Origin of the sequence: Caballeronia sordidicola, from assembly GCF_002220365.1 — a bacterium.
GTDB classification, from domain to species: domain Bacteria; phylum Pseudomonadota; class Gammaproteobacteria; order Burkholderiales; family Burkholderiaceae; genus Caballeronia; species Caballeronia sordidicola_C.
On the sequence record NZ_MTHB01000096.1, the window covers coordinates 1 to 57,671 of the forward strand.

Annotated in this window: 53 protein-coding genes and 1 pseudogene (1 of these 54 running past the window's edge); 22 read left to right on the forward strand and 32 right to left on the reverse strand. The window is 59.7% G+C overall.

Annotation, left to right across the window (positions count from 1 at the left end; genetic code table 11):
- Positions 1-1,481: recombinase family protein (locus tag BSU04_RS14630; protein WP_144021242.1), on the forward strand; the 1,481-nt coding region annotated here is incomplete at its 5' end.
- Here BSU04_RS14630 and tnpC read toward each other — a convergent pair.
- The 3 genes and pseudogenes from tnpC to tnpA all read right to left on the reverse strand — a co-directional run.
- Positions 1,482-2,813: pseudogene (tnpC, locus tag BSU04_RS14635) on the reverse strand (IS66 family transposase); the annotation flags it as partial.
- Positions 2,814-2,868: 55 nt separating this feature from the next.
- Positions 2,869-3,216, reverse strand: a complete 348-nt coding sequence (tnpB, locus tag BSU04_RS14640; protein ID WP_062093208.1) for an IS66 family insertion sequence element accessory protein TnpB — start codon at positions 3,214-3,216, stop codon at positions 2,869-2,871.
- Entirely contained in the window at positions 3,213-3,620 is a 408-nt protein-coding gene (gene tnpA / locus BSU04_RS14645; RefSeq protein WP_256982751.1) for an IS66-like element accessory protein TnpA, read from the reverse strand. Before tnpA ends, tnpB begins: the two co-directional genes overlap by 4 nt.
- A gap of 604 nt (positions 3,621-4,224) precedes the next feature.
- Between tnpA and waaC the strand changes: the two genes are divergently transcribed.
- The 3 genes from waaC (at position 4,225) to waaA (ending at position 8,012) form a co-directional block, all read left to right on the forward strand.
- Positions 4,225-5,229, forward strand: a complete 1,005-nt coding sequence (gene waaC, locus BSU04_RS14650; protein WP_373452833.1) for a lipopolysaccharide heptosyltransferase I — start codon at positions 4,225-4,227, stop codon at positions 5,227-5,229.
- 439 nt (positions 5,230-5,668) lie between these two features.
- Positions 5,669-6,553, forward strand: coding sequence for a Kdo hydroxylase family protein (locus BSU04_RS14655; RefSeq protein WP_089161277.1), 885 nt, complete (start codon positions 5,669-5,671; stop codon positions 6,551-6,553).
- A gap of 133 nt (positions 6,554-6,686) precedes the next feature.
- The gene (waaA, locus tag BSU04_RS14660) at positions 6,687-8,012 is read left to right on the forward strand and encodes a lipid IV(A) 3-deoxy-D-manno-octulosonic acid transferase (protein WP_089161278.1); all 1,326 of its coding nucleotides are present in this window, start codon (positions 6,687-6,689) and stop codon (positions 8,010-8,012) included.
- A gap of 32 nt (positions 8,013-8,044) precedes the next feature.
- Here waaA and BSU04_RS14665 read toward each other — a convergent pair whose 3' ends face one another.
- The 20 genes from BSU04_RS14665 to atzF form a co-directional block, all read right to left on the reverse strand.
- Entirely contained in the window at positions 8,045-9,256 is a 1,212-nt protein-coding gene (locus BSU04_RS14665; RefSeq protein ID WP_089161279.1) for a glycosyltransferase, read from the reverse strand.
- Positions 9,257-9,438: 182 nt separating this feature from the next.
- Entirely contained in the window at positions 9,439-10,089 is a 651-nt protein-coding gene (gene ureG / locus BSU04_RS14670; protein WP_089161280.1) for an urease accessory protein UreG, read from the reverse strand.
- A 6-nt stretch (positions 10,090-10,095) separates the two neighbouring features.
- Positions 10,096-10,776: an urease accessory protein UreF gene (locus BSU04_RS14675; RefSeq protein WP_089161357.1), complete on the reverse strand. Its 681-nt coding sequence runs from the start codon at positions 10,774-10,776 to the stop codon at positions 10,096-10,098.
- A complete protein-coding gene (gene ureE, locus BSU04_RS14680; protein ID WP_089161281.1) occupies positions 10,763-11,419 on the reverse strand; it encodes an urease accessory protein UreE in 657 nt (218 codons plus the stop codon). The genes BSU04_RS14675 and ureE overlap by 14 nt, the downstream gene beginning before the upstream one ends.
- Positions 11,420-11,426: 7 nt before the next feature.
- A complete protein-coding gene (gene ureC / locus BSU04_RS14685; protein WP_089161282.1) occupies positions 11,427-13,133 on the reverse strand; it encodes an urease subunit alpha in 1,707 nt (568 codons plus the stop codon).
- A 22-nt stretch (positions 13,134-13,155) separates the two neighbouring features.
- On the reverse strand, positions 13,156-13,461 hold the full coding sequence (locus BSU04_RS14690) for an urease subunit beta (protein WP_089161283.1): 306 nt from the start codon (positions 13,459-13,461) through the stop codon (positions 13,156-13,158).
- A 31-nt stretch (positions 13,462-13,492) separates the two neighbouring features.
- The gene (locus tag BSU04_RS14695; RefSeq protein ID WP_031362362.1) at positions 13,493-13,795 is read right to left on the reverse strand and encodes an urease subunit gamma; all 303 of its coding nucleotides are present in this window, start codon (positions 13,793-13,795) and stop codon (positions 13,493-13,495) included.
- An 80-nt stretch (positions 13,796-13,875) separates the two neighbouring features.
- Positions 13,876-14,595: an amino acid ABC transporter ATP-binding protein gene (locus tag BSU04_RS14700; protein ID WP_089161284.1), complete on the reverse strand. Its 720-nt coding sequence runs from the start codon at positions 14,593-14,595 to the stop codon at positions 13,876-13,878.
- The gene (locus BSU04_RS14705; RefSeq protein ID WP_089161285.1) at positions 14,582-15,232 is read right to left on the reverse strand and encodes an amino acid ABC transporter permease; all 651 of its coding nucleotides are present in this window, start codon (positions 15,230-15,232) and stop codon (positions 14,582-14,584) included. Before BSU04_RS14705 ends, BSU04_RS14700 begins: the two co-directional genes overlap by 14 nt.
- Positions 15,229-15,906, reverse strand: coding sequence for an amino acid ABC transporter permease (locus BSU04_RS14710; protein ID WP_089161286.1), 678 nt, complete (start codon positions 15,904-15,906; stop codon positions 15,229-15,231). The genes BSU04_RS14705 and BSU04_RS14710 overlap by 4 nt, the downstream gene beginning before the upstream one ends.
- Positions 15,907-15,954: 48 nt before the next feature.
- Complete coding sequence (locus tag BSU04_RS14715; protein ID WP_089161287.1) at positions 15,955-16,758, reverse strand: transporter substrate-binding domain-containing protein; 804 nt, start codon at positions 16,756-16,758, stop codon at positions 15,955-15,957.
- Positions 16,759-16,962: 204 nt separating this feature from the next.
- Entirely contained in the window at positions 16,963-17,862 is a 900-nt protein-coding gene (locus BSU04_RS14720) for an urease accessory protein UreD (protein WP_089161288.1), read from the reverse strand.
- 44 nt (positions 17,863-17,906) lie between these two features.
- The gene (gene urtE, locus BSU04_RS14725) at positions 17,907-18,599 is read right to left on the reverse strand and encodes an urea ABC transporter ATP-binding subunit UrtE (RefSeq protein WP_089161289.1); all 693 of its coding nucleotides are present in this window, start codon (positions 18,597-18,599) and stop codon (positions 17,907-17,909) included.
- A gap of 26 nt (positions 18,600-18,625) precedes the next feature.
- Positions 18,626-19,453 carry an urea ABC transporter ATP-binding protein UrtD gene (gene urtD, locus BSU04_RS14730; RefSeq protein WP_089161358.1) on the reverse strand — a complete coding sequence of 276 codons (828 nt, stop codon included), beginning with the start codon at positions 19,451-19,453 and terminating at the stop codon, positions 18,626-18,628.
- 56 nt (positions 19,454-19,509) lie between these two features.
- Complete coding sequence (gene urtC, locus BSU04_RS14735; protein ID WP_089161290.1) at positions 19,510-20,700, reverse strand: urea ABC transporter permease subunit UrtC; 1,191 nt, start codon at positions 20,698-20,700, stop codon at positions 19,510-19,512.
- Position 20,701: 1 nt separating this feature from the next.
- Positions 20,702-22,321, reverse strand: coding sequence for an urea ABC transporter permease subunit UrtB (gene urtB / locus BSU04_RS14740; RefSeq protein WP_089161291.1), 1,620 nt, complete (start codon positions 22,319-22,321; stop codon positions 20,702-20,704).
- A gap of 185 nt (positions 22,322-22,506) precedes the next feature.
- Positions 22,507-23,805 (reverse strand): urea ABC transporter substrate-binding protein, encoded by a 1,299-nt coding sequence (urtA, locus tag BSU04_RS14745; protein WP_089161292.1) that lies wholly within the window; start codon positions 23,803-23,805, stop codon positions 22,507-22,509.
- A 204-nt stretch (positions 23,806-24,009) separates the two neighbouring features.
- On the reverse strand, positions 24,010-24,726 hold the full coding sequence (locus tag BSU04_RS14750) for a GntR family transcriptional regulator (protein WP_089161293.1): 717 nt from the start codon (positions 24,724-24,726) through the stop codon (positions 24,010-24,012).
- A 26-nt stretch (positions 24,727-24,752) separates the two neighbouring features.
- On the reverse strand, positions 24,753-28,364 hold the full coding sequence (uca, locus tag BSU04_RS14755; protein ID WP_089161294.1) for an urea carboxylase: 3,612 nt from the start codon (positions 28,362-28,364) through the stop codon (positions 24,753-24,755).
- Between the two features lie 12 nt (positions 28,365-28,376).
- Positions 28,377-30,212, reverse strand: a complete 1,836-nt coding sequence (gene atzF, locus BSU04_RS14760) for an allophanate hydrolase (RefSeq protein WP_089161295.1) — start codon at positions 30,210-30,212, stop codon at positions 28,377-28,379.
- A gap of 453 nt (positions 30,213-30,665) precedes the next feature.
- Between atzF and BSU04_RS14765 the strand changes: the two genes are divergently transcribed.
- The 4 genes from BSU04_RS14765 to BSU04_RS14780 are packed head-to-tail and all read left to right on the forward strand — an operon-like array spanning position 30,666 to position 36,189.
- A complete protein-coding gene (locus tag BSU04_RS14765; RefSeq protein WP_179258322.1) occupies positions 30,666-32,063 on the forward strand; it encodes a glutamine synthetase family protein in 1,398 nt (465 codons plus the stop codon).
- A 21-nt stretch (positions 32,064-32,084) separates the two neighbouring features.
- Positions 32,085-33,476: an aldehyde dehydrogenase family protein gene (locus tag BSU04_RS14770; RefSeq protein WP_089161296.1), complete on the forward strand. Its 1,392-nt coding sequence runs from the start codon at positions 32,085-32,087 to the stop codon at positions 33,474-33,476.
- Between the two features lie 23 nt (positions 33,477-33,499).
- A complete protein-coding gene (locus tag BSU04_RS14775) occupies positions 33,500-34,672 on the forward strand; it encodes an iron-containing alcohol dehydrogenase (protein ID WP_089161297.1) in 1,173 nt (390 codons plus the stop codon).
- An 11-nt stretch (positions 34,673-34,683) separates the two neighbouring features.
- Complete coding sequence (locus BSU04_RS14780) at positions 34,684-36,189, forward strand: M81 family metallopeptidase (RefSeq protein WP_089161298.1); 1,506 nt, start codon at positions 34,684-34,686, stop codon at positions 36,187-36,189.
- A gap of 27 nt (positions 36,190-36,216) precedes the next feature.
- Here the strand turns inward: BSU04_RS14780 and BSU04_RS14785 are convergent, their stop codons facing one another.
- The 5 genes from BSU04_RS14785 to BSU04_RS14810 all read right to left on the reverse strand — a co-directional run bounded on the left by BSU04_RS14785 (position 36,217) and on the right by BSU04_RS14810 (position 41,047).
- Entirely contained in the window at positions 36,217-37,188 is a 972-nt protein-coding gene (locus BSU04_RS14785) for a LysR family transcriptional regulator (protein ID WP_089161299.1), read from the reverse strand.
- A gap of 344 nt (positions 37,189-37,532) precedes the next feature.
- On the reverse strand, positions 37,533-37,940 hold the full coding sequence (locus BSU04_RS14790; protein ID WP_089161300.1) for a hypothetical protein: 408 nt from the start codon (positions 37,938-37,940) through the stop codon (positions 37,533-37,535).
- A gap of 99 nt (positions 37,941-38,039) precedes the next feature.
- The gene (locus BSU04_RS14795; protein ID WP_373452834.1) at positions 38,040-38,705 is read right to left on the reverse strand and encodes an ATP-binding protein; all 666 of its coding nucleotides are present in this window, start codon (positions 38,703-38,705) and stop codon (positions 38,040-38,042) included.
- A gap of 68 nt (positions 38,706-38,773) precedes the next feature.
- On the reverse strand, positions 38,774-39,538 hold the full coding sequence (locus tag BSU04_RS14800) for an SDR family NAD(P)-dependent oxidoreductase (RefSeq protein WP_256982781.1): 765 nt from the start codon (positions 39,536-39,538) through the stop codon (positions 38,774-38,776).
- A gap of 543 nt (positions 39,539-40,081) precedes the next feature.
- Entirely contained in the window at positions 40,082-41,047 is a 966-nt protein-coding gene (locus tag BSU04_RS14810) for an alpha/beta hydrolase (RefSeq protein ID WP_089161303.1), read from the reverse strand.
- A 349-nt stretch (positions 41,048-41,396) separates the two neighbouring features.
- On the opposite strand from BSU04_RS14810, the gene BSU04_RS14815 reads away from it, so the two are divergent.
- A complete protein-coding gene (locus BSU04_RS14815; protein WP_089161304.1) occupies positions 41,397-42,818 on the forward strand; it encodes an HdeD family acid-resistance protein in 1,422 nt (473 codons plus the stop codon).
- Between the two features lie 121 nt (positions 42,819-42,939).
- Here the strand turns inward: BSU04_RS14815 and BSU04_RS14820 are convergent, their stop codons facing one another.
- A complete protein-coding gene (locus BSU04_RS14820) occupies positions 42,940-43,410 on the reverse strand; it encodes a ribonuclease (RefSeq protein WP_089161305.1) in 471 nt (156 codons plus the stop codon).
- Positions 43,411-44,264: 854 nt separating this feature from the next.
- Here BSU04_RS14820 and BSU04_RS14825 point away from each other — a divergent pair.
- Complete coding sequence (locus tag BSU04_RS14825; RefSeq protein ID WP_089161306.1) at positions 44,265-45,059, forward strand: SDR family NAD(P)-dependent oxidoreductase; 795 nt, start codon at positions 44,265-44,267, stop codon at positions 45,057-45,059.
- 235 nt (positions 45,060-45,294) lie between these two features.
- Here the strand turns inward: BSU04_RS14825 and BSU04_RS14830 are convergent, their stop codons facing one another.
- Both BSU04_RS14830 and BSU04_RS14835 read right to left on the reverse strand, forming a co-directional pair.
- Positions 45,295-45,738, reverse strand: a complete 444-nt coding sequence (locus BSU04_RS14830; protein ID WP_218827288.1) for a lysozyme inhibitor LprI family protein — start codon at positions 45,736-45,738, stop codon at positions 45,295-45,297.
- A gap of 310 nt (positions 45,739-46,048) precedes the next feature.
- Positions 46,049-46,960 (reverse strand): LysR family transcriptional regulator, encoded by a 912-nt coding sequence (locus BSU04_RS14835; RefSeq protein WP_089161308.1) that lies wholly within the window; start codon positions 46,958-46,960, stop codon positions 46,049-46,051.
- Positions 46,961-47,126: 166 nt separating this feature from the next.
- Between BSU04_RS14835 and BSU04_RS14840 the strand changes: the two genes are divergently transcribed.
- The 10 genes from BSU04_RS14840 to BSU04_RS14880 all read left to right on the forward strand — a co-directional run bounded on the left by BSU04_RS14840 (position 47,127) and on the right by BSU04_RS14880 (position 55,387).
- Entirely contained in the window at positions 47,127-47,825 is a 699-nt protein-coding gene (locus tag BSU04_RS14840) for a glutathione S-transferase family protein (protein ID WP_089161309.1), read from the forward strand.
- Between the two features lie 205 nt (positions 47,826-48,030).
- Positions 48,031-48,408: a tautomerase family protein gene (locus BSU04_RS14845; protein ID WP_089161310.1), complete on the forward strand. Its 378-nt coding sequence runs from the start codon at positions 48,031-48,033 to the stop codon at positions 48,406-48,408.
- Positions 48,409-49,116: 708 nt separating this feature from the next.
- Entirely contained in the window at positions 49,117-49,251 is a 135-nt protein-coding gene (locus tag BSU04_RS47590) for a hypothetical protein (RefSeq protein WP_256982762.1), read from the forward strand.
- Positions 49,252-49,875: 624 nt separating this feature from the next.
- On the forward strand, positions 49,876-50,844 hold the full coding sequence (locus tag BSU04_RS14850; RefSeq protein ID WP_089161311.1) for a CobW family GTP-binding protein: 969 nt from the start codon (positions 49,876-49,878) through the stop codon (positions 50,842-50,844).
- Positions 50,845-50,890: 46 nt separating this feature from the next.
- Positions 50,891-51,394: a DUF1097 domain-containing protein gene (locus tag BSU04_RS14855; RefSeq protein WP_089161312.1), complete on the forward strand. Its 504-nt coding sequence runs from the start codon at positions 50,891-50,893 to the stop codon at positions 51,392-51,394.
- Between the two features lie 49 nt (positions 51,395-51,443).
- Positions 51,444-52,187: a nitrile hydratase subunit beta gene (gene nthB, locus BSU04_RS14860; RefSeq protein WP_089161313.1), complete on the forward strand. Its 744-nt coding sequence runs from the start codon at positions 51,444-51,446 to the stop codon at positions 52,185-52,187.
- 21 nt (positions 52,188-52,208) lie between these two features.
- A complete protein-coding gene (gene nthA, locus BSU04_RS14865; protein WP_089161314.1) occupies positions 52,209-52,835 on the forward strand; it encodes a nitrile hydratase subunit alpha in 627 nt (208 codons plus the stop codon).
- A gap of 44 nt (positions 52,836-52,879) precedes the next feature.
- Positions 52,880-53,227, forward strand: coding sequence for a nitrile hydratase accessory protein (locus BSU04_RS14870; protein WP_256982763.1), 348 nt, complete (start codon positions 52,880-52,882; stop codon positions 53,225-53,227).
- Between the two features lie 31 nt (positions 53,228-53,258).
- Positions 53,259-54,308: a HoxN/HupN/NixA family nickel/cobalt transporter gene (locus tag BSU04_RS14875; protein WP_089161316.1), complete on the forward strand. Its 1,050-nt coding sequence runs from the start codon at positions 53,259-53,261 to the stop codon at positions 54,306-54,308.
- A 71-nt stretch (positions 54,309-54,379) separates the two neighbouring features.
- Positions 54,380-55,387, forward strand: a complete 1,008-nt coding sequence (locus BSU04_RS14880; RefSeq protein ID WP_089161317.1) for a GlxA family transcriptional regulator — start codon at positions 54,380-54,382, stop codon at positions 55,385-55,387.
- A 333-nt stretch (positions 55,388-55,720) separates the two neighbouring features.
- Here BSU04_RS14880 and BSU04_RS14885 read toward each other — a convergent pair whose 3' ends face one another.
- Positions 55,721-56,638 carry a DUF72 domain-containing protein gene (locus BSU04_RS14885; RefSeq protein WP_089161318.1) on the reverse strand — a complete coding sequence of 306 codons (918 nt, stop codon included), beginning with the start codon at positions 56,636-56,638 and terminating at the stop codon, positions 55,721-55,723.
- Between the two features lie 140 nt (positions 56,639-56,778).
- Between BSU04_RS14885 and imuA the strand changes: the two genes are divergently transcribed.
- Together imuA and BSU04_RS14895 are read left to right on the forward strand one after the other, a co-directional pair.
- Positions 56,779-57,486, forward strand: coding sequence for a translesion DNA synthesis-associated protein ImuA (gene imuA, locus BSU04_RS14890; protein WP_089161319.1), 708 nt, complete (start codon positions 56,779-56,781; stop codon positions 57,484-57,486).
- Positions 57,416-57,671: the 5' end (the start) of a Y-family DNA polymerase gene (locus BSU04_RS14895; protein ID WP_089161320.1), read on the forward strand. The gene runs 1,238 nt beyond the window's last position; the window shows 256 of its 1,494 coding nt (coding positions 1-256); its start codon is at positions 57,416-57,418; the stop codon falls past the right edge of the window. The genes imuA and BSU04_RS14895 overlap by 71 nt, the downstream gene beginning before the upstream one ends.

Consider the following 57,671-nt stretch of genomic DNA (forward strand, 5'->3'; position numbering starts at 1 on the left):
GTTTCCGCGAACTCGGTAGCGCAAGACAGGTTTTGTTGTCGCTACGAGCTCAACAGGTCCATTTCCCGCGTCCTTCTGACGGTAGGACGCTCACGCACTTTGACTGGCTACCCGTACGCTACCGTAACGTGATCTCGGTGCTCAAGAATCCGTTCTATGCCGGCGCATATGTGTACGGCAAGAGTGGCAAACAGATGGCGATAGTAGATGGGCGTGCGCGCAAGAGCTATAAGCATCCCAAGCCGTTTGAGGAGTGGGATGTCCTGCTCCGGGAGCATCACGAAGGCTACATCGATTGGGCGGAATTCGAACGCAACCAGAAACAGCTCTCGGCCAACGCCTACAGCAAGGCGGGCGACGTAAAATCGAGCCGTGGTGGACGGGCACTGCTCGCTGGCCTGCTTGCTTGCGCGCGCTGTGGGCGCCGCCTGTCGGTGGCCTATACTGGTCGAATCCCGCGGGCCGTCTACCGATGTGATCGCTTTGACATACCGCCGCGATGCATGAGCTTCGGCGGTTCACGCATCGACGCTGCCATCGGAAACGAACTTCTGCGTGTCGTGGAGCCCTTGGCAATCGAAGCAGCCCAGCAGGCCGAGCATATGCAAATGGATACCTTGAACGAGCAGCGGCGGATCGTGGAACTCGAACTGCAGCAAGCCCAATACGAGGCGACGCTCGCCGAGCGACGCTACGCCGCCTGCGACCCCGATAACCGTCTGATTGCCGCGCAATTGGAGAAGAACTGGGAAGCAGCATTACGTCGGGTACAGGCCTGTCAAACGCGTCTGGAGACGGCAGGGGCGCCGATGGCAGAGGCAGCGCCTCCAGACTTTGTGAAGCTCGCTGAGAATCTCCAGGCAGCCTGGAACGCTCCGGGCGTGACCATGCGCATGCGCCAGCAGCTAGTCCGCGCGCTCATCGTCGATATTGTTGCAGACGTCGACGAAGCGGCTCGCGAAGTCATACTGACGATCCACTGGCACGGCGGTCAGCACTCCCAGCTACGAATTCGCAAGCCCCGAACGGGCGAGCATGGATGCAGCACCTCTGACGAGGCGCTCGCGGTCGTTCGCAGCATGGCGAGCCGGTGGTCAGATCAGGACATCGCCGCATCGTTGAACCGGATGGGGTTACGGACAGGCCAGGGTAAGACCTGGACTGCGCACCGTGTCAGTTCCATACGGCGAGTGCGAGACATCCATGCGTACAAGTCGGCTGAGAAGGAGGGAGAATGGCTGACGATGTTCGAAGCCGCAAAACTGCTCGGCGTCACCAGTCACGCGATCCGCCGGTTGATCAACGATCGGGTTCTGCCAGCCGAGCAGGTGATGCCCGACGCCCCGTGGCAGATTCGCGCGAGTGATCTACGCAGCGAGGTTGTTACGTCGGCGCTAACACGCAAACATCGCCCGTGTCGCAACGATGTCGAAGGACAAATCCCAATGTTTATCGAGGTTTCGGAAGGAGGTGCACAATGAACGCCCCATTACTAGAGGGCGAATTGAGCGTTCTGCGGTGTTGTTGTCCACTTCGATGCGCCCATCTTCGCAGTAACGTGTCAGCGCCTGCCAATGCGTCAACGAGTACTTGATCGCCTTGGCTATGCCGGACTTCACCGATACTTGCAAGAGCGTTTGTTCTAGCCAGACCTTCAGGCTTATGAGAAGCGGCTTCGCACGCGTCAGGCGAACCGATTGACGCACGGCGGGCATTTGTCCGCGGATATCCCTCTCAATTGCGTACAGGGCTCTGATCCGGAGCAGCGCCTCCTCGGCGATCGGAGAGCGGTCTAACTCGAACAAGTCATAGTACTTACGCCGAGCGTGGGCCCAGCAAGCGGCTTCGATAATCTGGCCATCGCGATATAGCGCGGAATACCCGCTATAGGCATCCGCTTGCAGGATTCCGCAATAGCCCTCGAGATGTGCTCTGGGCCTTTCGCCTTTGCGGTCAGGCGAGTACTGGTACCAGACCGCTGGCGGCGCCTGGTTGCCTGCTGGCCTATCGTCTCTCACATACGTCCATAGTCGCGCCGTGCGTGTCTTTCCGCGACCGGGATCTAACACTGGCACCGGCGTATCGTCGGTATGGATCTTTTGCGCCTGCAGGACATACTGACCTATGGCGTCGGCCAGGGGTTCAAGGAGGCGACCTGCTTCGCGCACCCAAGAAGCCAGCGTTGCGCGATCAAGCTCGATGCCTGCACGGCGATAGATGCTTGCTTGTCGATACAGCGGGGTATGGTCAGCGTATTTGGAAACCACTACTTGAGCCAGCAGACCCGCCCCGGCCATACCCCTTGCGATTGGGCGGGAAGGAGCAGCAACCTGCACGACTTTGGAACAGCGACCACACGCTAGTTTGGGACGCACGTGCCGAGTCACCTTGAAGTAACCCGGCACATAATCGAGCATCTCGGAAACGTCTTCGCCGAGCGCACGCATATGGGTTCCGCATTCGGGACAGTCACAAGTCGCGGGCGCATGAACCAGGGTCTCACGTGGGAGGTGGTCGGGAAACGTGCGTGGTTTGCGGCGACGAGCAACGGCCTTGTCTGTTTCCTTCGAATCGACCGTTTCGCCTTCGACGGGCAAGTCTGTAGTTGGAACGCTCGGCACCTGCTGTACGGGCAAATCTCCAAGGGCCAGTTCGAGCTGATCCATCAGCTCAGTCATACGCTCCGATGAACGACCGTACTGCCAGCGTTTAAGACGTGCAATCTCAGCCACCAACTGGGCAATCGTCTCGTCGCGCGAAGCCAGCATGCGCTTGAGGGCGGCGATGTCGTCAGGAAGGGAACTAGCGGGCATGCTTGTTATTTTAAAACATGCCCGCCGCTTCTGAACGCTTGCGCAGAGGCTTTTTTTAAGCTGCTCGAGTAGGCTGCCAGGTCCGTTCAGGCCGTCGCCAGTCAATGCCCTCTAGGAGCATCGAAAGCTGGGCTGCGGAGAGATGAATGCTGCCCGATTCGGCCTGGGGCCAGATAAAACGGCCGCGCTCAAGACGCTTCGCATAAAGATTCATGCCGTCGCCGCTCCACCACAAAATCTTAATGATGTCACCACGCCGTCCACGAAAGGCGAAAACGTGACCAGAAAACGGATCAAGTTCCAGAGTGGATTGAACAAGAGTAGCGAGGCCGTCCATGCCGCGACGCATGTCCGTAATGCCAGCGGCCAGCCAAATACGGGTACCGGAAGGAGGTGCGATCATACGGGCATCAGACAACGCAGCACTAAACGTAATTGAACGGGGTCGACCCTGCCAGTGAGCCGAACGCGCGCTCCATTGAGCTCGATCTCGATGTTTGCTGCATCACGCGCAGGCCCCTCAGGATTTGCAGCTACCGCCGGGGCCGTGGATGCCTCCGCTTTTACCTCCGTTGGCAAGGTCACAGGGAGTAGCACTGTCGCTTCAGCGCCGCCGTTGCTAAGCAACCCGGCGCGGTATTCGCGGCGCCATTTGAAAACCATATTTGGATTGAGTCCATGGGCCTGAGCCAGTTTAGCCACGGAAACATTGGATTCACAGGCCGCGATCGCGACCTGTCGTTTGTAGGCCGGATCGTAGTTCGGTCGGCCCTTGCGATTTGAAATCTGCATCTCATCTTTAGACAAAGTAGTCCCCATCACTTATTTGGTGGGGACTACTTTGGACACTATCCAGCTGCCTGTACATGCGGCCTTCAGATGACGCTTACTGGACACTTAGGGTAGCGTGGTTTGAAAGCGTTTTCTTTGCTTCGTTTCTTTGTCGCTTTGGACAAAGAAATGACGTGCCGCCACGCACAGTGGCTAACAGTGCTAAAGAAATAAGCCGACTCAGGCAGACCGCTAAGGCTGAAAGCAGCACCCCGGCATTGACTCCGACCGCTAACGCAGGAACCTGGCAACCCGGCACTGACTCCGACCGCTAACGCAGGAACCCTGGCACCCCGGCACTGACTCCGACCGCTAACGCTGGAACCTGGCACCCCGGCACTGACTCCGACCGCTAACGCAGGAACCTGGCACCCCGGCACCAACCCCAACCGCTAACCCCGAAACCTGGCAACCGGACACGAACCCCGACCACCAGCCCCATAACCCCCCAAAACACCAGCGCGAGCAAGACCCGCACCCCGAGCGCGAGCGAAAAACCAACCCTAAGACCAAGCGCCAGCGGTAAACTCCGCCCCATCCCAAAATTATCCACGCGTCGTTCAATCCGACGGCGCCCACCGTGTCCAGCGTGCAAAAGATCTTGATTGTCCGGGTGTCGTCCCTAGGCGACGTCGTCCATAACATGCCGGCCATCGCCGATATCCGTCGTCTCCACCCCGATGCCCAGATCGACTGGCTAGTCGAAGAGAGCTTCACGGATCTCGTCGAACTCGTCGGTGGCGTTCGCCGCGCCATCCCGTTCTCCCTGCGGCGCTGGCGCAAACGCCTCTTCTCCTTCGATAACTGGCGCGAAATCCAACGCTTTCGCCGCACACTAGCCGCAGAAAAATACGACCTCGTCATTGACTGCCAAGGACTCATCAAAACCGCATGGGTCGCAAGCTGGGCACGCGGTAAGCTGGTCGGCCTCGGTAACCGCACCGACGGCGCCGGCTACGAATGGCCCGTTCGTTTCTTCTACGACAAACGCGTACCCATCGAACCGCGCACGCACGTGGTCGAGCGCACCCGGCAACTGGTCGCCGCCGCACTCGGCGATCCACGCCCCGAACCGACGGATGCGATCGAATTCGGCATCGATACGCGCCGCGCCGCGCTGGCGTTATCGGAGGCCGGGCTTAACCTGCCGGTGCCGTACGTGGTGTTCGTCCACGCCACGTCCCGCGCCGATAAACAATGGCCCGAAACCGCATGGATCGAACTCGGCCAGACGCTGATCCGGCGCGGGGTATCAATCGTGCTCCCATGGGGCAGCGAGACCGAACGCGAAACGAGCGACAAACTGGCGAAAGAATTCGGCGCAGCAGCGGTCGTGCCGCCGAAACTCTCTCTGCCGGCAGTAGTCGGCCTGATCGACGGCGCGGCAGCAACGGTAGGCGTGGACACGGGACTCGTGCACATCGCGGCAGCCCTGAAGCGGCCGACCGTCGAGTTGTACAATTTCTCGACCGCCTGGCGCACCGGCGGTTACTGGTCGCCGCGCGTGGTGAACCTGGGCAGCGCCAGTCAGCATCCGACGTTGCAACAAGTCAAGGCAATCCTCGCAGGCTTCGGGCTGCTTTAATGCATGAGCGGTAGCAGAGCGGTATCGGGTAGGGTAGCGAGCGGTAATGGGGCGGCGCGTAGGGTGAGGAAGCGGCTTCGGTTCGAAGGATCGGCTCAGTCGCCGAGATAAACCGGCGGCGTGTCGTTTAACGAAACCAAGCGAAACCAAGCGAAACCAAGCAAAGCCAAGCAAAGCCAAGCAAAGCCAAGCAAAGCCAAGCAAAGCCAAGCAAAGCCAAGCGAAACCCGGCGGTTTGAGGTCCATCAACTGCTGGCCTTTCACACAACGGATTTTGCAGTCGGTTTGAGCGAAAATGCACCGCGCTCGCCGGGCGCGACGTTTCCCCGATGCGTCAATCGAAGCCAATCGAGGTTAATTGAAGCCGATCGAAGCCGATTGAAGCCGATTGACGATAATCGAGTCCGCCCACTCGCTCATCCAAACAAATCGAAGGCACATGACCGAATCTCAAATTATTGAAGTTGCCTCCGCCGACTGGCAGGGCCAGCAGCTTTCCGTGCCGCGCGAGGCGTTGCTGGCCGGCGTCGAACGCGGCAAGGTCCTGTATTTCCCGCGTCTGGCGTTTGCCATAGAAGGCGGCGAACGGGCGCTCCTGGACCCGAAGGTCGCCGATCCCGAACGCAAGAACATCAGCCTCGCGCCCAATGGCGGCCCGCTGGCGGGTGTACTCGGCGACGCCGTCACGCAATCCGCCGTCCGGGCGTTGATCGCGCGCTACCAGGCGAACGCGCGCTCGCTGGTCGACGGGCTGTTCCCTGAATATCGCGACAAGTTGCGGGTAGCGCCAACCAGCTTGCGGCTGCATCGCGTGGAAACGCGCGAGACGTCGTGGCGCAAGGACGATAGCCGCCTTCACGTCGATGCGTTTCCGTCGCGGCCGAATTATGGCGAGCGCATTCTGCGCGTGTTCACCAACGTCAATCCAGATGGCGCGCCGCGTGTATGGCGCGTCGGCGAGCCGTTCGAAGACATGGCAAAACGCTTCCTGCCCGCCATCAAAGCCCCGTTTCCCGGCGCGGCGTGGCTCATGAACCTCCTGCATATCACCAAGACGCCGCGCAGCGAATACGACCACCTGATGCTCCATCTGCACGACGCAATGAAGGCCGATATCGACTATCAAGCGAAATCGCCGCAGCAAGAGATGCCGTTTCCGCCCGGTTGCGTGTGGGTGTGTTTCTCCGATCAAACCTCGCACGCCGTCATGTCCGGCCAGTACATGCTCGAGCAAACCTTCTTCCTCCCCGTCAGCGCCATGGCCCAGCCCGACTGCGCGCCGCTCGGAATCCTGCAACGCCTCAAAGGCAGGGCGCTGGTTTGAGCGCCGCAGCCTGGTGGGGATGTGTGGCGGGGCCGGGCGTCGGTTCGGGCCTCTGCCCGAGTTTTCACGTGCGTGGTGAGCAATCGTTGCCGTCGTTGCCTTTTTTGTCGAGCGTCTGCCGCGAGGGCGGCCGATGCTGAGGCTCGTGTATCGCGCGTTATGGTGGCTTGTCGCGCCGCTGGCAGTGCTGCGACTGCTGATCCGCTCGCGGCGGGAGCGTGGGTATCGCGAACATATCGGCGAACGGTTTGGCTTTGGTCCCGTCCGCCGTGCCGACGACCTCGCGCCGTTGATCTGGGTCCATGCGGTCTCGGTGGGGGAGACGCGCGCGGCGCAGCCGTTAATTGAAGCGTTGCAACAAGCCCATCCCGACGCCCGCATCCTGCTGACGCACATGACCCCGAGCGGCCGCGCGACCGGCGTCGAGCTCTACGGCGATCGTATTTCGCGCAGCTATCTTCCCTACGATTCGCCGTCCCTCGTGCGGCGGTTCCTGCGCGCGTGGCGGCCGTCGCTCGGCATCGTGATGGAAACGGAAGTGTGGCCGACACTCATCGACGAATGCAAGCGGGCCGATATCCCGCTGGTGCTGACCAACGCGCGGATGTCGGCGCGCTCGTTCAAGCGCGCGGCGAAGTTCGGCCATGCAACGCGCGAAGTGTTCGGTGGTTTTACGCGCGTGCTGGCGCAGACACAGTCCGACGCGGACCGCCTGAGCGCGCTGGGCGCGCGCAACATCGCGGTGCTTGGCAACCTGAAATTCGATATGGCCGCGCCGCCCGAACTCTATGCGCGTGGCCATGCATGGCGCGCGGCGATTGGGGAGCGCCCGGTATGGGTGGCGGCGAGCACGCGCGAGGGTGAGGAAGCGCTGGTGCTGCAGGCGTTCACGACTTTGCGAGCCCGCATACCCGATGCGTTGCTGATCCTCGTGCCGCGCCATCCGCAGCGTTTCGACGAAGTGGCCGTCTTGATCGAAGCCGCCGCGCAGTCCTATGTACGCCGTTCCGCCTGGGCGGGACGGGCGGCGGCAGCGGGATCGGGAGTCGATGCCGCACCCGCTTTGCCTCCGGACGTCAACGTGCTGCTCGGCGATTCGATGGGCGAGTTGAGCGCATATTACGCGGCGTCGGACCTGGCGTTTATCGGCGGGAGTTTGCTGCCGCTGGGCGGGCAGAACCTGATCGAGGCGTGTGCGGCGGGCGTGCCGGTGCTGATTGGCCCGCACACCTTCAATTTCACGCAAGCAACGAACGATGCCATCACGGAGGGCGCGGCGTTGCGCGTGAGTGATCCGGCGGCGCTGGCGCGCGGCCTGCGGGAGCTTTTCACCGATAAACCCCGCCGGCTCGCCATGAGCGCGGCGGCGTCGGCGTTCGCGGCGAAGCATCGTGGGGCGACGGCAAGGACGGTGGGAGTGCTGGGGGCGTTGTTGCGTACGCAGGCAGAGGAACAGTGAGCCCGGCGGGACGGCCGGACAACGCTGGTGGTTTAACCCCGTTGCGCCAAAAGCCGCGTCACGCAAGCAACGAACCTCTCATTGCTCGCCTCCACGCCATACGCCCGCGCCCGTTCCAGCGCTTCACGCGTAAAGCCATCACGCAGGGCATGGTCCGATAACAAGCGCGACAATGCCTCTGCCATGGCGCCCACGTCGCCGATAGGAACCAGCAGCCCGAACCGGCCGTCGTCCAGGATCTCGCGCGGCCCCGTCGGGCAATCGGTGGAAATAACCGGCTTGCCAAGCGCCAGCGCCTCGAGCAGGACCATTGGCATGCCTTCGTAGCGCGAGCTGAGTACCAGCGCACTCGCATGCGCCACGACGGCGTGCGGATTGTTCCGATACCCCGTGAAATGCACCCGTTCCCCGATCCCCAACTCCGCCGCCAGCGCTTCCAGCTCACCGCGAAAACCACCGTCCCCGACAATCACCAGGTCTTCCTGCAACCCATTGCCACCCTGCGTCCTGACAAGCTGTGCGTAAGCTCGCAGCAAGGTCCGGTGATCCTTCTGGATCTCGTCGAGCCGCGCCACTGAAACGATGTACGGCCCGGCGCACGGCGGCGGTTCCACATATGCGCCGTTCTCGCGAATCCGGTCGATATCGATCGCATTCGGCAGCACGAACACATTGCGCAGATGGCCATTGAACAGCTCGCTCGCTTCATCGGCCATCTGGTGGTTCAGCGCGGCGATGCCGTCGTAGCGCCCATATTGCGCGAGCAGACGTTTCATTTTCCGGCGCCGGCCGCCCAGCCGTGCATCGAAGCTGAAATGGTTCACGCCGAGCCACGCCACGCCGAAGCGGCCAGCCAGGCGGCGCAGCGACATGTCGAAGTCGATGATGATGTCGTGACGCTGCGCCAGCGCGGCTACACGGGCCTTCACGTAGGGGCGCACCGCGAGCGTGTTGAAGACGTCGCGGCCGACACGGCCGAGCTTGCTTAACCGCTGTGCGTAACGACGTGCCTGGAACAGGTTGAGCCAGGGTTTGTCGGTGAGAATCTCGACGCCGACGTCCGCGGGAACCAGCGCGCGAAAGCGCTGTTCGAACGCGGGGGAAGAAAACATGACGGACAGCGTCACCGTGAAGCGCGCGCGGTCGTAGATCCGCAGCCACTGCATCAACGACGATTCGATGCCACCGTCATTGAAATCCGCGATGTGAAACAGCACCGCGATGCGCTTCGAGGGCTGCGCCATGAGTGTCGAGGACGCTGTGGGCAACGGGTTCAGCCGTACGGCGGCGTCGCGAATGAGGAGCGTGTCAGGACTGTCGATCAGAGGTCTCCGGAAGCGGGCCTATGGCCGTAAAAAGGGCAAGGCGACATGTTAACGCACTCGATCGGGCGGGAACAGTTTCTTCCAGCGGCCGAAACCTGCGCTCAGGCCGCGAGCAGCCCCTTCTTTTCGATGAACCGAATCACGACGTCGAGCCCTTCCAGCGCCTTCAGGTTGCACATGACAAATGGCCGTTCTCCGCGCATCTTCCTGGCATCGGAGGCCATGATGTCGAGATTTGCGCCTACATAGGGCGCCAAGTCGATCTTGTTGATGACCAGCAGGTCGGATTTCGTGATACCCGGGCCGCCCTTGCGCGGAATTTTTTCGCCGCCGGCGACATCGATCACGTAGATAGTCAGGTCCGATAATTCCGGGCTGAAGGTGGCCGCGAGATTATCCCCACCCGATTCGATGAACACGATATCTGCGTCCGGGAAACGCTCGATCATCTGGTCGACCGCTTCCAGGTTGATGGATGCGTCTTCGCGGATCGCCGTGTGCGGGCAGCCGCCCGTTTCCACACCCATGATGCGTTCGGCCGGCAAAGCGCCCGCAACCGTCAGCAGGCGCTGATCCTCTTTCGTATAGATGTCGTTGGTGATCGCGACTAGGTCGTATTTGTCGCGCATCGCCTTGCAGAGCATTTCGAGCAGCGTGGTCTTGCCCGAGCCGACCGGGCCTCCCACGCCCACGCGCAAGGGCGGCAGTTTCTTGGAGCGGCGGGCAGCGGCGGAATAGACGGGTGCGTTCATGTTTTCTTAAGAGCGGAACAAGCGTGAATATTGTGATTCGTGGCGCGCCGAGAGAATGCCAAGTTGCGGCGCGAAGGTGTTGATTTCGCCGGGCGAGGTGTCGAGCGCTTTTTCTACAGCGGTATCGATAGCAACGCGCAACGCAACAATGATCCGCTGTCCCGCGATCTGGCCTAGTGGCACGGCTTTTAACGCGGCGGCGGCCTGGTTTTCGACCCACGAAAAGGCGTAGGCGGCGAGAGCGGCGCCGGTGGCGGCATCGTTGGCGTAGGCGGCGAAGGCAAACGCGGTCGGCTGCGAGACGGGTTTGATGGCGTTCAGCGTCGCGAGGCGCTCGGCGTCGCCCCATTCGAGCTGCGTGCACAACTGCGCAAGCGACCAGCCCATTTGCTGCGTCTCGCGACGCAATTCCGAGGACTCGCGGCTGGCGAGGAATTCTTCATCGGCGGCCGCAAGTCCTGCTGCATCGTGATCGCGCCAGCGGGTCATCTGATGGGCAAGGAACGGCAACTCGCCGCGTGCGAGCACATTGGTCAAGCCGCTGGCGATCCATTCGCGGGCGCTGTCGCCATCGTGGATCAAGCCATGTTCTATCGCCGACTCAAGACCCTGCGAGTAACTGAACGCGCCGATAGGCAACGCCGGCGACGCCAGATGAAGCAGGGCCGTGAGCTCAGCGATGCGCATGACCGTGGCCGTGGCCGTGAGCTGCGTGGTCGTGTGCGTGATCTTGAGCGCCATGGTCCGCGTGCCCATGCGCGCACTGCGAATGGTCGCCATGGTCGTGGCCTGCGCCGTGCGCGTGTCCATGATCGTGCCCGTGATGTTCATCGAAGACCTTTTGCGCGAGCGCGTAGTCCTCTACAAACGTCTCGTCATGGCCATGCTTGTGACCGCCGCCATACGCGCCCGTTTCCGGTTGAAACGGCGCCGTCGCGTGATCCACATGCGCGCCCAGACGCTTCAGCATGTCTTCCAGCACCGGATCAGCTTCCAGTTTCAACTGACCCGCAGTCACTTCCACCGGCGTGTGACGATTACCCAAGTGGTATGCGGCGCGCGTCAGGGTAATAGGATCGTGGGCGTGTACAACCAGCACATCCTGCGGCGCTGCGATCACGCGCACGAGGCCGCCGTCGTCTGCGACCAGCATGTCGCTGTCGCGCAGCACCGTGCCGCGCGGCAGCACCAGCGCAATTTCTTCACCGTTATCCAGCGTGGCCGCGAGGCGGCTCTTGCAGCGGTCATCGAAGGGAAGGGTCAGCGTAGGCGCGCGTTTGATCAACGGTGCGGCAAGTTTCGCTTCGATACGTTTGTCGATCGTGCGCATGAAAGTCTCAAAAAAGGAAGTAGCGCTGCGCCATCGGCAAGACGGTTGCCGGCTCGCAGGTGAGCAACTGGCCGTCGGCTACAACCTGATACGTTTCCGGATCGACAGTAATGGACGGCCTGTACGCATTGTGAACCATGTCGGCCTTCGAGATGTTCCGGCAGTTCTTCACCGCGACCACTTGCTTCTTCAACCCATACCGTTCGCCGATACCGTCGTCCAGCGCCATCTGCGAGACGAACGTCAGGGAGGTCTTGCCCAACGCACCGCCGCGAGTGGCGAACATCTCGCGATAATGCACTGGCTGCGGCGTCGGGATCGATGCGTTCGGGTCGCCCATCTGCGCGACCGCGATCATGCCGCCTTTCAGGATCATTGCAGGCTTCACGCCGAAGAACGCGGGTTCCCAGAACACCAGGTCGGCCCATTTACCGGGTTCGATGGACCCGACTTCATGCGCGATGCCATGCGTGATCGCCGGGTTGATCGTGTACTTGGCGACGTAGCGTTTTGCGCGGAAATTATCGTTGCGCGATGAGTCTTCCGGCAACGCGCCGCGCTGCGTTTTCATCTTGTGCGCGGTCTGCCAGGTGCGCATGATGACTTCGCCAACGCGTCCCATCGCTTGCGAATCGGACGACAACATGGACAACGCGCCGAGGTCATGAAGGATGTCTTCGGCGGCGATCGTCTCGCGGCGAATCCGCGACTCGGCGAACGCGATATCTTCGGCAATCGATGGATCGAGGTGATGACAGACCATCAGCATGTCGAGGTGTTCGTCGAGCGTGTTGATGGTGTAAGGACGCGTGGGATTCGTCGATGAAGGCAGCACGTTCGACTCGCCGCAGACCTTGATGATGTCGGGTGCATGGCCGCCGCCCGCGCCTTCGGTGTGATACGTGTGGATCGTGCGGCCCTTGAACGCGGCCACGGTCGTCTCCACAAAACCCGCTTCGTTCAGCGTGTCCGTGTGAATGGCGACTTGCGTGTCGGTATCGTCGGCAACGCACAGGCAGTTATCGATAGCAGCCGGTGTCGTGCCCCAGTCTTCGTGCAGCTTGAGCCCGATCGCCCCTGCCTTGATCTGTTCTATCGCCGGTGCGGGCAAGCTCACGTTGCCCTTGCCGAGAAAGCCAAGGTTCACCGGCCAGCCATCGGCCGCTTGCAGCATGCGTTCGAGATGCCATGGTCCCGGCGTGCAGGTCGTGGCGTTCGTGCCGGTCGCGGGGCCCGTGCCGCCGCCGAGCATCGTCGTGACGCCTGAGGCCAGCGCTTCATCAATCTGCTGCGGGCTGATGAAGTGAATATGCGAGTCGATACCCCCCGCCGTCACGATCATCCCTTCGCCTGCAATGACTTCGGTGGCGGCGCCGATCGCAATGGTCACGCCCGGCTGGATATCCGGATTGCCCGCCTTGCCGATCGCAAACACGCGCCCGTTCTTGATGCCGATATCCGCTTTCACGATGCCCCAGTGATCGAGGATCAGCGCGTTCGTCACGACGGTATCCACCACGTCGGCATGCACGCGTTGCGACTGGCCCATACCGTCGCGAATTACCTTGCCGCCACCGAATTTCACTTCTTCGCCGTAGGTGGTGAAGTCGCGTTCGACTTCGATCAGCAAGTCGGTATCGGCGAGGCGCACGCGGTCGCCGGTGGTCGGGCCGAACATCTCCGCGTAGGCGCGGCGTCCGATGCGTAGCGTCATGTCGAGAATCCTGAAGTTGAGATCAAAGCGGACCCATCACGAGGCCGTTAAAGCCATAGACTCGGCGATCGCCTGCCAGCGCCACGAGTTCAACCGTGCGTTCCTGGCCGGGCTCGAAGCGCACGGCCGTACCCGATGCAATGTTCAGCCGGAAGCCCCTCGCCTTGTCGCGTTCGAATGCGAGCGCCGTGTTGACTTCGAAGAAATGAAAATGCGAACCGACCTGCACCGGCCGGTCACCTGTATTCGATACCGTCACGGACACCGTCTCGCGGCCCGCGTTGAGTTCGTGCTCACCATCGTCGATGAGATATTCGCCGGGAATCATGCGCGGCTCCTTTCATAAGAGTGCTGCAAGTTCAGGGAATCGGATGATGCACGGTCACGAGCTTGGTGCCGTCGGGGAAGGTGGCTTCTATCTGGATGTCCGGGATCATTTCCGGCACGCCGTCCATCACGTCGTCGCGTGTGAGCAGCGTGGTGCCGTAGTGCATCACGTCGGCGACGGTACGACCGTCGCGTGCTGCTTCCATGAGCGCCGCCGAGATGAACGCGATGGCCTCCGGATAGTTCAGCTTCAGCCCGCGTGCGCGTCGCCGTTCGGCGAGCAGCGCAGCGGTGAAGATCAGCAGCTTGTCTTTTTCGCGGTGAGTGAGCTTCATGGGATTGGGACGTGTCTTGGATTAGGCCGATTTTGCCAACGTCATTGTTGCAAGAATCCTAGCATTGCAACCCTACGATTTCATTGGATGAATTTGCGTAGCTCGATGGTCGTCGGCCGCTCGAAGATCTCCTCCGGCGTGCCGCTTTCCCACACGCGACCCTGATGCATGAACACGACCTTGTTCGACACACGGCGCGCAAAGCGCATCTCGTGCGTGACCATGATGAGTGTCATGCCATCGGCGGCGAGGCTTTCCACGACGGCCAGCACTTCGCCCACCAGTTCAGGGTCGAGCGCGGACGTGATTTCATCGCAAAGCAGGACCGTCGGTTGCATCGCGAGCGCGCGGGCGATAGCCACGCGCTGCTGCTGTCCACCCGACAGTTGTTCGGGATAGGCGTTGAATTTATCGGCGAGGCCGACGCGTTCAAGTACCTGCTCGGCGGTCGCGCGCGCCTTTGCCTTGTGAACCTTTTTCACCACGGTCTGCGCGAGCATCACGTTCTGTCCGGCGGTGAGATGCGGGAACAGGTTGTACTGCTGGAACACCATGCCGACTTTCAGGCGCAGCGCACGCAGATCCGCATGACGAGCGTCCATGTGTTCGCCGTCGATTTCGATCGACCCTTCGTCGATACTTTCCAGTCCGTTCAAGGTCCGCAGCAAGGTGCTTTTACCCGAGCCGCTGCGTCCAATGATTGCCACCACCTGTCCCGATTCGACCGAGAAATCGATGCCTTTCAGGACCTGGTTCGCGCCGAACTGCTTCTTGAGGTTTTGCGTTTCAACGAGCGGCATTCCATTTCCTTTCGAGCGTGCGCGCGTAGCGGGTAAGCGGATAACAAATCACGAAATAGATCACGGCAACAAGACCGTAGACCACGAACGGCCTGAACGTCGCGTTCGAAATCATCGTGCCGGCTTTGGTGAGTTCGGTGAAGCCGATGATCGAGACCAGCGCCGTGTCCTTCACGGCTTGCACGCCGAAGCCGACCGTCGGCCCGATGGCGATGCGCGTGGCTTGCGGAAGGATCACGTGGCGCAGTTGCTCGAGGTAATTCATCGCGAGGCTGGACGACGCTTCCCATTGACCCTTGGGAATTGCTTCAACGCAGCCGCGCCAGATCTCGGCGAGATAGGCGCTGGTGAACAACGTGAGGCCGACCGTTGCAGCAATCCATGGCTGGACCTCGATGCCGAGCAACGGCAAGCCGAAGAACACGAGGAACAATTGCATCAGCAGCGGCGTGCCCTGGAAGATCTCGATATAGACCTTCACGATAGTGCGCAATACTCGCGAACTCGAGACCCGCATGATGAGCAGGACGAAGCCCACGATACCGCCGGCTACGAACGAAACGATCGACAGCACGATGGTCCAGCGGGCCGCAAGCAACAGGTTGGTGAGTATCTGCTCGAAGGTAAATTCGATCATCGGGCACCTCGCAGATTGCGCGCGAACAGGCGTTTGCCTGCTTCGTTGAGCGCGAAGCGCAGGAGGATCGCCATCACGAGATAAGCAGCCGTGATCAGGAAATACGTTTCGAACGCGCGGAAGTTGCGCGACTGGATGTAGCTCGCGGCGTAGGTCAGGTCGGCCACGGATATCTGCGATACAACAGCCGAACCGAGCATCGTGATCACGATCTGGCTGGTGAGGGCAGGGAACACCTTGGCGATGGCTTGCGGCAAGACCACATGCCTGAAGGTCTCGCCACGTGTCATGGCAAGCGACGCCGCTGCTTCAAGATGCCCCTTCGGCACGGCGGCGATACCCGAGCGAATGATCTCCACCGAATACGCGCCGAGGTTGAGTGTCATGGCGAGCACGGCGGCGACGTATTCATCGATACGAATACCCAGCGCCGGCAGCCCGAAGAACACGAAGAACAATTGCACGATGAACGGCGTATTGCGGATCGCTTCTACGTAGCCGCCAACGAACGAGCGCACCGCCGGGTACTTGCTGCCTTTGCCCGCAGCACCGAGTATGCCGACCGTGAGGCCGAGCACGGTCGATACGGCGGTCAGCCCGAGCGTGACCGCCGCGCCGCTCGCAAACATGCCGGCGTATTGCCCGAGATCGCCGAACTGGAGTTGATAAGCCATTAAAGCGGCGCCTTGTTATTTAAGCTTGATCTGGAGTGACGCGCGAGACTACAAACCTGCCGGCAACGGTGCCTTGAACCACTTCTGCGACATGGCTTCGAGCGAGCCGTCCTTTTTCGACTGGGCGATGGCCGCATCGACTTTAGCCAGCAGGCGCGGTTCATTCTTGTTCATGCCGACGAAACACGGCGAGTTCTTGATCACGAACTTCGGCTCCGGACGGCGCGGGGGATTCTTCGCGAGGATCGCTGCAGCCACGATGTTGCCCGCCGCGATCAGCTGAACCTGGCCGGAGAGAAATGCCTGGATGGTCGCGTTGTTGTCTTCGAAACGCTTGATGGTCGCGTTCGGCGCCATTTGCGTGAGCGCGATTTCTTCGAGCGCACCGCGCGTCGCTCCTACCGTCTTGCCGGTCAGGTCGGCGGGACCGGTGACCTTGATATCGGCGGGGCCGAACACGCCCTGGAAGTACGGGGCGTAAGCCGCGGAAAAGTCCATGACCTTCTCGCGGTCCGGCGTCTTGCCCAGCGACGAGATCACCAGGTCCACCTTGTTGGTCGTCAGATACGGCACACGATTCGCGCTGTTGACCGGCACGAGTTCGAGCTTCACGCCCAGCGATTTGGCGAGCAGCGCGGCCATGTCGATGTCATAACCCTGGGGCTGCATATCGCCGCCGACCGCGCCGAACGGCGGGTAATCCTCCGGCACGGCGACTTTCAGGACGCCGGCTTTCGTGATGTTATCGAGCGCGTCGGCGTGGGCGGTGAGCGGGACTAGAGCAAGAGTCGGGAGGGCGATGAGGGCAGCGACTGCCGTGCGAAGAGCGTTGCGGCGAAGCGTGTTGGTCATTTGATTCTCTTTCCTTGGATCGCGATGTGGCGCGGTGCGTCTCATTCATGGACGCACTCGTCGGAAAGGGAGTAAAGCGAGAGTCGTGCCATTCGCTTTGCGCCTTTCTGGATGGGCCTGAGCGAGATACCCACCTTGGCGATGCACAAAGTATGGGCGCAATTGTGCGCTTTTATGGTGCGCATTTTCTGAGGAATTACCCGGCTACGTTGTCCAAAGCCGTAATGGTCTGGCGTCAGTGCCGTGAATGAGCGGGCGCAACGTAGTCCAGCATTCGATCATTAATTGTTGGAGTGGCTCCATCGAATGGCTTGCGGCTCGGATGATCATGACACCCGGTGCGACGCATGAGGCGGCGGCGCGGAGGGTTTCATTGAACGGAAGGCGTGCTGTCAGGAACTCCGCCAGCGCGTCGTCACAGGCGGCGCCGATTGCCCAGAACGTGCCATAGGCGGGAAAGCCTGCGAGACCCTGCGGCGCGAGGCGCAAAGGATCGTCAGCGCAGAGCAGCGCGCGTTCGAACCAGCGCAGCCGGCCCTGGCTGTCTTTGATCCGCGCCGTGGAGACCAGCCGACCGTCCGACCACCGTTCGCCGGCTGCCTGACGGCCCAGTTGCATCGCGTCCCAGCCGAGAGCCGTCGCCGTCGGGTCTACCGTCAGCGTGAAATCCAGCGCCACGTTTGATGACTCGAACACGATGTTGTTCTGCGGTAACCAGTCGAGCCTGGCGTGCGCGCCGACGCGGATATCGATGCGCTGCGTCGCGAGCTTGCCGTTCGCCTTGTACCACTTGGTCGCGCCCGGCGTAGTGATGACGGCGTGCGTTTGCCCAGCTAGGTCGATGTCGATTGCAAGCCGGTCGCCGCCCGCCACGCCGCCCGGCGGATGCACGATCACCGCGTGGCAGATGCTCTCGCCTTCGGGGTACAAGGGCCGTTGCATGCGCAAAGGCCCAACATGCTTTCTGTGAGTGAGCGCTGTGCGCCCGGAAGATTGAGGCGTGAAGCCGAGTTCGAGCTTGCCATGCCACTCGCCGGTATCGGAGGCAGAGGCTGTTTCGGAGGCGGTAGCTGGCAGCAGTGCGGCTATAGGTTCGTGATGCATGAGGCTTTCTAAGTCGGAGCAAGTCGCCAATAGTACGGCGAGCGTCAGACCGCGATCAACTCCCGCACGCCTTCTGCTTCCATATCCACGCCCGCGCCACCCGCGACGATCTCGCCGCGGCTCATCACCCAGTAGCGGTCGGCCAACTCGCGGGCGAAGTCGTAGTACTGCTCCACGAGCAACACCGTCATGCCCATTTCATCGACGAGTTGACGCAACGTGCGCCCGATATCCTGGATGATGGACGGTTGGATGCCTTCGGTGGGTTCGTCGAGGATCAGCAACTGTGGTTCGCTCATCAATGCACGGCCGATCGCCAACTGCTGTTGCTGGCCGCCCGACAGATCACCGCCGCGCCGGCTTTTCATCTCCTTCAACACCGGGAACAGTTCGTAGATCCGGTCCGGCACCTTCGATGGCGATTTGCGGCTCGCCGCGCCCACCAGCAGGTTCTCTTCTACGGTCAGACGCCCGAAGATGTCGCGTCCTTGCGGCACATAAGCCAGGCCGCTCGATACGCGCTTGTAAGTGGGCATCGACGAGATCTTCGCGCCGCGCCAGGAGATCGTGCCGCTTTTGGTGGGCACCACGCCCATCAGGCAGCGCAGCAAGGTGGTCTTGCCCACGCCATTGCGACCCAGCAGCACCGTGAGCTTTCCATCGGGCACGGTCATCTTCACATCGCGCAGGATGTGACTGCCGCCGTAGAACTGGTTGAGGGAATCGACTTCGAGCATGGTGTTGAGCTTCCGTGGTGATCAAATCAGCGGCCGAGGTACGACTCGATCACTTTCTCATTGCGCTTCACTTCGTCAAGCGTGCCGTGCGCAAGCACGCTGCCTTCAGCCATCACCGTCACGCGTCCCGTGTCGCCCGAGAGCGCCGCGACGAACTCCATGTCGTGCTCGACCACCATCATCGAACACGTGCCGCGCAGTTTATTGAGCAACTCCGCGAGCTGCATGGTTTCATGGTCCGTCATGCCGGCTGCCGGTTCATCGAGTAACAGCAGCGCCGGTTGCTGCATCAGCAACATGCCAATCTCCAGCCGCTGCTTCTGACCGTGCGAGAGCTCGCCCGCATAACGCGTGGCATCGGCTTCAAGGTGAATCAGCTCCAGCGTCTCTTCGATCCTTGCTTGTGCCGCCCGATCCAGCTTCGATCTGAGCGAGGCTAACCACCCCTTGTCGGTTTTCATGGCAAGTTCGAGGTTCTCCCACACCGGGTGGTTCTCGAACACCGTCGGCTTCTGGAATTTACGTCCAATGCCCGTGCGCGCGATCACCGGCTCCGACATGCGCGTGAGGTCAAACGTCTGGCCCAGAAACACCTTGCCCGAATCGGGGCGCGTCTTGCCGGTGATCACGTCCATCATCGTGGTCTTGCCCGCGCCGTTCGGCCCGATCACGCAGCGCAGTTCGCCTACATCAATGGACAGCGTCAGCTTGTTGAGCGCGCGGAATCCATCGAAGCTCACCGTCACGTCTTCCAGATACAGGATCGTGCCGTGCGAGACATCGATCTCGCCCGGCTCCAGCACGTGGCCCAGGCCCGTGATGCCGTTCTGATTGCGCTCGCTCTTTTCATCCATTTCCGGCAGCGGCGGCAAGTCCACGATCAAGGCGTTGTACGCGTTAGCTAAAGTGTTCAATGTGAATGTCCTCCCGCTTTCTTCTTACGCAGGGCGATATCGATCAGGCCCATGATGCCGTTGGGCAGCAGCAAGGGCACGAGCGTAAAGATCAGGCCCAGGAAGAACAACCAGTATTCAGGGAAATTCGCCGTAAAAAAGCTCTTCGCACCATTCACCGCAAACGCCCCGATGATCGGCCCGATTAGCGTTCCCCGACCCCCCACGGCCACCCAGATCGCCATCTCGATGGAGTTGCCCGGCGACATCTCGTTGGGATTGATGATGCCCACCTGCGGCACGTACAACGCGCCCGCAATGCCGCACAGAATGGCCGATACCGTCCAGATAAAGAGCTTGTACGCAAGCGGGCTGTAACCCAGGAACATCAGCCGCGCTTCGCCATCGCGCACACCGGTCACCACGCGCCCAAGCTTCGATGTCACGATCGCCCGCGCCGCGATAAACGCCAGAATCAGCACACCGAGTGTCATCAGAAACAGCACCGTGCGGGTACTGGCCGACGTAATCGGAAAGCCCGCGATGCGCTTGAAATCGGTAAAACCGTTATTACCGCCGAAACCGGTTTCGTTGCGATAGAACAGCAGCATCGCAGCGAACGTCATCGCCTGCGTGATGATCGACAGGTACACGCCTTTGACACGCGAGCGGAACGTGAAGAAGCCAAACACCCAGGCGAGTATCCCCGGCACCGCGATCACCAGCAACAGCGCATACCAGAGGTGTTCAGTGCCCTGCCAGTACCACGGCAGCTTGTGCCAGTCGAGGAACACCATGAAGTCGGGCAGATCGCTCTGATAGTTGCCCTCGCGGCCAATCGAGCGCATCAGGTACATGCCCATCGCATAGCCGCCGAGCGCGAAGAACAGCGCGTGCCCGAGGCTCAGGATGCCGCAGTAACCCCACACAAGATCGAGCGCCAGCGCGCCGATCGCGTAGCACATGAGCTTGCCCACGAGCGTCATCGAATAGGCGGAGAGGTGAAACGTGCTCGACTCCGGCAGCACGAGCGCGGCGATGGGCACGCAGATGCCCATCGCGATCACGAACGCGATCAGCGCAATCCAGCCGCTGCGGGGCAAGAGCGCCGCACGCGGCGGCAGGCCGAGCGCAAAGCCTGCGCGCCTGGCTTGCTCATCGGGTTGCGGCGCAACATCGAGATTCGCGGAGACGTTGGGCGTAGTCATCTCAAACCTCGGCGCTTCGGCCCTTCAGGGCGAACATGCCCTGAGGACGCTTCTGGATGAACAACACGATCAGCACCAGCACCGCGATCTTCGCGAGCACCGCCCCCCAGAACGGCTCGATCGTCTTGCTGACAAGCCCGAGTCCAAAGCCGCCGATCACCGTTCCCGCCAGTTGGCCGACGCCACCCAGCACCACGGTCATGAATGAATCGATGATGTAGCTCTGCCCCAGATCCGGCCCGATATTGCCGATCTGCGAGAGCGCGCAACCGCCCAGTCCGGCGATGCCTGCGCCGAAGGCGAACGCATACGAATCCACGCGGGAAGTTTTTACGCCCACGCACGCGGCCATGCGGCGGTTCTGCGTCACGGCGCGCACGAACAGGCCCAGGCGCGTCTTGGTGAGCACGACCCACGCGAGCAGCACGACGACCAGCGAGAAGCCGAAGATGGTCAGGCGGTTGTAAGGCAATATGAGGTTCTGCATGATGGAGACGCCACCGCTCATCCACGAGGGGTTCGTCACTTGCACGTTCTGCGCGCCGAAGATGGTTCGCGTCGCCTGAATCAGGATCAGGCTGATGCCGAAGGTGGTCAGCAGCGTTTCGAGTGGACGGCCGTAGAGATGTTTCAGCACCAGTCGTTCGAGCACGATGCCGACTACCGCAGCCGCTGCAAACGACACTGGAACGGCGAACAGCGGATACCAGTTGAACGCACCCGGTGCGTAGTGCTGGACGAGGTTCTGGACCACATACGTGGCATAGGCGCCAATCATGAGGAACTCGCCGTGGGCCATGTTGATCACGCCAATGAGACCGTACGTGATCGCCAGACCCAGCGCTGCGAGCAACAGCACGCTGCCCAGCGACAGACCCGCGAAGATCGTGCCGACAATCTCGCCGCGCCGCTGAATCGAATTCAGCTCTTCAATCCCCGCTTGAGCCGCTGCACGTACGCGTTCATCGGGTTCGTTAAACGTGCCGTCCGCGTTCTTCGCGACGATCGGGCGCAAGAGTTCGTTCATATCGAGGTCGTGGCGCGCGGCGACCAGTTGCACGGCTTCGAGGCGTTTGTTGGCGTCGGTATCGTGTAACGCGGTGGTGGCCCAGAGCGTATCGAGGCGTTTTTTAAGCGTCGGATCGGTTTCCTTGGCGCGGGCTTTATCGACCAGTGGCTTGATCGACGGATCGGCGTTCTTGAGCAATTCGTCAATGGCGGCGCGCCGTGTAGCGATATCGGGCGACGCCAGTTGCAAGCCCGACACCGCACCCGACACCTTCGAGCGCAGCAGATTGTTCAAGGTGACCGGTTGCGCATCGGGCGCCTCAACGATCTTGTTGGTGAGCGGGTCCTTGTTGCCGTCATCGGTCTGGATCAGCACGCGGCCGGCGTCGGTGGCGACCAACGAGCCATCGGAGAGCGCGTTCAATACGGCAATTGAGGGCGCATCGGCGTTGGCGATCAGCTTGTCGACGGCGGCGGATTTGGCATCGAAGTCGTCGGCCGCGAGTGGCGCGAGATCGTCGGCTGTCAGCGCGGCAAACGCAACCAGAGGCATGCAGGCAATCAGCATTGCGCAGAGGCCACGGCGAGCCAAGCGAAGCATCGAATCAGTCATGAAGGGCCTGTCAGGTAGAGCGGAGTGCGGGGCGGTGTGCTGCATTGCGTGTTGCATGTTGCGTGTTGCATGTCGCCCGGACTCGTACGAACCGCCGCTCTAGTTTTTATGCTTCGAGCGCGGCGGTCCGATGTTTCAACGCTGGTACTTACTAAGGCTTAAACCCGAGGCTTAAACCCAAGCCTTTAAGCCACACGTCGCCGGCGCAGGAAGTCCGGAATCGAGCTCACTACATCCGGCTTGCCTTCGTTGCCCGGAATGTACGGGCTCCACGGTTGCGCGCGGATCGCCGTCTTCGTGCGCCACACGACGTTGAACTGGCCGTCGGCACGCACTTCGCCAATCATGACGGGCTTGTGCAAGTGGTGGTTCCCATCCATCTCAAGCGTAAAGCCCGAGGGGGCCGCGAACTTCTGGCCGACCATGGCCACGCGGATCTTGTCGACCTCCACGCTCTTCGCTTTTTCGGCCGCCTGCTTCCACAAATGGATGCCGACAAAGGTCGCTTCCATCGGATCGTTCGTCACGCGCTTGTCGCCGCCAGGCAGGTTGTTCTTCTTGACCCAGTCGGCGAACATCGCCTTGAACTTCGTGTTCTCCGGGTTCTTCAGCGACATGAAGTAGTTCCACGCCGCGAGATTGCCCACCAGCGGTTTCGTATCGATCCCGCGCAGTTCCTCTTCGCCCACCGAGAACGCGACGACCGGCACGTCGGTGGCCTTCAACCCCTGATTGCCCAACTCCTTATAGAACGGCACGTTCGAGTCGCCGTTCACCGTCGAGATCACGCAGGTCTTGCCGCCTTGCGAGAACGTCTTGATGTTCGCGACAATCGTCTGATAGTCCGCGTGCCCGAACGGCGTGTAGACCTCTTGAATGTCGTCGTCCTTGACGCCCTTGGAATGCAGGAACGAGCGCAGGATCTTGTTGGTCGTGCGGGGATAGACGTAGTCGGTGCCCAGCAGGAAGAAGCGCTTGGCGCCGCCGCCTTCCTTACTCATCAGGTATTCGGTGGCGGGAATCGCTTGCTGATTCGGCGCGGCGCCCGTGTAGAAGACGTTGCGCGACATCTCTTCACCTTCGTACTGCACCGGGTAGAAGAGCAGGCCGTTGAGTTCCTCGAACACCGGCAGCACCGATTTACGCGACACCGAGGTCCAGCAGCCGAAGGTCACCGCGACCTTGTCTTGCGAGATCAGCTGACGGGCTTTCTCGGCGAACAGCGGCCAGTTGGAGGCGGGGTCGACCACTACCGGTTCCAGTTGACGACCCAGCACGCCGCCGCTCGCATTGATCTGCGCAATGGTCATCAGCGCCGTGTCTTTGAGCGACGTTTCTGAAATCGCCATCGTGCCGGACAGGGAATGCAATACGCCCACTTTGATGGGGCCTTTGTCGCTTTGAGCGAAAGCCGAAGGGATCTTGCCAACTACGCCTGCAACCCCCGCTGCCGATGCGACCTTCAGGAACTCACGCTTTTTCATTGCCCGTCCTTAACCAGAATGTAAGTTGGATTTAGTCTTGTATCCAAGACGGAATACCATTTGCAAATTCTGGGCCAAGAACGTGAAAGCCTTTGTAGAAAAGGCTTTCCGGGTATTAGGCTGTCACTCCCAGGTCAGATGACTGACTAGGCGCGGTGCGTACGCGCTCAAAACTGGTGCGGTGTGCACGCTTTCGGAGGTACGCTACGAATCATCCTGACTGGCGTACCGCTCGCGTGCTGAATGGAGCATGTAAAGCGTGATGCGCTTCACCTCGGCCTGGCTCTCCGCGATGTGCGCACGGATCATCTCTTGTGCGCCGGAGACGTCCTTTGCGAAGATCGCCGACAGGATTTCTCCATGCTCCCGGTAGGTGGCATCTATACGGGGTGCCTTCGTAAAATCCAGGCGGCGGATGATCCGGATGCGCTCTGTTACGTCCTGGTGAATGCGCGCCATCTCGTCGTTGCCCACGGCCGCGACAATGCGGGTGTGAAACGCCTCGTCGAGCGCCGCCACGACTGTCGAGTCAGTGAGGTAGTCCCCGGCCGGCACACACCATGTCTCGCGTAACGTATCGAGCCTGTCCATTGCATCCAGAGCGACGACCCGGGCAATAGCGGAGGTCTCCATCATGACCCGCACTTCGTACAGGTCCTCGAAGTATTTGAAATCGAAAGCGCGCACCTGCCAGCCGCTTTTAAAATGCACGTCGACGTATCCTTCGCGCTGCAGCCAAAACAGAGCTTGGCGAACCGGTGTCCGGCTCACCTGCATGCGTGTTGCAATGTCGCCTTCGCTGAATTTGTCGCCCGGCAGCAGCCGGAAATCGAAAATATCGGCCTTCAGTTGCGTATAGATTTGTGCCGCGAGATTGCTGGCATTTTTCGCCGGACCCGCGGGCGTCTTCGTATCCACCATGTGCTTTTCCAACCGATGTGAGCCGATTATTCGAGTGAGACCAAAGGATCCCCAGCGTTGATCATCATACCGGGCTTGCAATGGAATGTTCCCACGATGCCATCGTGCGGCGCCGCGACATGAAACTCCATTTTCATTGCCTCAAGGATCAAAAGAGGGTCGCCGGCATTCACGCGCGAGCCGGGATCCGCCATGAGCTTCCATACATTGCCCGTAATATCGGCCGAGACAACAAAGCCTGACAGCTCGGCTACTTCGATCAACTCCCCGGCAGTGTCGGTCACGGCCGATGCGTGAGTACCAGCCACAGTATCGGCGGCCCAATGCGCGACCTCAGCGTCAAATGCGAGTTTCTGCCCGGCCCTGAAGACCTCGAGTTCCGGCGCAATACTTTCGAGGAAGTTGTTGTATGCGCCGAGATCAAAAACCTCCTCTTCTATCCGGATGCCGCACCGCCCTTCCCTGAATCCGTCTCTAAGCACATCGAGCTCGCTCTCGCTCACCGGATAAAAGCGCACTTGATCGAAGAATCTGAGCAGCCAGGGTTTGCCATCGACAAACATCTCGTTCTTGAGGAACTTGTTCCAGATGGGTAACGTGCGTCCAACCAGTTGATAGCCGCCAGGCGAATCCATTCCGTAGATGCACATATAGACGCCGCCGATGCCCACCGTGCCCTCTGCAGTGTATGTACGCGCCGGGTTGTACTTCGACGTCACCAAGCGATGCCGGGGGTCAACGGGGACGGCGCAGGGAGCGCCCAGGTACACGTCGCCAAGCCCGAGAACCATGTAGCTGGTTTTGAAAATGGTATCGCGTACCGCATTGCCGTATTTCAGGCCATTGATGCGCCGGATGAACTCGGTGTTACTGGGCAACCAAGGGGCCGTGTCGCGCACTGATTGCCGATAACGCGCCACTGCGTCGAGTGTCGCGGAGTCCTCATAAGCCATTGGCAAGTAGACAACACGGCTAGGCACCGTCATGGTGGAGATGCCGGCCAGTGTTGCATCCGTATCGGCAAGGGCATCAACGAGAGTCCGTTGATGGATCACCCGGCTGTCGAAACGTACCTGCAAGGAACGCACGCCCGGAGAGAGCTCACACACGCCATTCACCGGACTATTTTTCAAAGCCTCCATCAACGCGTGGATGCGGAAGCGGTGATTGAGATCGAGAACGTTCTCGCCGTATTCGATCAGGATGTACTTGTCGCCCGCTTGGCGGAAGACCGTCTTGGGACGCTCGCCGGACGCAGCCATCTCAAACAGGATTGGCGAACCGCGCTCAGAGCTTGCATCTGGACGTGCGAGCACCGAGGCGTCCCATCCCGCGATAAAGGCGTCCTGCGCCTGCTCCAGCGCGAGCGCATCGTCGAACGTCATTTCGCGAAAGCGAATCTTGTCACCCGGCTTGACCTGTCCCACCTTCCACAATTCAGCCTTGGCGATGGTCACGGCGCAAACAAATCCGCCGAGGCTCGGACCATCGCGAGTCAGGATCACCGGCATGTCGCCCGTGAAATTGACACTGCCGATCGCGTACTCACAGTCGTGCACGTTCGATGGATGCAACCCCGCTTCGCCACCGTCAGAACGTGTCCATTGAGGCTTCGGACCGTTCAGCCGAATGCCCAGACGGTTCGAGTTGTAGTGGACGTCCCACTCGCTCGCAAAGAATGTATCGATTGATTCCGGTGTGAAGAAGTCAGGGGCACCATGCGGCCCGTATAAGACTCCGATGTCCCACGTGCGCCCGTAACCTGGTACGAGAGAATCTGGCAGAGGCGCTGGCGCGTACAGAGGCGCAAGGTCAGCCGTCGCGGGCAAGCTTGGATCAGCAATTGTCAGGACGTCTGCCGGGCGCAAAGTACGGCCTGCATGGCCGCCAAATTGTCCGAGCGCAAATGTGGCGCGGCTGCCGAGATACAGCGGAACGTCCAGGCCGTTGCGCACCGCGAGATAGGTTCGGCATCCGCTGGTCGCTTTGCCAATGCGCAGGGTCTGACCTGCTTTTATATTGATAGGTATCCAGAATAATACTGGTTCTCCATCCAGCGTCGCATCGGTCGGAGCGCCAGTCAAGGCGACTATCGTGTCGCAATGAAACCGCAGCGCAGGTCCAAGCACCGTCGTTTCAATGCCCGCAGCATGCGGCTGGTTGCCGACGATCCGGTTCGCCACCCTGAATGCCCAGTCGTCCATTGGCCCCGACGGTGGCACACCGATATTCCAGTACCCGACCCGGCCGGGATAATCCTGGATAGAGGTATAAGTGCCCGCGTCTAATACCTCGATAGCGCGCGGCCGATACTCGAACGCATCGAGAAAGCGGGTTGAGACATTGCCCGTGCGAAAGCCCTCACTTGCCACCACCTGCCGCAAGTAATCCAGATTTGTCGCGATACCGGCCAGCCGTGTTTCAGCGAGTGCGCGGGTCATCGCTGCAATGGCCGCCGCGCGATCAGCGCCATGCACAATGAGCTTCGCGATCATGGGGTCGTAGTGAGCGGACACCTCCGTCCCGGTTTCGACCCAGCCGTCTACGCGGATATCGGGAGGGAAGCTGACTTCGGTCAGCGTGCCGGGACTCGGCGCGAAGTTACGCAGCGCATTTTCTGCATAGACTCGAACTTCGATCGCGGCCCCTTGCGGGATGATCGGACGGTCCAATGCAGGCGGATCGCCGGCAGCGGTCAGGATCATCCATTCGACCAGATCGATACCGGTCACGCTTTCGGTGATCGCGTGTTCGACCTGCAACCGCGTGTTCACCTCGAGGAAGTAGAACGCCTCCTGAGGCGCGTCGTAAATAAACTCGACCGTACCGGCCGACCGGTACGAAACCGAACGGCCCAGGTTCTCCGCAGCGGCCCACAGCCGTTGCCGAACAGCATCCGACAAATTCGGCGCAGGCGTTTCCTCGACGACTTTTTGATTGCGCCGTTGCAACGAGCAATCTCGTTCGCCGAGCGCGACGACGTTACCCCGGCCGTCTCCAAAGATTTGCACTTCAACATGACGAGCCCGGTCGACAAAGCGCTCGACGAATACACCCGCGTTTGCAAAGAACGACTGCCCCAATCGCTTGACTGACTCGAACGCGGCAATCAACTCGGCTTCGTCATTGCATCGCGTGAGGCCAATGCCACCGCCTCCGGCCGTACTTTTCAGCATGACGGGGTAGCCGATCCGGGCCGCCTCTTGCTGTGCGGCAGACACGTCCGCAAGCAGGCCAGATCCGGGGGTCAGGGGTACACCGGCCAGTTCTGCAAGCTCGCGAGCGGCATGCTTCAGCCCAAACTGTTCCATTTGCTGCGGAGTCGGTCCCACGAACGCAATGCCTTCGGCCTCGCAACGTGCCGCGAACTCGGCGTTCTCCGAGAGAAAACCGTAGCCTGGAATAATCGCCTGAGCACCGCTTCGTTTCGCCGCATCAATGATGAGATCCATCCGTAGATAGCTTTCGGCCGCGGCGTGACCGCCAAGCGATATTGCAACGTCGGCAGAGGAGACATGAAGGCTATTGCGGTCGGCGTCCGAGTAGACGGCAACCGAGCGAACGTTCATGCGTCTCAGCGTGCGCGCAATACGACAGGCTATCTCGCCGCGATTAGCGATCAATACGGTGTGGAACATGGAAGTCCCCGATCAGGAGTGGGATGGCGTGGTCGTCCCGCTTTTGTCGGCGAGGTAGTTTACCCAGCCTCCGAACCTGGTGATGTCGGCGGCCTGGTCCAATCCAGCGGACTCACAGATGAAGCCTTTGACATCGGTTCCATCCGCGAGCCTGACGGTACCGATTCCCAGGGGTGCCGCGACACCGGCCACAAAGGAACCGAACTCGGCAATGGGCATGTCCCATAGTTCAAGCTGGATCGGTGCCCCGCTATCGGAACGCATCAAGCCGGGCTTAGGCGGTGTGGTATTGGCCAGTGCAAACAGTTGATAGTTGGATGCTGTAGTCGTGCTAGCAACGAAGCTTGCCCCGCGACTGACCAGTTCATGATTGAGCGGCATTCCACGCAGATGCGCTCCCACGACCGCGACGCGGATCGTGTTCATATTTGCAGGTGCAATGCCATTCGCTGACAACGTTGCATCGGCAGGATTCAACGCCAGGCCGGTCGCGCCGCGTGTGAGACCGGTACTGATATGCCAATGCTCGGCAAATGCGGCCAGTCCTCGCTCCTGCCACGCGTCGCCGATGAGCGTAATGCCGAAGGGCAAGCCGTCTTCGCGAATACTTGCCGGGACAGAAACCGCGCTCCAATCGAGTAAGTTGACGAAGTTGGTGTATTTGCCCAGGTTGCTATTCAAACGCACGGGATCCGTCTGGACATCAGCAATTCGATAATGCGTGGGAGCGGTCGGCACAAGCATGGCGTCGAATCCCGCAAGCAGCGCGTCGGCGCGGCGTTTGAGATCGGCGAGTTTGTATACGCCATCAAAAACATCGGCGGCTGAAAATTCCCTGGCTTTGAAAATGATGTCACGCACGACCGGGTGGATATCGGCTTCGTGCGTAGTCGCGAACTCGCGAATGGCGGCGAAGCGTTCCGCGACCCAAGGGCCGTCGTATAGCAACGCAGCAACTTGGTCGAACAGGGTGAAGTCGATCGGCACGCAGGTCGCACCACGAGCCTCTAGCTGGCCGATCGCAACCTGAAAAGCTTGCGAGGCAAGATCATCGCCAAAAAATTCTGGCTGCGCAGGAACGGCTATGTGCGCAGCAGCCGGCATACGCCAATTGCGCGACGCTTCCGGTGCGGCACGCGAAAGGCCATCTTCAAGATCGATGACAGCCGCAACGTCATACACGGACATCGCGTCACCCATGGTCATCGCGAACACCGACACGCAATCCAACGTACGGCACGCGGGGATGACCCCGGTATTGCTAAATGCGCCGCGCGTGGGCTTGATGCCGACGATGTTGTTCAAACCAGCAGGAACCCGTCCAGAGCCTGCGGTGTCCGTTCCCAGCGCGAACGGTACAAGACCGCGCGCCACGACCGAAGCCGAGCCGGAACTCGACCCTCCCGACACAAAGGCGGCGTTGAACGTATTAGTTGGCACTCCGTAGGCTGATCGAACACCGACGAGGCCCGTTGCAAACTGGTCGAGATTGGTCTTCCCTACGATGATCGCACCGGCATCAGTCAATCGCCGAACGATCGTCGCGTCCTTGTCCGGTGAGTAGGCAAACGCGCGACAAGCGGCCGTTGTCTCGAACCCTTCGGCGTCGATGTTGTCTTTGGCCGCAAACGGCACGCCGTACAACGGGAGGAGGTTTTTATCGCCGCCAACGGCATCGAGCTTTTGAGCGAGCTTGGTCAGGCGAGCATCCAGCCCGGAAGCTGACACGATCGAAATCCAGGCGGGATCGTCTGCAGAGAGCGACGCCCTGAGTTCGTGAAGTAGTTCCACTGGCGTAGTACCGGTTTCGTATGCACGTTTCCAGTCGGGAATAGTCCATCCGAGCATCTGGTATTTCCTCTTGTGTACAAGTTTCGAAATTCATATACAAGAGTTGTGCCAATGGAATGAAAGCCTTATTGGGTGAGCTTCCGATAGATTTGTATGCAGAGTTGCCAGCGAGCTCGGCAGCGGTAGAACGCCCTAATGTGGCGCTGAACGAGCGGAGATTGGGCGGGCTCGCACCAGTAGTGAGCCCAGCCGGCCACCCGCGCAGCACGTGTCAATTACGCCGATTCGCAGGCCTCGTTTACGTCGTGGAGCAGAGGTAAGCAAGCTGCTTCTTGCCGAACAGTGCTGCAACGGGCACGGAACGCCGCTCAGACTTTGACGGCCACACACCATCGAGTATTACCCCAGCCGATCATCACCATAACGAATACCGATTGTTGTTGATCTGGAACTTTCTCGTTTCTAAGATGGTTTAACCGTAAAAAAATCGATAACACGGAGACACTGAATATGGATGCGCAGGTGAAGCCCGAACGGGCAATCAAGACAGTGGAAGATGCGATTCGCCTGGTAGAGGCGAGCCGGCTGACACATATCAAAGTCGGTCTGTCCGATATCGATGGCATTCTGCGAGGAAAGTATCTGCGCAAAGATAAATTCCTCGGGGCACTGCGTGCGGGATTCGCTTTCTGCAATGTCGTACTGGGTTGGGACTCAGACGATCAAATGTACGACAACACGAAATACACCGGCTGGCACACCGCCTATCCGGACGCCATGGTGCGTATCGTTCCGCAGAGCTGCCGGCGTTTGCCGCTGGAACAGGGTGACGGCGAAGATATGCTGTTCTTCCTTGCCGAATTTGTTGGGGATGCCGAAGCAATTTGCCCACGGGGCTTATTGCAACGCGTATTGAAGCGCGCAAGCGATATGGGGTTCGGGGTTTCTGCCGCGCTTGAATATGAATTCTTCATGTTCGAGGAGACGCCGCATTCGGTACGTGAAAAAAATTACCGTGACTTGAAGAACTGGACACCGGGCAATTTCGGCTACTCAGTGCTGCGCAGTACGGTCGAAGGCGATTTTTACCGGCAATTGCTCGATATGTGCGAGCAGATGGACATGCCGATCGAGGGCCTGCATACCGAAACCGGTCCTGGCGTGCTGGAGGCTGCGCTTGCGGTCGACGGCGCGGCCGAGATGGCGGACAAGGCAATGTTGTTCAAAACCTTTACCAAGGCGCTGGCTCAGAAAAACAATCTGATGGCGACCTTCATGGCGAAATGGTCGCATGACCACCCAGGACAGAGCGGCCACATCCACTTGTCCTTGCGCGAGACGAATACCGGCAAGTCAGCGTTTTACGACGGAAGCCGTCCTTATAACATGAGCGCCAAGCAAGCCAGTTTCATGGCGGGCGTGCAACGCTACCTGCCCGAATTCATGTCGATGTTCGCGCAGACCGTCAATAGCTATTCACGGTTGGTGCCGGGCTACTGGGCGCCACTCGATGCAACGTGGGGCGTCGAGAACCGGACCACGGCGTTGCGCCTGATCCCGGGTTCGGAAAAATCGCAGCGTGTTGAAGTTCGCATCGGTTCCGCCGACGCTAACCCCTACATTGCATTGGCAGCGGCGTTGGGTGCCGGCTTGCACGGGATTGAACAGGGCCTGGATCCGGGACAAATTGTCGAGGGCAACGCCTATACGCAGGAGTTCCCCGCCCATCTGAAATTGCCTTGCACCCTGTGGGAGTCCGCACAGCGGCTGCGCCACTCCGAAGCGGCGAAGACCTTGTTTGGCGAAGCGTTCGTCGAGCATTTTGTTGCGACCCGCGAGTGGGAAGAGCGACAGTTTCGTCGGCATGTGACCGATTGGGAATTGGCCCGCTATTTCGAGATTATCTGAGTCTAAAAGTCCAAGCCCACTATGAAAGAAGACCTGATTACCATTAGCCCGATCGACGGCAGCGAATTCGTGCGCCGACCGTATGCGAGCGAGTCGCAGATCGAGCAGACCCTACAGCGCGCAAAAACTGCCCAGAAGGCGTGGGCCGCACGACCGCTGTCGGAGCGACTGGCGCTGGTTGGCCGTGCCGTCGAACACTTCGTCCAGAACAAGGCAACTATCGCCGAGGCGATTACACGCCAGATGGGACGCCCGCTGCGCTACACCGCCGGCGAAGTGGACGGCTTTGCTTCACGGGCGCGCCATATGATGGCGATTGCAGAAGACGCATTGAAGCTCGTGCAAGTGGCGCCGCAGGAAGGCTTTACCCGTTTTATTTCGCGTGAACCGGTTGGCGTGGTGCTCACTATCGCGCCATGGAACTACCCCTTGCTGACGGCAGTCAACAGTATCGTCCCGGCTTTGTTGGCGGGTAATGCGGTTATTCTTAAGCACTCCGACCAAACACCTTTGTGCGCCGAACTCATCCATCAAGCGTTTGTCCAGGCTGAGTTGCCCGAGGGTGTGTTCCAGTACCTGCATGTGGATCATGAACGTGTGCGTCGATTGATACACGCGAACGAAATCGGCTTCGTCTGTTTCACCGGTTCGGTGGGCGGGGGGCGCATCGTCGAGGAAGCTGCGGCCGGCCGCTTTATCGGGGTTGGGCTGGAATTGGGCGGCAATGATCCGGCCTATGTGCGAAGCGATGCCAATATCGACTACGCAGTGGAGACGCTGGTCGACGGCGCCTTCTTCAACTCGGGCCAGTCATGCTGCGGTATCCAGCGAATTTATGTGGCTGAGCCTCTGTACAAGGATTTTATCGAGCGTGCCGTCGCGCTGACAAATCAGTATGTGCTGGGCAATCCGCTCGATGCGCAAACCACCCTGGGGCCGGTAGTCCGTACCGCGGCAGCCGACGGGGTGCGGGCGGTGATCGCCGAGGCACTTTCCAAAGGCGCTAGAAATCTGATCGACGAAAGCCAGTTCGGACTATCGCGCGCCGGCACACCTTATGTGGCGCCGGGTGTGTTCGTGGATGTCGATCACGGCATGACGCTGATGAACGATGAGTGTTTCGGACCGGTGGTCGGCATCATGCCGGTGTCCGGAGATGAACAAGCGATCGAACTGATGAACGACAGCCCCTACGGTTTGACGGCGAGTGTGTTTACGAGCGACGAAGACGCCGCTCTATCCATCGGCCGGCGTGTCGAAACCGGTACGTTCTTTATGAACCGCTGCGACTATCTCGACCCTGCGCTAGCCTGGACCGGGGTGAAGAATACCGGCCGAGGCGTGACCTTGTCGGCGATCGGTTACGAGCACCTGACGCGACCCAAATCTTTTCATCTGAAAACCCGTCTCTGAACGGATCATCGAAGGAATTTCGTATGTCACATCCGTCACTTCCCTCCGCAAACTGGAACTACCCGACAGCAGTCAAGGTCGGCGCAGGCCGGATCAGCGAATTGCCGCAATGGTGTAAAAGCCTGGGCATGCGCCGGCCGCTGCTGATTACCGACCCGGGTCTGGCGGCGTTGCCGCTGATCGGGAGCACATTGGATCACTGCCGGTCCGCCGGCCTGGAGTGCGGGCTGTTTCACGATATCAAGGGCAATCCAACTGGCAAGAATGCCGACGATGGCGTGGCGATCTTCAAAGCTGGCGGCCATGACGGTGTGATCGCCTTCGGCGGCGGCTCAGCCCTGGATGCGGCCAAGGCTGTGGCGCTGATGGTTGGGCAGGATCGTCCGCTCTGGGATTTCGAAGATGTCGGCGACAACTATCTGCGCGTCAATGTGTCTGGCATGGCGCCCGTGGTGGCTGTGCCGACCACGGCCGGGACCGGCTCGGAAGTCGGCCGTGCGTCGGTGATCACCGACGATCACGCCCATGTGAAACGGATCATATTCCACGCGAACATGCTGCCCGCGGTCGTCATCCTCGACCCTGAGTTGACGGTGGGCCTGCCGGCGAAGCTGACGGCGGCGACCGGCATGGACGCCCTCTCGCATAACCTCGAAGCCTATTGTTCGCCGTTTTATCATCCGATGGCGACAGGCATCGCGGTAGAAGGTATTCGCCTGATCAAGCAGTTCCTGCCGCGTGCGGTGAAAGACGGCCAGGACCTCGACGCGCGCCTGCAAATGCTGGTGGCGTCGAGCATGGGCGCCACAGCGTTCCAGCGCGGCCTGGGTGCAATGCATGCGCTGGCGCATCCCCTGGGCGCGCTGTATGACGCCCACCACGGCATGCTCAACGCCATCTTGATGCCGTATGTGCTGAAGGCCAACGAATCGGTTATCGCGGAACGGATCGAATTGTTGGCGCGCTACCTTGAACTGGCACAGCCGTCGTTCACCTCCTTCCTCGACTGGGTCTTGATGATGCGCGACACGCTAGGCATTCCCCATACGCTAGGCGAGATCGGCATCGATGGCCGCGACGCGGCGAAGGTCGGTGAAATGGCAGTGGCTGATGGATCGGCTGGGACCAACCCGATTCCGTTCAGTGCCGCCGAGTACAGCCGCGTTTTCGTGACGGCGGTCGAGGGCTTGTTGTAACGCCTATTGCAATGAGTCAGTGTTATCGAGGGGATGGTGTGGCAAGAATCGGGATCGCTGGCTTTTTACATGAGACGAATACATTTGCCGCCAGCCGAGCGAGTTTCGCTACTTTCGTCGAGGCGGATGCGTGGCCGGGCTTGCTGGTGGGCGAAGAGATATTCGGCGCAGTCTCGGGCGTCAATCTGGCGATAGACGGGTTCATACAAGCTGCACGCCCGTCGCACCAACTGGTCCCGCTATTGTGGGCCTCGGCCAATCCGAGCGGTCCAGTGACGCAGGATGCATTCGAAGCCATTGCCTTCATGCTCGACCGGATGATCCGTGATGCGGGTCCGCTGGACGCGCTGTTTCTCGATCTGCACGGTGCCATGGTGAGCGAGCATCTGGAGGACGGTGAGGGGGAGTTGCTGCAACGCCTGCGTCAAAGAGTCGGCGGCACGATGCCGATCGTCGCGGCGCTCGATTTTCACGCCAATATCACGCCGGCCATGATCGAACATGCCAGCGGCCTGGTCACTTACCGTAGCTATCCGCATGTCGACATGGCGCAGACAGGGCAGCGTGCACAGGTGTTGATCGACCGGTTGCTTGCCGGTGAAGTGCTGCACAAGGGCTATCGCCAAATCCCTTTTCTGATTCCAATGCCGTGGCAAAGCACCTTGACCGAACCGATGCGTGGTTTGGTGGCGCTTGGCGAATCGCTGGCGTCGGAACACGTTTTTGCGGCCGACTTTGTGCCGGGTTTTCCGCTCGCCGACATCCATCACAGCGGGCCCAGCGTGATTGCCTATGGCTGCGACCGGATGGCGGTCGAGGCGGCGGTCGACTCTTTGACACAGGCTGTTCTGACCAGTCGAGCTGATTTCGGCGGGCGTCTCTATGCCCCGGCCGACGCGGTCGCGCATGCGCTTGAGTGGGGGTTGCGACCGGGGGGCGGCACGATCATTCTGGCCGATACCCAGGATAATCCGGGCGGGGGCGGGGGCGGCGATACAACCGATATCCTGCGCGAACTGCTCCGACAAAAAGCACAGCGAGTTTGCGCCGGTGTGTTGTGCGATGCCGGATTCGTCGAAGCGGCCACGCACGCGGGTATTGGTGCTGTTATCAATGTGCCGCTGGGCGGAGTTAGCGGGATGGGGGCGGGGCCGCTGCAAACACCGTTTGAGGTGCTTGCGCTTGGAACGGGTCGTTTCACCGGCACAGGGCCGTTCTACCTTGGTTGCCACATGGATCTGGGGGCGATGGTCCGGGTGCGATGCGGCGGCCCACTTGGCATTGAGATCGTGGTATCGAGCCGCAAACAGCAAGCTGCCGATCAGGCCATGTTTCGCCATGTCGGCGCCGATCCTGCCCATTACCGCATCCTCGTTCTCAAGAGCTCAGTGCATTTCCGGGCCGACTTTGCCGCGCTGGCGGACGACATTCTGGTGGTGGCCGCGCCCGGTATCAATGTCGCGGATTTGCGCCAGTTGCGTTATGAAAAATTGAGGCCGGGCGTTACGCTGCTTTGAAGTTAGCTCGCGCATCAGCTCAACAGGTCAGCCCAACACAATAGAGGGCAACAGCCACGGCGCGTTCGACTCAATGATCGGCAGGAAGCGATTTTTCAGCAATTCCACGCTGTCCTGGGCGAGTTGCTGCGGCAGCAAGCCAAGATCGTCTTGACGGGCGACCATGGTCAGTTCGCGGAAGAATTCCTCGCCGGGAATCGGGAACAGGCGAAACGCCCGAGAAAACTTATTGTCCGGAGTCAGTCCCGACTGCAACAAGCACAGCGGCGTGGTGATGGTCCAGCCCGCATTGGCCATCACCAGGGACATGATCGCGGCCGTATTGTCGAGTTGCAGACGCAGCGGCGGTTGAATCCCCCATTTCTCCAACTGGGTTTCAATACTTCGGCCAATGACGGTTGTATTGCTGTAGCGAATGAAGTCGCCTCTGACCAAGAGGTTGCGCAGAGAGGGGACGGGCCCTTTGAAGTCGCCGGGCAAGACCAGCACAAATGGTTCGCGCAGGATGCGCTGGCGAAACAGCAAGGGGTTCTTCGACACGACGTCGTCGGAAATGATGATGTCCACCCTTCTGGACAACAACGCTTCGGCATGCTGATGCGATTGACCCGTCACCATCGACCAGTTGGCGGTGCGCTGCCGTATCGCAGTCAGCAGATCGGCACCGATGCTGGTAGCCATGGAGTCGACCAGTGCAATACGAATATGCTTGAGCGGTTCACCGAGAGGTTTGCGGAACTCCTGACTCAAATGCCTGGCGTCATCCAGCAGCGTACAAGCCCGGTTGTAGAACTGACGCCCCACGGGTGTCAGCATCGGGGGCCGCTGCGAGCGATCCAGTAGCTGCAGATTGAGTGTTTGTTCCAGGTTCGACAGCGTTTGAGAAACCGAGGATTGCGTGATGCTGAGTCGTTGACCAGCCGCGGTCATGCCGCCGGATTCGACGACAAGCACGAAGACTTCGAGCGCTTTCAGATCGAAAGAGATGCCGTTTTGCATAAGACCGGCTGATTAGCCGCAGCGAGAAGTGGCCAGGAACGGGTGGGACTCGCCATACATCGGCGTAGTGTACCCGCTGTTAGCGCGGGTGCAAAACGTGGCGGATCGCCAGCGCCAACTGATGGCATGACACCGAACGCGGCTGGTCGTCACGCACATCGCAAGAAGCCAGCTACGACCAAGGCGCTGCTCAAGCGGTAGCTGGTCAATAGTCTTGCCGCGCATGGCGGCAGGCACGGACATGCGTAGCCAGGGAAACAATTCGTCGTTGATACCTTCAGGCGTCGTGGCCCGGGACCAGACCTCGCAGGCGCTGACTGGCAGTGAGGATCGTTGTTCGAACGTCAACCGCATGCTCCTCCTCCCCGAATCGGGGTCCTTGATCGCAGGCCGCGCCAGGCGATAGGCGACAGCGCGAATACAAGGACGAGAAATCCGACCTGCGAGAGATAGAACAGGTTCGTCCATTGATCGCTTACCGCAACATAGTATGTGTTGTGAATGACGTCGCTGAAGATGATGAGCGCCGTCAACCCGATCCCCGCCCGGGGCTTCACGAACAGGAGCACGGCAGCAAGCGGATCTAAAACCGTTAAGGCGCTCCAATAGATGCGGCTTGCGAACACGGCGCCACCGCCAAACCCGTAGTCCCAGAGCAAGCCGTGCTCGATATCGGCACGCACATGATTTAAGGTCGCCCCAAGCAGGCAGACAGCGAATAGAACGCGGATAGCAAAGGATGTACGTTGCATCTGATCGGCCGGAGGACGGCAGCGGGAATGAAGCCGTACAGTACCAAACTCCGGAAGCGGTGGCCGTTAGCTATCCTGCGTCACGCACGAGTCCGCAATTCATTTGACCAGCGAAAACGTCAGGACGAATCGTGTTCCATGCGGCTCACTTTCCGCATGTACCTTGCCGCTGTGCAGTTCCATAATCGTCCGCACTATCGCCAGTCCCAGCCCGGTCGATCCGCTCGCCGACGCACCGCTGGTCCTTGACGGATTCGCACGATAGAACCGATCGAAGACGTGTTCGAGCAGCTTCGCGTCCAGTGGAACGCCTTCGTTCACCACTTCAACGCACACTGCGCCGTCGCATTCGGCAACCGACAACATGATCTCGGCGTTCTGCGGCGTAAAGCGCACCGCGTTCGCAAGCAGATTGCTGACCGCACGCCGGAACAGTTCGATATCCGCCTTTGATCGCGCATGTCCCGTCACGCGAATTCGAACGCCGGCGTCCTCTGCAATTCCCTCGCAATAGTCGGCTATCTTGAGGCGCTCTTCGTCGACATCAAACTCGAGCAAGTGCCGGGAAAAATGAGGATGCTCGGCGCGGGCGAGAAAAAGGACATTCAGGCAGATGCGGCAACCGTAGTCGAGAAGGCGCGTGCGGTTCTGATGGCTGAGGCGCGCACCAAGCAAGCCGTGAGAGAGGACACATGCGATCGCGCGTTTATCGATGCGTCGAGGAGTTGCGCAACAACCAAGGCAATCCGCGGCTGAAAAGAACACTAAAAAGCGCGTTATGGGCACTGTGCCCACAACGCGCTTTTTGTCTTCTTCAGAAGAGCGGATTCAAACTAAAGCGTTGCCGTCACGCCGCCATCGACATAAAGAATGTGTCCATTGACGAAGTTCGAGGCCGCACTCGTGAGAAATATTGCCGCGCCCACCAGGTCCTCGACATCACCCCAACGCCGCGACGGCGTGCGCCCGATGAGCCATGCGCTAAAGGTTTCGCTGTTCACGAGCGCCTCTGTCAATTCGGTCTTGAAGTAGCCTGGTCCGAGCCCGTTCACCTGGATGCCGTGCTTGCCCCAGTCGATCGCCATGCCCTTGGTCAACATTTTCACCGCACCTTTTGTCGCCGTATAGGCCGCGATGTCGGGCCGCCCCAGTTCGCTTTGAACCGAGCAGATATTGACGATCTTTCCGGCGCCACGCGTGATCATGAAGCGTGCGACCGCCTGCCCGACCAGGAACACGCTGTCCACGTTGGTCTTCATCAACTCTTGCCACTGCTCGTGCGAAAACTGGTCCAGAGGCGCGCGACGCTGCATCCCGGCGTTATTGACGAGAATGTCGATGGGACCGTCTTCACGTTCGATCTTTTCGATCGCTGCCGATACCGCTGACGGGGACGTCACGTCGAAACTCATTGCATCGACGGTCATGCCTTCATCGCGCAAACGTACCACGGCTTCTGCAAGGCGGGTCTCGTTGCGGCCATTCAGGATAACCTTCGCGCCGGCGCCCGCGAGTCCGCGCGCGAGCGCGAAGCCAATCCCGCTACTCGATCCGGTGACAAGCGCACGCTTGCCCGACAAATCAAACATCTTGAGCATCTGATTCAAAATATCTCTCCTTGTTGTTCGTACGTCTGTGAGCGCAAGTCCGGACGTCTTCGCCATGGCCGCGACCGTCGTGCCATGTCCAGCATTTTCTGATGCTCGCGCACGTTGATCTTCAGTTGTTCAAGACTTGAATCCGCTGGCATTCCCTTGCACATTGCCTGAGTCCGCGCGTAGAGAGATTTCAACGCGCCTTCAATTGTCGGATTCCTGGCTGCTGCGAGCAACAGCCGGCCGCACCGGCGGCCTCTCGTTGTCTCATCGCTTGCTCCGCAAACGGCGGCAGCCAGGCATCACTGTGGCCATTTTTACCTTATTTGTTTGAATTGGATACCTGATCCAGCCAGGCAAAAGGCGTCTTGCGCGCTGTGACGTTAAGCGCCTGATTCGGTGACAAGGAGATGACCATGAAGATCAAGCATTTAAGGTAATACCAGAACAAGACAACGAGCCGCGGCGATCTTCCTTGCGCCCGCTGCCCTACTTGCCGTTCGCTTGTGGAGATCAGGGATTCGAGCGGCGCTTCACGCCAGAACATCAACGATTGTTTGGCGCGTTCTTCACGAAGTCATGGATAGCGTCTATTACATTGTTCTCCAACGGAAGATCCGCATTTATGTTTGACGGGGACTTCTCACTACTTTCTCCTCCGATAACGGCTTTTAGAAAGTGGTTGGTGTCAGGGAGGAGAATGAGTTCAGCGTGCGGATCGGCATATTTGAGTCGCTTCGCGTCTCGGGGTTTGACCTGCACGTCGCGCTGTCCCTGCATGATGAGCACCGGCTTGTTATAAGTCGCGATCAACCTCGCTGGATCGACAGACAACTCGCTCATCAGGAGGCCCTGAACCTGGGGGCGAAACAACGGCATCAAAGCGGGATCGATTCTAGATGCATCCACCCGCTGTCCTGCTTCAAGGACATCGAGCACAGACAACGCATTATCTAGCATCCGCGCATCTGCCAGATTCGATTGCAATTGTTCACGGATCACTTCACCTAGCGGGCGACCCGGCGTGGCTATCAGGATCAAACCGCAGATATCCGATGAGTTCTGCCCCGCAACCAGCGCGACCAAGCCGCCCTCGCTATGTCCCGACACCCACACGCAAGAAGCCCCAGTCCGTTTGCGGATAGCTGCTACCCACGAGTGGACGTCGTTTGCGTAGTCGTCGATGGTGACAGCATCGGCATCGGGTACCGCAGATGCGCTGCCATTCATGCCTCTCTTGTCGATGCGAACGGTCGCGACGCCGCGCGTCGAGAGGCCTTCTGCCAAGAGCTTGTACGTCGAAGTTCGCAGACCGGGGCCGTTGCCATTCCGGTCGATCGGGCCTGATCCGGGAACAATCAGGATCACGGGGACACCGTTGGGTGCTGGTGCGAGCAGCGTTCCTCGCAGGGGGCCGGCGGGACCTGACGCATCAATGTCCGTCTGCGCAGGGAGCGTTGGGGTGCCTGATTGAATTGCGGCCGCTAAGGCAAAAGCCGTGAGAATCCCCATTCGTCCTATCTCCGATAATAATCGTGCTCGATCTTTGGCCAATCATCTGCTCTGTTACTCAGTGCATTTCGCCCGCGGCAACTGATTCCGCGCTCGTTAAATTTGCAATCTACAGCGTGTCTCCGGTTTTTTTCCATCGTCCCCTTGACGACTTGGGGAAGGTCACCGCCGGCGTTCGGCGCACTACACGGCGAGCGTCCACAGCGGGTATCTAGGCCACTAAATATCTAGTCACGCAAAATTGCCCTCTTCAAGCGTGCCGTCCTGCGACGCCGCGCTTGGAACCGCGCTGCGCTGCTATATTGAGACAATCCACGCCGCTCGGTGCCACAGCCCACGGAGGTCCTTCATGGTTCGACTGGTCATGATCCTTCTCGGCGTCGACTATCTGCGCACGCGCTGGAAAGCGTTGATGGTGGCGGGATGGCTCAGCGTGGCGCTGGGCGTCGAAGTGTTCATCGACATGATGGACGGCTCGCTCTACTTTCCGCTCAAGCCGTTCGCTTTCCTGTTGCTTCTGGAGGGCCTCTCGACGCTGGCCGTTGCGTGGACCGGCATGGGCGGCCAGCGCAAGCTGCGCTACGTGAAGGGCTCGGCCTTCACGCTGGCGGCCACATTGATCCTGATCGGTACGCTGCACGCCAACTTCATCCTCGCGATGATCTTCGGCACGCTTTTCTTCGCCGACGGCATCCTGCAGATCATTTCCGCCAGAATCGTGCGGTTCCGGCGCTGGCGTCTTGCCATCGCGGGTGGCGTGTTCGAGATGGTGGTGGCGTTCATCTTCTACTTGCCCTATCCCGTGCGGTATGCGGGGACGATTCCATACTGCGTGTCGCTCGGCCTGCTGTTCAGCGGCTGGAACATGATCCTGCTCGCCATGCGCGTGCGCCGGATGGAGCACAACCCCGCGGTGGAGGATTCCCTGCCGACGGCTGCCGTTACGCCCGCAGCGGAACTGGCCAGTGCCGTTTCGGGCGTAACGGAATGGGACGGCCCGCCATCGGACGACGAACGCGCCCTCACCATCCACGTCTGGATGCCGGCCGCCACCGCCAAGGCCGAGGCGCAGCCGCGTGTGATCGTGGACCGCTATATCGCGGCCGTCGACCGAAACGGCGCGATATCCACCGGCCACGCGGCGCTGGAGTCGCCCGAGGGCATATATATCAGCTTGTATCCGGGGACGGAAATCGATCGTTCGCCGGAGGAATTCGGGCGCATGCTGCGTGCGACGCGGGAAAACGACATTCCGGGCGTCTTCCAGCCGGACTACCGGACCGAGGCCAATGCGTGGTGCGAGTCGACCGTCAAGGTGCGTATCCGAAACTACGATCCGGAACGCTTGCAACGGTTCTGGGACGCGTATCGGCAGGATGCGACCTATAACCTGACGTATCGCAATTGCTCGAGCACGGTGGCGCGCGCGCTCGAAGCGGCGGTGGAAGGCGCGTCGGCTCGGGTGTGGGCAAAGTCCGGTGGCTGGAAACCGCTGTTGCGGGTGATGTCGACACCCGAATTGTGGGTCGCCGCTCAGGTGCGCAAACGCGCGGCAACGATGGCTTGGACGCCCGGCCTGACCCTCGACTACGCCCGCGCGCTCAGCATGCTCGCCGATCCGAGGCCGCTTGGCTGGGTCAAGATGGCCCGGCTCGCGCTCAAGAAGATGGTTCGCTCGCGTCGCCGCTGGCAGGCCGAGGAGGCCGAACAAGCGAGCGCGCCGGACCTCGGCGAGACGTCGGCGCAAAGCGCCACGCGTACAGAAGCCTGAAGAAAACAGTCTCGGATGGTGGCGCGCACTGGGGCGACACACTTGGCACTGCGGTCTCTGAAACCACGACGCCCCGGCGTCTGCTTTATAGGAGGCCCGGGGCGTTTTTAACTGGCTCAAGTTATTCTGCAATGCGTTTGAAGCTGGCGTAGTAATTGTCGGTGTAGTAGCAGTCGCCGGTCTGCCTGCGCGGTCCACCACATACGATGCGGCGCTGTCCGCGGTCCGCCGCGCCAGGCGTGCGAACTGTGTATGCGTGGTAATAGCCGCGCGGATGCTGCGGCAGCAATGTCGCGCTGTTGCGGAACAAGACACCGTCCTCGCCAAAGGGGAAAGGGCCGCCCGCTTTGATCAGACGTAGTGTTTCGGCTGCGTCCCCCGGCAACTGCGCCTTAGTGACAGCAGCCGGCGCGCCCCGCTCCTGCGCGCCCGATGCGGCGGGCGTGCCGCTCGCGGCCTGCCCCAGTTGAGCCGGCGCCTGACTCGCGGATACGCCCGGTTCCTGAGTACCGTTTCGCGATCCGTCCTTGCCGCATCCGCCGAGGACCGCGCTCAAGGCGAGGATGCAGGTGAAAGCCCACGCTTGCTTCACGAAATGGTCATCTCCGGGTTGACCAGCATTCGACGATCACGAACGATTAAAGGGTAGCGCTAATGGCAAAGCGAATCAATGTTCGTCCGGACCGACAAATTTTATTCGACAATCAGGCCGATGCGCGGGTCTCGGCGTTCGAGCAGCAGGCGGATCGAGCGGATTGCGAAGGGGCTCGTCTTATCGTCGAGTTGCTTCGAAAATTGATGTGGTGAAGCTTCGTAAGATGCATTGCGCCCTCGGCATCGTCAAGAGCAGCGATCGACCCTGATGTTTCCATCGGTCACCCGTCGTTGAACGCTGAGAGTGCGCTTGCCTTTGAGCATGCATTGCCAACAATTCGAATTATTAGCGATGAACTCCCAGCCCGCTCTCCACAGATTCCCCCCAGATCAGGCACTCACCCGCGGGTCGGAACATTCGATCTTCGCTGCGACATAGATAAGTCATCCTTGCCGAAGCGACCATGGACATTGCTACACGTTAGTACCGCTCGGTTTGGCGCCGGTCGACCGACATGAATCGGCGAATACAGTTGCCGATTCATGTCCCTCAGATTCAGGCGCCGGATCTATTCTCTATAAGAATTAATCTTATGAACAAGTTGCGGATTATCTTTGGCAAGGAAAGCTTCTACCATCGGCCTCTAAATCAAGAACAGAAAAAACATCTCCTATGTCCATTCTTGAAGGGAAACGTGCTGGGCTTACAGCTTGCCGAAAAGAGTAACAACCCTTCAGGGTCTTTTTGAAATGGTCTTTAAGGCGAGGCCGTCTTTCCCGCTTCGCCGAGGCGCTTCGCCAAAGGCTATCCTGCGTCTCCGACGCTATCTAAATCTGCTTCAGGAAGATTTTATGAACATCAATCTAAAAGGCCGGAAGGCGATCGTAACGGGTTCTACGGCCGGTATCGGCCGAGCGATTGTCGAGGGGCTCGCGCGCGCTGGAGCGTCGGTCGTGGTCAACGGCCGCGGCGAAGAACGGGTTGGCAAAGCTGTTCGGGAGATACGTCAGCTATTTCCCGAGTCTGAGATCGATGGCGTCGTCGCCGACCTGGCTACTGCGGAAGGCGCAGCCTCTTTTTTCAAGCAAGTGGAAGGCGCCGACATTTTGATTAACAACCTGGGCACGGCAAAGCCCAAGTCGTTTGACGAGCTCACCGATGCTGATTGGCTCGACCTGTTCCAGATCAACGTCTTGAGCGGTGTACGCATGACTCGCCATTATCTGCCGAAAATGGTGAAGCGGGGGTGGGGACGAGTTGTGTTCATCAGCAGCGAGTCCGCACTGGCCATACCAAAGGAAATGATCGACTACGGTATGACAAAGACGGCGCAACTTGCAATTTCCAGAGGGGTTGCGGAGTTGGTCGGCGGAACGGGCGTAACGGTAAATTCAGTGCTTCCAGGCCCGACGCGCTCCGAAATTATGTCGAACTGGATGAAATCCGGAGCCGAGAGCCAAGGCATCACCCAAGCCGCCGCCGAGCAGCAATTCCTGGACACAACGCGTCCCACATCGCTCATCAACCGATTCGCAACGACAGAGGAGGTTGCAAATATGGTTGTGTACGTCTGTTCGGAGCAGGCTTCAGCCACTACCGGTACGGCGCTACGTGTAGACGGCGGCATCGTCAGGTCTATTGCATAGGGCTAAGCGTACCTGGACTTGTAGCACGCGCCACGCGGCGACCCGCGTGGAATGCCGCTTGGCGCTTGGGGTAGCCGTTCGAGAACCTCGTTGCGCCGTTTTATGGGTCTTCGGCGTATGCGCCGACGTCTGCAACTGGCCGATTAGCGGCAGTGGTCTAGCGCGTCCGGACGCCCGCGACTAAGCGCGCTTAGCCTGCCCGAGTTCGTACCGGGAATTGCGCGCCTAAGCTCTGCTACCGCGCGTTCTGGGGCGCATCAGGCGCCGTCAACGCCCTCACCCGCGCCTTGGTTTGATTATAGAGGCAGGCGTTGTTGGCGTAGCCTTCGCCAGTTCCGCCGAGCGCAACGGTGCTTTGGTAGCTGCACTCTGCATCCCTGAACGCGATCCATGCGCGTTCCGCAGCGATCAAGCGCTTGAGGATCTCGGGATCATCGCGCGCGTCATCGGGGCCCTTGGGATGTTTGAGGGCGTTGACCAGACCGTCATAGACGTTGTTCAGCCGCTGGTCGGCAGTGGCTGTAGCAGCCATGGCGCAATTTGAAACTCCTGGATTGTTGGGGTTGCTGGCAGAGCATGCATTTAGCTTTGAGTCGACGGAGGAGAAGTCTGCTGGCGACTGCGCCCACGCTGCAACGACAGCTAGAGCGGCGAAGGCAGCGATCAAGATCTGTTTCACAGTGGTCCTCACGAATGGATCGGCGATAATCGAGATGCTGCGGCGAAGCCGAACACGCCGCCCCGATTTACAGCAAAATTGTTCCCATCGAACAAGGATTGTCAGCGCTGTTAGGTCCTTCGTCGACTGTCCGTTGTGAGCCGGTCGCTGCCTACTCACGACCGTCACAAGCCGACCCGAAGCGGCCGGTCGACCCAACACCCCCAATAGGGCGGCTTTCAAGGTACAACGGACGCCCGCCACTAAAGGTGAAACTGTTGTTTGAGCTAGTCACAAACAGACTATTCAGAATTTTCAATAGTCGCGCGGACTATGCACTTACCGCCGACCGCAAGAAATCAACAAATGCACGCACTTTCGCCGATAGGTGACGATTCTGTGGATAGAGGATGGAGAACGGTCGGGAGCGCCCGGCATAGTTCTGAAGGACCTCCACGAGATCGCCCCGCTTCAAAGCTTCGGCCGCCGCGAAACGATAGGTCTGGTAAAGGCCGCCTCCCGCATTGAGCCAAGCGACGCACCCTAGGGCATCGTTGAGCACCCGCATTCGGCTCTTTATCGGTTGTTCAATCTCTGCCCCTTTTTCATCAGTGAACAACCATTGCATGGGTCGCCCGGTATTCGGGGACACATATTGAATACAGTTATGCTCTTCAAGGTCATTGAGCGATAGCGGCGTGCCTTTTTTCAGTAAGTAATCCGATGTACTGAACACTCCTAAAGACGCATCCTCCAGCTTGTATGCCACCAGTCGCGAATCACGCTGAATGCCCAATCGAATGGCAAGGTCAAACCCCTCTTCAACAAAATCAATGATCTTGTCCGAGATACTTAGCTCGATTTCGATCTGTGGATAGGCCTCGGTGAACCTGGGCATCAAAGGCAGCAAGCGATACGTTCCGTAAGCAGCACTAACGCTGATGCGCAGCAGCCCACTTGGCACCGTCTGTGCACCGGTTATCGCGCGCTCGGCCTCGGCGATCTGATCGAGCGCTATCTGGCACTCCTTCCAATAAAGCTCCCCTTCATTTGTGACCTTGACGCTGCGCGTTGTCCGCGAAAAGAGGCGCACACCAAGACGCTGTTCGAGCCGACTGATCGATCGACTGATTGCCGCCGGGGTTACGCCAAAAACCTCGGCCGCGCCCGTGAAACTTTCCAACTCTGCGGCTTTACAAAATTGCTCGATGTTGCCGAGCTGAATCGAGTCAACGGTGGCCATGACTTGTTCCAAAATGTAATAGATTAATTGATTTTTACCCCATTTATCTCCGCATAACAAGCTAATAAAGTACGTTCACTGCCTGTGCAGATGACGAAACACAAGCAAAGCCAGGCGCCAGACTGAAATAGCCGCCATCTTCGACGCACTCTAAGGAACGACTGAAATGACCACCAAACTGCACGTCTTCACCTCGCCCTCGGCATTCCCCAACCCGCAGCGCCTGCGTCTGTTCATGCATGAAAAGGGTATTGCCGATCAGTTCGAGGAGCAGATCTACGATATGACGCCGGTGGGCGAGCAACGGCAATGGCAGCACCTGAAAATGAACCCGTGGGGCGAAACGCCGACGCTGCGACTGGCCGATGGCAGCTTTATTTCCGAAACAGCCGCCGTCGTCCGCTACCTCGACCAAACCTTCCCCGGACGAAAGATCATGGGAGAGAATGCGCTGGAACAGGGTCTCGACAATATGTGGGATAACCGCATCTGGGTGCATATCCTCTATCGCATCGTCACAGCGTTCCATGTTCTGCACACCGGGCTCGGGATGAAGCTGGAACTGACGAAGAATGAAGCCTGGGGCGAACATTGCCGAAAAGAGGCACTGGCGCATGCGGCGCTGGTCAACCAGCATCTGGCTGACGGCCGTGAATGGCTGCTCGGTGGGAGTGAACCGACCTTCTCGGACATCACGCTGGCGACAGCGATTGCGTTTTCGAAGTTCCCGGTCAACGTTACACCGCTCGACGAGCGCTTCGAGCATCTTGATGCCTACTGGAAGCGCTGGCAGCTTCGCCCCACCTTCCAGGCAGCCTACGCCGACCGCAATAGCGGCGTGCCGGAGCTGGATAATCGGGCATAAGGCAATGATTCGCACATCGCGCGAGGCCCGAGAAAGGAGGCCGCGCGAGCCGGCGACGCCGTGTCTCAGCGCTTAGGGCTATGCCCAATAGCTTGGGCATTTGCCGGCGATGGGATCGTTGTAGATTTCAGACAGCACGGAGTCGATTTAGTCCCCGTGTCAGTGGACATCCAACTCGTCCAACTCTGCACCATAGGAGGTTATTATGCCGTTTGCTCGTATCGATTTACTTAAAGGGAAATCCCCTGAGTATCGCGCCACTGTGGCCGACGTCGTGTACCAGGGAATTATCGATGTTTTGAAGGCGCCGGATGGCGACCGCTTCATAGTTATCGGCGAGCATTCTCCCGATAATTTAATTTACGATCCCCACTTTCTCGGCTGGAATCGATCGCCTGACTTCATCTTGATCCAAGTGACCAGCACTGTCGGAAATAATAAAGATTCAAAGCTCGCCTTCTTCCGATACATAGCCGACGAACTGAAGAGCAAGCTATCCGTGCGCCCCGATGACATCATGATCAACTTGGTCTTCGTAGACCGCTCGGATTGGTCATTTGGCAATGGCGACCCGTGGAATTAACGGGTCATAGCCCGACACGATTCGACGGAGACTTTCGCAGCCTTTTTTGGGCGGCATGACGCCCTCACTTACGGCGACCCGGGCGGCTTGGCCGCCCGGGTTTTGATGAACACGGTAGCCCTTCGTATCTCGGCAATGGCGACGACGACCGGACTTTCGGTCTGGGTGAGGCACGGTTCGTAAGCGGTAGGCTGCGGACGTAGCCTTCGACAAACAGTAAGCGATCGCATATTGGGCGACGACCGCGCCGCGGCGTGCAGACATGGACGCCCGAAGAAGCTGGAACCCAACCGTTCACCTCTCGCTGACTCCAACGGCGTAAGGGGGGCGGGTACGCATCGGTGATTGGCAGCATCGGCGGCGGATGGGACGTCATTCACGACCGCCGTGGGTCGAACGGCGGGAATGCGGGGTTTAAGCGCCTGTCCGAAGTCGATGCTCGCATGACGGTAATGGCCTAACCGCTGTTCCTAAGGCGCCGGCTTGCATGACCGAACTACTCCCAGCTGCCCTTGAATGCCCGACCGCGCGACAGGCGGAAGTGGGACGGGAGTGTGAGTTCGCTGATGCAGGAAGCTGCCCTTCGGCCGCTCGATACCGTCACTGTCAGCTATCCGCCGCATTGCTGACGTAGAACCCGGCTCGCCCCAACGACAATGGCCGACGAACTGGGTCAGCCTCGCCCGTGATGTCGTGTCGGCGGGCAGCGTGTGGACTGCGATCCGTTACGTGATGCTGCCGCCGGGCTGGCGCGCGGACGGTTCCGGCGAAACAACCGAGGCACTGCGTCAGCAAAATCTGGACGCGCGTCGCACGGTTCAAGTGGGTACGCAGGGACGGTGACGGAATTTCCCGTTACGGCTCGAGTTCGTACCTGCGGTATTGCGTGAACACACCACGATAAGTTGCGCGGCCACCGCTTTTCTGCGAGGACTCGGCCGTTCGCGACTGCCGGTGATCGACCCACTGCCGTCATTCGCGCCGCCGTGAGAGCAACGGGGTTTCCGGGGTCCAGTGGACATTCGCTCGTGCGGGTCGACTGCCGCTTACGGGAGGACTTTCCGAACACTGTTAGGCGGACCATAGAAAAAAAATCGAACTCGACCCGAGAACACTGCGTTAATGCGCACGGCTTTACCACATCTTTCGTCTGTCGGATATTCGCGTTCGACGCGTGGCAGGTTTTGAGTCGCCCTGTGGCGAGGCATCTCGTTGTGCTCTGGGCACAACTTCGGGGAAACGTGCACCGACGCGGGTCCGTTAGCAGGGGATTATTGCGGGCTCATCAAAGCGCGCCGCATCTCGTCGTTTGGCCGGAACTTACGGTTTCGACAAAACTGGTCACGCTGCCCGGCGATTCACGCCAAATGCATCGCGCATCGGGACACCCGAGTTTTCTCGGCCCGGAAGTCGCTCTACCTGCCTCGTCTTCTGGCATTTGTGCCGGCGAACATGAGGAGAGTAGAGATGCGACTGAACAAAATTCCGACCACAGTGGTCACCGGCTTTCTCGGTGCCGGCAAGACTACGCTGGTCAATCATCTTCTCGAACATGCGCGACCGGCACGCGTGGGCATTGTCGTCAACGAATTCGGCGAAGTCGGCATCGACGGCGACCTGATCGTCGCCGATGAAGACGCGCTGGTGGAGATCAATAACGGCTGCGTATGCTGTACCGTCCGTAAAGACCTTGTTAAGAGCGTGTCTGAACTACTGGCACGCGCGGGCGAACCGCTAGAGCGGCTGGTCGTTGAAACCTCGGGGCTGGCCGACCCAGCTCCCGTACTGCAGACATTTCTTGCCGACCCGGATGTGCGGGAACGCGTTGAGCTGGAGTCGGTGGTCGCCGTTGTGGACGCGCATCATTTCCATGAGCAACTCCACGATGAGATTGCCCGTGAGCAGGTCGTGTTCGCGGACCACATCATCATCAACAAGATGGATCTCGTTAGTGCTGAGGAGGTGACGGGGCTCATCGCACGTATCCGCACGCTCAATCCCACCGCAGCGATCGACATTGCGCGTCACGGCGCGGTTGACGTTAAAGCAGTCTTCGGCATCAGGCACTTCTCGCTGGATACGTTGCTCTCGGTCGAGCCCGATCTTCTCGACGAAGACGCGCATGACCATGAACACGACAACTCCATTGCGTCGCATTCGTTCATCATTCCGCGGCCATTGGACGCCATGCGCTTTAATCGCTGGGCCAATCAGCTTGTGCAAACCCACGGGCAACAACTCCTGCGCATGAAGGGCGTCCTGAACCTGCACGAAGAGCGTCGCCGCCTGCATTTCCATAGTGTTCATATGTTGCTCGACTCGAGCTTCGGAAAAGCGTGGGCGCAAGATGAACCGCGCGACGGCAAGTTCGTGATGATTGGGCGCGATCTCGACATGCCGGCCATGCGCGAGGGCCTGCTCGGTTGCATGACCTGAGTGCCCCATCTTTCTCCCCCCTTTTACCCACCTCAGGAGTACGAAGATGAAAAAGTCAGAAGCCTACACCGTCAGCATTGGTGTGCTCGCAGTGGTCGATACATGGCTCACCGCGACCGTCTTTCCCGTGCCCGTGTGGGTCACGTTTATCGCCTGGGCGTCGTTCTTCGTGTTAGGCGCGGGGCGCGCCGGTTTCGTCAAAAGCGTGGCGTCGAATCTGGCCGGCGCCGTGATCAGCTCGCTCACCCTGCTAGGCATCGCAACAACCAGCGGCAGCGCACTAGCGGTTGCGGTTCTGGTCGGTATCGGCAGTGCTGCGATGGTACAGGCGTCGAAGATCAAGCTGCTGGATGTGCTGCCCGCCATCGTCTGGGGCTTCGCCTCGACGGTGGGAACAACGGTGGCGACAGGTAAGCCCATCACTACATGGGGGCTGAGCAATCCTGGCCTCGTTGCCGCCGCAGCGCTCGTGACGGGTGCCGCATTCGGGTTCGTGTCAGAAGTGCTGGGCGACGCGCTTGCATTCAAGCGTGAGCACAAACTCGGATAAGGCATACGCCGCCTGGCTTCCAATAATCGCTAACTTTCTGGAGTAAGCCGTGAAACTACAGCACCACCTCGGGGGCGTCGAGAATCTGGGCCCCGTCAGTGTCGAAACGCGTGTCTTTGTGGAGCCGTGGGAGCGTCGTATCTTTGGCATTCACACAGCGATGATGGCCGAGAGCAATCACCTCGGCGATGCATTACCGGCTTACCCAATCAAGGAACTGCCGACTGCTTTCAAAAGCACGTGGACATGGGCGTCTTTGCGCACCGGCGCTGAAGACATGCAGCCCTTCGAGTACTTCAAGTACCGCTACTACGAGAAATGGCTGATGGGCATCTCGCAGTTCTTCGTGGATCAGGGGTACATCACCGCCGATGAGCTGGCCGAACGCGCTTCACTGTATCGGGCAGATCCCCAGGCTCCTATGCCCGATAGCCTCAGTGCTCCGATCAAGGAGCAGATCGATGCGTATCTCGAGAAAGGAGATTCCGGTTATCGCGAACGGCGTACCAAGGCGCGCTTCTCGAACGGACAAACAATACGGGTCGCCGATCCTGAAGCGGTCGATCACACCCGTCTGCCGGGCTATCTGCGCTGCAAGACCGGCAAGGTGGTGGAGGTCTATCCCGGTACGTTCTCGTACTTCGTTTCAACCGGTGTAGACGGAATCGGTGAGCCGATGGTGGTGTACCGGGTCGCATTCGACGCCGCCGACATCTGGGGCGAGGGCAAGAGCGAGCGCCACACCACGATCTACGCAGACCTGTACGAAGCCTATCTTCAGGCCAGCCTCTAACCAGCGCAAGAAGGAATCGTCATGACTCAACTGTTTCAGTATGAAGATGACCGCGAGGTTTCGAGCGCGGCTAAAGTGCGCGCACTCGAAGCATTGTTGATCGAAAAAGGTGTGATCGGCAGTGACTCGGTCGATGCAGTGCTGCAGCATTTCGAAACCGTCGCTGGTCCGTTCAACGGCGCAAAGATTGTCGCCCGGGCATGGGTAGACCCGGCGTTCAAGCAGCGCCTGGTTGAGGATACGCCGAAGGCAATCGCCGAGCTGGACCTGTCAGCCGGCATGGCCGGTGCGGAGGGAGAGCATATGGCAGCCGTTGCAAACGGGGACGGCGTACACAACCTGATCATCTGCACGTTGTGCTCATGCTATCCGTGGCCGGTGCTTGGCTTGCCGCCTTACTGGTACAAGGATCCGGTATTTCGAGCACGTGGTGTGCGCGAGCCGAGAGCGGTGCTACGCGAATTTGGCGTCGAGGTACCGGCGGAAACCGCGGTCAAGGTGTGGGATAGCAGTGCGCAGATCCGCTGGTTCGTTGTGCCTGAACGTCCCGCGAACACCGACCGCCTGAGCGAGCAGGAACTGGCTGCGCTTGTGACGCCTGAGTCGATGATGGGTGTCGCGCTGGTCGCGTCTCCCGCTGCCGCGTAAGGTCAACCATGTTTACGCGCTTCGAAGAATATGCGGCAGCGTCGATGCTCGGCGCCGATGATTCTCCGCCCCGGCTGGACGGCAAGCTGTTCTTTTCCAATCGCTGGGAAAGAGATGTGTTCGGCCTAGCGCTGTCGCTTTCAAAAGCAGGTTACTTCGAGTGGGAAGACTTTCGCCAATGCCTGATTACGGCAATCGCGCGCTGGGAATCCGCGCCGTGCGAAGGTCAGCCGCGCTGGGATTACTACGAGCGTTTTCTCGAGGCACTGCTGGATGTGGTCGGGTCGAGGGGCGTCCTTTCGCGTGACGAGCTCGCGCACGTAATGGTCGCCAGACGCCCAGCCACAGCGACGCACACGGCCGCCAGACCTCTGCACTCGAAAAACCATTGAACTTGAGTCTTGATCAAACCAGGAGAAGGGCATGGAAACGCTTAACGCCGTGATGACGTGCTTCAAATCACCTGCACGTCAGAAGATTGGCGCGATGTATGTCGCGCTTGCACTCATCAACGTTCTTGCATGGGCATGGGCTTGGATCGTATTGAGGGCTTCACCGTCGCTGATCGGTACCGCCTTTATCGCCTACAGTTTCGGCTTGCGCCACGCAATGGACGCAGACCATATCGCCGCTATCGACAACGTGACGCGCAAATTGATGAACGACGGAAAACGCCCCGTGACGGTCGGCTTTTTCTTCGCGTTTGGCCATTCGCTGACCGTGGTAGTCGGCGCGGTTGCGGTTGCGTTTACAACCAAAGCTCTGGCACATCATTTTGATTCATTCAAAGAGACGGGTGAGGTGCTCGGCACCGTTGTATCTGCGGCTTTTCTGATCATGATCGGCGCCATGAATATCGTGCTGCTGTCAGGTCTGTTCCGCGCGTTCGGACGCATGCGTCGCGGCCAGCGTCATGACGGCGACCTTCGCATGACGCACTTCGAAGGCAATCTGCTGGCGCGTCTGTTCAAGCCGCTCTTTCGTCTTGTCGGTTCGAGCTGGCTGATGCTGCCGCTGGGTATCCTGTTCGGGCTCGGCTTCGAAACGGCCACCGAAATGGCATTGTTCGGCACTTCGGCCGCACAGGCTTCGGCCGGCTTCTCGATCTGGACTATCCTGGTGTTTCCATGTCTGTTCGCAGCCGGCATGGTAACCATCGACACCACCGACGGCATCCTGATGCTGGGCGCCTATGGCTGGGCATTCGTCAAGCCCATGCGCAAGCTTTACTACAATCTGACGATTACACTGATTTCCACGGTCGTTGCGCTGATGATCGGCAGCATCGAGGCGCTTGGACTGCTGGGCGACCGGTTGAGCCTGACCGGACCGTTCTGGCAGGCCATTGGTCGTCTCAACGACAATTTCGGCTTGCTAGGATACGGCATTGTCGCGGTGTTCGTGATCGGCTGGCTGGCGTCTGCGCTGCTTTATAAAATGAAGGGGTACGATCGTGAAACCGCCTCGGCCTGATCCGGGCGCAAACCAGCCGCAATAATGCCGTTGGATCTCCGTGAGCTTGACGACCTGAGTGCGTGAACTCGATGAAGCAGATCAAAATAGGCATGATTGTCTTTCCAGGCTTCCAGTTGCTGGATGTTGCCGGGCCTAAAGACGCGTTTGCAGAAGTCAAGGTATTGAGCGGCGGCGAATGCCAATATGAAATGCTCACCGTGGGCACTACGCGCGGCAGTGTGCAGTCCTCAAGTGGGCTGACTGTCGTACCGGATCGTACGATCTTCGACCTGTGCCCGCACTTCGATACTGTGCTGGTGCCCGGCGGCCTGGGCATTTTCGAAACCTTTGACGACCCGGCTCTCAGTGATTGGCTCAAGGAACAATTCAAACATGCCCGGCGCGTGTCCGCCATTTGCAACGGCCTGTTCGCGCTCGGATCTGCGGGATTGCTGAACGAGCGCACGGTGACCACGCACTGGATGGATGTGCCGCGTCTGGCTGCCACGTTTCCGCGCGCACGGATCGAGCCGGATCACATCTACGTGAAGGACGGCAGCATCTACACCACGGCGGGCGTGACGGCAGGGATCGATCTTTCCTTGGTGATGATCGAGGAAGATTTTGGCAGGAAAATGGCGCTGGACGTCGCCAAGTATCTGATCGTGTATCTGCGAAGAGCAGGTGGACAATCGCAGTTCAGCCCGTTGCTCGAATCGCAGGCCGCGCCTGATTCGCAAATGTTGGCGATCCAGCAATATATGCTGGACCACCTTGCCGCCGAGCACACGCTCGCTTCGTTGGCGGAGCGGGCGCATATGAGCCCGCGCAACATGACGCGTCTGTTCACGAAGGAATGCGGCCTGAGTCCGACTGCATTCCTGAACAACGCGCGTATCGATGCCGCAAGGCGTTATCTGGAAAGCACGGATCTTCCGCTGCGCCACATTGCCCGACAGTGCGGGTTCGATGGTACGGACGCACTGCGACGCACGTTCCAACGGCGACTGAAAATTAATCCGGCTGACTATCGCAGCCGCTTCCGTTCGGCCGATTCGCCAGATCGTACGCAGGACGTTGTCGCCGAGGCGCGGTAGAAACTACCAACGCACTCGATTTGATCCCTGGAACATGATACGAGAGGCTGCACATTTAATGAGGTCAGGTTCCGGGCAGCCGGGCGAGCGACTGATATCTGTACGCCCGATGCATTCAGACGGTCAAGAAGACCCATAGTCCAATGTCCGAATCTTGCCGATCGTAGCGTGAGTGCAATTGACAGCACCCAAACCTCAGCAATCGTCGGAACCGCGACCATGTCAATGGCCGCTTCCCCGGCTTGAAAAGACCCTTGAACGTCCATATCGAAACATCGGCCAACGACCGCTTCTGGCCGGTCTCTGCCTTTGCCAGCTAGCCATCGAAATGGATCACGGCGGGGTCGTGCTCACCCCCAGAATACTCATTAGAGTTTTCGCGCTTCGCTGTCCCTGGTCCTCGTAGTTAGTATTAAAAACCACGTGCGTCAGTTCGACCGCTTTTGAAATCTCGATGATCTGACTCGCCATTGAATCGAGTTCATCGTCGTTGTACTCGTAGTTGAATCTCGACGACGATGCAACCGCGCCTTTGATATTCCACGTGTCCTGATTGCGTCCATGCATGCGAATCAACGCCAGCCGCGGATGCGTTGTTTCCCAAATGGCGGGGATGCTGTTACTCGACCCTTGCGGTTCATCCACCACCACATTCACCAGTCCACGCTCACGTTCCATGGCCAGCGTGGAATCCCGGCGCTTTGCATCGAACCAGGTCTGGTTGCGAAACTCGACCGCCATGGTGTAGCCGTCCATTGCGCCCATGACGTCCGCGCAGTGCTCGACATGCCGAATGCCGTGGGGGTTGCAGATCACCCACGGCGCAAACTGGAAATGCACCGCGCCGAGCTTGCCGGCAAGACGAAGCGGCTCAACGGCTTCGAAGTAGCGGCACCACAATTCCTGCTGCAACTCGCCCGGCAAATCCTTGTAATACAGGCTCGTCTTGCCGTTCTGCGGCAGGAGCGGCTGGATGTCCGGCGCAAACATGTCGCGTGCGGTCTGATGCCCCGTGAACAAGCGGAACGCCTTGATGTTGAACACAAACCCGGGCGGTGTCCGCTCAGCCCACAACACCGAATTCGCAGCATTAGGCATGGCGTAATAGCTGGAATCGACCTCCACCAAAGGGAACACGGACGCGTAATAACGCAACCGGGCCTCCGCGCTCGAACAACCGGGCGGATAAAAACGCTTGCACTTGATCAGCGTGGGATCGGTCCACGAAGCCGTGCCAACCAGGATGGTCACCGCACATTCTCCCTACCGTTTTCACACCATTCACCGGTCATAATTTCCTCTCTGCTTTCCTCCCCGTGTTTTAAAAGGGGCAGTTCAGGCTCGATCAAATTCAAGGTAAAGTACTGTACATCCATACAGTTAAATTTACCATGTCAGCCTTGCTCAAGAACGTCGAAGACATCCACCCCGCCTTGTGGCGCGGGTCGCAGCTCGCGCGCTCGCAGGGGCAAACGGTCGACACGGGTTATGCCATGCTGTCGGCCGAACTGCCGGGCGGCGGCTGGCCGCTGGGAACGCTGATCGAGCTGCTGGTGCAGCAGCCGGGCGTGGGTGAAGTCAGGCTGTTACGCCCGGCGCTCGCCGCCGTGAGCAAACGCCCTATCGCTTTTGTGCAACCGCCTCATAGTCCAAATGCTCTCGCTTTCGCGTATCTGGGTGTGCCGCTCGACAAGCTGCTCCAGGTGCGCGCATCGAAACTGGCTGACGCATTGTGGTCAGCCGAACAAATTCTCAAGACGGGCAGTTGCGGCGCCCTCGTCTTCTGGCAGCAATACGCGCGCACGGAATCGCTGCGGCGCCTGCACATGGCCGCGCAATCCTCTGAAACGCTGTTCCTGATGGTGCGCCCGCTCGCGAGCGCGGCGGACTCGTCACCGGCCACGTTGAGGCTGTGCGTGCGGCCGGCCGGTGACGGTATTGCTGTCGACATCATCAAGCGCAAAGGCCCGATTCGCGCCGAAAGACTGTCCGTCACCCTGCAACCCTCTCCCGTCCTGCTGAGTCCCCATGCCCGTGTACGTCGGCATACATCTACCCCGGTTGTCGCTGGAAGTGTTCCGTCCACGCTGGTCGCGTAAGCCTGAAAACGGCTGCGTCGTCCTCGACCGCGACACGGTCTTTATCGCAGACCGGGGCGCTCGCGAGGCCGGCGTGTGCGTGGGCATGAAACGCGGCGGCGTCCTCACGCTCTCGCCCGACACCCTCATGTTCGAGCGCGAGCTGAGCCGGGAAAACGACTTGATGCGCGAGGCAGCTTTTTCGT

What these genes read in the sequence shown, in the direction of transcription:
- tnpB (WP_062093208.1), bottom strand. Translation starts at nt 3,216, where the DNA reads ATGATCGCACCTCCTTCCGGTACCCGTATTTGGCTGGCCGCTGGCATT.
- BSU04_RS14655 (WP_089161277.1), top strand. Translation starts at nt 5,669, where the DNA reads ATGACCGAATCTCAAATTATTGAAGTTGCCTCCGCCGACTGGCAGGGC.
- waaA (WP_089161278.1), top strand. Translation starts at nt 6,687, where the DNA reads ATGCTGAGGCTCGTGTATCGCGCGTTATGGTGGCTTGTCGCGCCGCTG.
- BSU04_RS14665 (WP_089161279.1), bottom strand. Translation starts at nt 9,256, where the DNA reads ATGGCGCAGCCCTCGAAGCGCATCGCGGTGCTGTTTCACATCGCGGAT.
- ureG (WP_089161280.1), bottom strand. Translation starts at nt 10,089, where the DNA reads ATGAACGCACCCGTCTATTCCGCCGCTGCCCGCCGCTCCAAGAAACTG.
- BSU04_RS14675 (WP_089161357.1), bottom strand. Translation starts at nt 10,776, where the DNA reads ATGCGCATCGCTGAGCTCACGGCCCTGCTTCATCTGGCGTCGCCGGCG.
- ureE (WP_089161281.1), bottom strand. Translation starts at nt 11,419, where the DNA reads ATGCGCACGATCGACAAACGTATCGAAGCGAAACTTGCCGCACCGTTG.
- ureC (WP_089161282.1), bottom strand. Translation starts at nt 13,133, where the DNA reads ATGACGCTACGCATCGGACGCCGCGCCTACGCGGAGATGTTCGGCCCG.
- BSU04_RS14690 (WP_089161283.1), bottom strand. Translation starts at nt 13,461, where the DNA reads ATGATTCCCGGCGAATATCTCATCGACGATGGTGAGCACGAACTCAAC.
- BSU04_RS14695 (WP_031362362.1), bottom strand. Translation starts at nt 13,795, where the DNA reads ATGAAGCTCACTCACCGCGAAAAAGACAAGCTGCTGATCTTCACCGCT.
- BSU04_RS14700 (WP_089161284.1), bottom strand. Translation starts at nt 14,595, where the DNA reads ATGCCGCTCGTTGAAACGCAAAACCTCAAGAAGCAGTTCGGCGCGAAC.
- BSU04_RS14705 (WP_089161285.1), bottom strand. Translation starts at nt 15,232, where the DNA reads ATGATCGAATTTACCTTCGAGCAGATACTCACCAACCTGTTGCTTGCG.
- BSU04_RS14710 (WP_089161286.1), bottom strand. Translation starts at nt 15,906, where the DNA reads ATGGCTTATCAACTCCAGTTCGGCGATCTCGGGCAATACGCCGGCATG.
- BSU04_RS14715 (WP_089161287.1), bottom strand. Translation starts at nt 16,758, where the DNA reads ATGACCAACACGCTTCGCCGCAACGCTCTTCGCACGGCAGTCGCTGCC.
- BSU04_RS14720 (WP_089161288.1), bottom strand. Translation starts at nt 17,862, where the DNA reads ATGCATCACGAACCTATAGCCGCACTGCTGCCAGCTACCGCCTCCGAA.
- urtE (WP_089161289.1), bottom strand. Translation starts at nt 18,599, where the DNA reads ATGCTCGAAGTCGATTCCCTCAACCAGTTCTACGGCGGCAGTCACATC.
- urtD (WP_089161358.1), bottom strand. Translation starts at nt 19,453, where the DNA reads ATGGATGAAAAGAGCGAGCGCAATCAGAACGGCATCACGGGCCTGGGC.
- urtC (WP_089161290.1), bottom strand. Translation starts at nt 20,700, where the DNA reads ATGACTACGCCCAACGTCTCCGCGAATCTCGATGTTGCGCCGCAACCC.
- urtB (WP_089161291.1), bottom strand. Translation starts at nt 22,321, where the DNA reads ATGACTGATTCGATGCTTCGCTTGGCTCGCCGTGGCCTCTGCGCAATG.
- urtA (WP_089161292.1), bottom strand. Translation starts at nt 23,805, where the DNA reads ATGAAAAAGCGTGAGTTCCTGAAGGTCGCATCGGCAGCGGGGGTTGCA.
- BSU04_RS14750 (WP_089161293.1), bottom strand. Translation starts at nt 24,726, where the DNA reads ATGGTGGATACGAAGACGCCCGCGGGTCCGGCGAAAAATGCCAGCAAT.
- uca (WP_089161294.1), bottom strand. Translation starts at nt 28,364, where the DNA reads ATGTTCCACACCGTATTGATCGCTAATCGCGGCGAGATAGCCTGTCGT.
- atzF (WP_089161295.1), bottom strand. Translation starts at nt 30,212, where the DNA reads ATGCTCGGATGGACTATTCCCGACTGGAAACGTGCATACGAAACCGGT.
- BSU04_RS14765 (WP_179258322.1), top strand. Translation starts at nt 30,666, where the DNA reads ATGGATGCGCAGGTGAAGCCCGAACGGGCAATCAAGACAGTGGAAGAT.
- BSU04_RS14770 (WP_089161296.1), top strand. Translation starts at nt 32,085, where the DNA reads ATGAAAGAAGACCTGATTACCATTAGCCCGATCGACGGCAGCGAATTC.
- BSU04_RS14775 (WP_089161297.1), top strand. Translation starts at nt 33,500, where the DNA reads ATGTCACATCCGTCACTTCCCTCCGCAAACTGGAACTACCCGACAGCA.
- BSU04_RS14780 (WP_089161298.1), top strand. Translation starts at nt 34,684, where the DNA reads ATGAGTCAGTGTTATCGAGGGGATGGTGTGGCAAGAATCGGGATCGCT.
- BSU04_RS14785 (WP_089161299.1), bottom strand. Translation starts at nt 37,188, where the DNA reads ATGCAAAACGGCATCTCTTTCGATCTGAAAGCGCTCGAAGTCTTCGTG.
- BSU04_RS14790 (WP_089161300.1), bottom strand. Translation starts at nt 37,940, where the DNA reads ATGCAACGTACATCCTTTGCTATCCGCGTTCTATTCGCTGTCTGCCTG.
- BSU04_RS14800 (WP_256982781.1), bottom strand. Translation starts at nt 39,538, where the DNA reads ATGCTCAAGATGTTTGATTTGTCGGGCAAGCGTGCGCTTGTCACCGGA.
- BSU04_RS14810 (WP_089161303.1), bottom strand. Translation starts at nt 41,047, where the DNA reads ATGGGGATTCTCACGGCTTTTGCCTTAGCGGCCGCAATTCAATCAGGC.
- BSU04_RS14815 (WP_089161304.1), top strand. Translation starts at nt 41,397, where the DNA reads ATGGTTCGACTGGTCATGATCCTTCTCGGCGTCGACTATCTGCGCACG.
- BSU04_RS14825 (WP_089161306.1), top strand. Translation starts at nt 44,265, where the DNA reads ATGAACATCAATCTAAAAGGCCGGAAGGCGATCGTAACGGGTTCTACG.
- BSU04_RS14835 (WP_089161308.1), bottom strand. Translation starts at nt 46,960, where the DNA reads ATGGCCACCGTTGACTCGATTCAGCTCGGCAACATCGAGCAATTTTGT.
- BSU04_RS14840 (WP_089161309.1), top strand. Translation starts at nt 47,127, where the DNA reads ATGACCACCAAACTGCACGTCTTCACCTCGCCCTCGGCATTCCCCAAC.
- BSU04_RS14845 (WP_089161310.1), top strand. Translation starts at nt 48,031, where the DNA reads ATGCCGTTTGCTCGTATCGATTTACTTAAAGGGAAATCCCCTGAGTAT.
- BSU04_RS14850 (WP_089161311.1), top strand. Translation starts at nt 49,876, where the DNA reads ATGCGACTGAACAAAATTCCGACCACAGTGGTCACCGGCTTTCTCGGT.
- BSU04_RS14855 (WP_089161312.1), top strand. Translation starts at nt 50,891, where the DNA reads ATGAAAAAGTCAGAAGCCTACACCGTCAGCATTGGTGTGCTCGCAGTG.
- nthA (WP_089161314.1), top strand. Translation starts at nt 52,209, where the DNA reads ATGACTCAACTGTTTCAGTATGAAGATGACCGCGAGGTTTCGAGCGCG.
- BSU04_RS14870 (WP_256982763.1), top strand. Translation starts at nt 52,880, where the DNA reads ATGCTCGGCGCCGATGATTCTCCGCCCCGGCTGGACGGCAAGCTGTTC.
- BSU04_RS14875 (WP_089161316.1), top strand. Translation starts at nt 53,259, where the DNA reads ATGGAAACGCTTAACGCCGTGATGACGTGCTTCAAATCACCTGCACGT.
- BSU04_RS14880 (WP_089161317.1), top strand. Translation starts at nt 54,380, where the DNA reads ATGAAGCAGATCAAAATAGGCATGATTGTCTTTCCAGGCTTCCAGTTG.
- imuA (WP_089161319.1), top strand. Translation starts at nt 56,779, where the DNA reads ATGTCAGCCTTGCTCAAGAACGTCGAAGACATCCACCCCGCCTTGTGG.